The sequence below is a fragment of the Pseudomonas sp. TWR2-1-1 genome (assembly GCF_049897045.1).
GTDB lineage: Bacteria > Pseudomonadota > Gammaproteobacteria > Pseudomonadales > Pseudomonadaceae > Aquipseudomonas > Aquipseudomonas versuta.
The window spans coordinates 112,599-164,850 of sequence record NZ_JAFCVM010000009.1 but is presented as its reverse complement, the minus strand read 5'-3'; the positions used below and the strand labels follow the sequence as shown (position 1 = coordinate 164,850).

44 protein-coding genes and 2 pseudogenes (1 of these 46 running past the window's edge) are annotated in these 52,252 nt (G+C 53.8%); 14 read left to right on the top strand and 32 right to left on the bottom strand.

From position 1 onward, the window contains the following. Window positions 1-219 (top strand): annotated as a pseudogene (locus ACP7BO_RS21140) (putrescine ABC transporter permease PotI); the annotation flags it as partial. Window positions 220-486: 267 nt separating this feature from the next. Here ACP7BO_RS21140 and ACP7BO_RS21135 read toward each other — a convergent pair. From ACP7BO_RS21135 to eutH, 8 genes are all read right to left on the bottom strand, one after another. Beyond that, on the bottom strand, window positions 487-1,506 hold the full coding sequence (locus tag ACP7BO_RS21135) for a LacI family DNA-binding transcriptional regulator (protein WP_397456590.1): 1,020 nt from the start codon (window positions 1,504-1,506) through the stop codon (window positions 487-489). Window positions 1,507-1,616: 110 nt separating this feature from the next. Beyond that, complete coding sequence (locus tag ACP7BO_RS21130; RefSeq protein WP_426212572.1) at window positions 1,617-2,387, bottom strand: SDR family oxidoreductase; 771 nt, start codon at window positions 2,385-2,387, stop codon at window positions 1,617-1,619. A 45-nt stretch (window positions 2,388-2,432) separates the two neighbouring features. Then, window positions 2,433-3,137, bottom strand: coding sequence for an ABC transporter ATP-binding protein (locus ACP7BO_RS21125; RefSeq protein WP_060692105.1), 705 nt, complete (start codon window positions 3,135-3,137; stop codon window positions 2,433-2,435). Continuing rightward, window positions 3,130-4,911 carry an ABC transporter permease subunit gene (locus tag ACP7BO_RS21120; RefSeq protein ID WP_426212569.1) on the bottom strand — a complete coding sequence of 594 codons (1,782 nt, stop codon included), beginning with the start codon at window positions 4,909-4,911 and terminating at the stop codon, window positions 3,130-3,132. The genes ACP7BO_RS21125 and ACP7BO_RS21120 overlap by 8 nt, the downstream gene beginning before the upstream one ends. A gap of 11 nt (window positions 4,912-4,922) precedes the next feature. Then, a complete protein-coding gene (locus tag ACP7BO_RS21115) occupies window positions 4,923-5,798 on the bottom strand; it encodes a branched-chain amino acid ABC transporter permease (RefSeq protein ID WP_060692102.1) in 876 nt (291 codons plus the stop codon). Window positions 5,799-5,851: 53 nt separating this feature from the next. Next, window positions 5,852-7,063: an ABC transporter substrate-binding protein gene (locus ACP7BO_RS21110; protein WP_397456587.1), complete on the bottom strand. Its 1,212-nt coding sequence runs from the start codon at window positions 7,061-7,063 to the stop codon at window positions 5,852-5,854. Window positions 7,064-7,335: 272 nt separating this feature from the next. Then, the gene (locus tag ACP7BO_RS21105; RefSeq protein ID WP_397456586.1) at window positions 7,336-7,692 is read right to left on the bottom strand and encodes a DUF1937 family protein; all 357 of its coding nucleotides are present in this window, start codon (window positions 7,690-7,692) and stop codon (window positions 7,336-7,338) included. A gap of 56 nt (window positions 7,693-7,748) precedes the next feature. Next, a complete protein-coding gene (eutH, locus tag ACP7BO_RS21100; protein ID WP_397456585.1) occupies window positions 7,749-8,996 on the bottom strand; it encodes an ethanolamine utilization protein EutH in 1,248 nt (415 codons plus the stop codon). A 484-nt stretch (window positions 8,997-9,480) separates the two neighbouring features. Here eutH and ACP7BO_RS21095 point away from each other — a divergent pair, with 484 nt between their 5' ends. Beyond that, window positions 9,481-10,263, top strand: coding sequence for a DeoR/GlpR family DNA-binding transcription regulator (locus tag ACP7BO_RS21095; protein WP_397456584.1), 783 nt, complete (start codon window positions 9,481-9,483; stop codon window positions 10,261-10,263). 56 nt (window positions 10,264-10,319) lie between these two features. On the opposite strand, the gene ACP7BO_RS21090 is transcribed toward ACP7BO_RS21095, so the two are convergent. From ACP7BO_RS21090 to ftrA, 5 genes are all read right to left on the bottom strand, one after another. Next, complete coding sequence (locus tag ACP7BO_RS21090) at window positions 10,320-11,735, bottom strand: FGGY family carbohydrate kinase (RefSeq protein ID WP_426212566.1); 1,416 nt, start codon at window positions 11,733-11,735, stop codon at window positions 10,320-10,322. Between the two features lie 26 nt (window positions 11,736-11,761). Then, on the bottom strand, window positions 11,762-13,000 hold the full coding sequence (locus tag ACP7BO_RS21085; RefSeq protein ID WP_426212564.1) for an NAD(P)/FAD-dependent oxidoreductase: 1,239 nt from the start codon (window positions 12,998-13,000) through the stop codon (window positions 11,762-11,764). Continuing rightward, complete coding sequence (locus ACP7BO_RS21080) at window positions 12,987-14,396, bottom strand: NAD(P)/FAD-dependent oxidoreductase (RefSeq protein WP_397456580.1); 1,410 nt, start codon at window positions 14,394-14,396, stop codon at window positions 12,987-12,989. The genes ACP7BO_RS21085 and ACP7BO_RS21080 overlap by 14 nt, the downstream gene beginning before the upstream one ends. A gap of 587 nt (window positions 14,397-14,983) precedes the next feature. Further along, the gene (locus ACP7BO_RS21075) at window positions 14,984-15,415 is read right to left on the bottom strand and encodes a hypothetical protein (RefSeq protein WP_426212561.1); all 432 of its coding nucleotides are present in this window, start codon (window positions 15,413-15,415) and stop codon (window positions 14,984-14,986) included. 51 nt (window positions 15,416-15,466) lie between these two features. Further along, window positions 15,467-16,462 carry a transcriptional regulator FtrA gene (gene ftrA, locus ACP7BO_RS21070; protein WP_397456577.1) on the bottom strand — a complete coding sequence of 332 codons (996 nt, stop codon included), beginning with the start codon at window positions 16,460-16,462 and terminating at the stop codon, window positions 15,467-15,469. A gap of 107 nt (window positions 16,463-16,569) precedes the next feature. On the opposite strand from ftrA, the gene ACP7BO_RS21065 reads away from it, so the two are divergent. From ACP7BO_RS21065 to ACP7BO_RS21050, 4 genes are all read left to right on the top strand, one after another. After that, complete coding sequence (locus ACP7BO_RS21065) at window positions 16,570-18,108, top strand: MFS transporter (RefSeq protein WP_426212559.1); 1,539 nt, start codon at window positions 16,570-16,572, stop codon at window positions 18,106-18,108. 357 nt (window positions 18,109-18,465) lie between these two features. Then, window positions 18,466-19,797 (top strand): glutamate/aspartate:proton symporter GltP, encoded by a 1,332-nt coding sequence (gltP, locus tag ACP7BO_RS21060; RefSeq protein ID WP_426212557.1) that lies wholly within the window; start codon window positions 18,466-18,468, stop codon window positions 19,795-19,797. 455 nt (window positions 19,798-20,252) lie between these two features. After that, entirely contained in the window at window positions 20,253-20,489 is a 237-nt protein-coding gene (locus tag ACP7BO_RS21055; protein ID WP_426212555.1) for a hypothetical protein, read from the top strand. An 89-nt stretch (window positions 20,490-20,578) separates the two neighbouring features. Further along, complete coding sequence (locus ACP7BO_RS21050; RefSeq protein WP_060692082.1) at window positions 20,579-20,776, top strand: hypothetical protein; 198 nt, start codon at window positions 20,579-20,581, stop codon at window positions 20,774-20,776. Between the two features lie 27 nt (window positions 20,777-20,803). Here ACP7BO_RS21050 and ACP7BO_RS21045 read toward each other — a convergent pair whose 3' ends face one another. From ACP7BO_RS21045 to ACP7BO_RS21025, 5 genes are all read right to left on the bottom strand, one after another. Continuing rightward, window positions 20,804-21,064: a hypothetical protein gene (locus tag ACP7BO_RS21045; protein WP_060692080.1), complete on the bottom strand. Its 261-nt coding sequence runs from the start codon at window positions 21,062-21,064 to the stop codon at window positions 20,804-20,806. Window positions 21,065-21,194: 130 nt separating this feature from the next. Then, window positions 21,195-21,722 (bottom strand): anti-virulence regulator CigR family protein, encoded by a 528-nt coding sequence (locus ACP7BO_RS21040; RefSeq protein ID WP_426212552.1) that lies wholly within the window; start codon window positions 21,720-21,722, stop codon window positions 21,195-21,197. A 275-nt stretch (window positions 21,723-21,997) separates the two neighbouring features. Then, window positions 21,998-23,242 carry a saccharopine dehydrogenase family protein gene (locus ACP7BO_RS21035; protein ID WP_060692077.1) on the bottom strand — a complete coding sequence of 415 codons (1,245 nt, stop codon included), beginning with the start codon at window positions 23,240-23,242 and terminating at the stop codon, window positions 21,998-22,000. 28 nt (window positions 23,243-23,270) lie between these two features. After that, on the bottom strand, window positions 23,271-24,368 hold the full coding sequence (locus ACP7BO_RS21030) for a carboxynorspermidine decarboxylase (protein ID WP_426212550.1): 1,098 nt from the start codon (window positions 24,366-24,368) through the stop codon (window positions 23,271-23,273). Between the two features lie 434 nt (window positions 24,369-24,802). After that, window positions 24,803-25,372: a DJ-1/PfpI family protein gene (locus tag ACP7BO_RS21025; RefSeq protein WP_397456570.1), complete on the bottom strand. Its 570-nt coding sequence runs from the start codon at window positions 25,370-25,372 to the stop codon at window positions 24,803-24,805. A 413-nt stretch (window positions 25,373-25,785) separates the two neighbouring features. Here ACP7BO_RS21025 and ACP7BO_RS21020 point away from each other — a divergent pair, with 413 nt between their 5' ends. Beyond that, the gene (locus ACP7BO_RS21020) at window positions 25,786-26,367 is read left to right on the top strand and encodes a helix-turn-helix domain-containing protein (protein ID WP_397456569.1); all 582 of its coding nucleotides are present in this window, start codon (window positions 25,786-25,788) and stop codon (window positions 26,365-26,367) included. A gap of 549 nt (window positions 26,368-26,916) precedes the next feature. Here ACP7BO_RS21020 and ACP7BO_RS21015 read toward each other — a convergent pair. Next, window positions 26,917-28,209, bottom strand: coding sequence for a carbohydrate porin (locus tag ACP7BO_RS21015; RefSeq protein ID WP_426212547.1), 1,293 nt, complete (start codon window positions 28,207-28,209; stop codon window positions 26,917-26,919). Window positions 28,210-29,066: 857 nt separating this feature from the next. On the opposite strand from ACP7BO_RS21015, the gene ACP7BO_RS21010 reads away from it, so the two are divergent. Further along, complete coding sequence (locus ACP7BO_RS21010; RefSeq protein WP_426212545.1) at window positions 29,067-31,466, top strand: membrane-bound PQQ-dependent dehydrogenase, glucose/quinate/shikimate family; 2,400 nt, start codon at window positions 29,067-29,069, stop codon at window positions 31,464-31,466. A 65-nt stretch (window positions 31,467-31,531) separates the two neighbouring features. Here the strand turns inward: ACP7BO_RS21010 and ACP7BO_RS21005 are convergent, their stop codons facing one another. Next, a complete protein-coding gene (locus ACP7BO_RS21005; RefSeq protein WP_426212543.1) occupies window positions 31,532-32,140 on the bottom strand; it encodes a hypothetical protein in 609 nt (202 codons plus the stop codon). A gap of 471 nt (window positions 32,141-32,611) precedes the next feature. Beyond that, window positions 32,612-32,707, bottom strand: a pseudogene (locus ACP7BO_RS21000) (integrase); the annotation flags it as partial. A gap of 455 nt (window positions 32,708-33,162) precedes the next feature. Between ACP7BO_RS21000 and ACP7BO_RS20995 the strand changes: the two are divergent. The 4 genes from ACP7BO_RS20995 to ACP7BO_RS20980 all read left to right on the top strand — a co-directional run bounded on the left by ACP7BO_RS20995 (window position 33,163) and on the right by ACP7BO_RS20980 (window position 37,086). After that, window positions 33,163-35,028 (top strand): DUF4209 domain-containing protein, encoded by a 1,866-nt coding sequence (locus tag ACP7BO_RS20995; protein ID WP_426212541.1) that lies wholly within the window; start codon window positions 33,163-33,165, stop codon window positions 35,026-35,028. A 345-nt stretch (window positions 35,029-35,373) separates the two neighbouring features. Continuing rightward, window positions 35,374-35,667 carry a plasmid mobilization protein gene (locus ACP7BO_RS20990; protein WP_426212539.1) on the top strand — a complete coding sequence of 98 codons (294 nt, stop codon included), beginning with the start codon at window positions 35,374-35,376 and terminating at the stop codon, window positions 35,665-35,667. Then, on the top strand, window positions 35,664-36,839 hold the full coding sequence (locus ACP7BO_RS20985; protein WP_426212537.1) for a relaxase/mobilization nuclease domain-containing protein: 1,176 nt from the start codon (window positions 35,664-35,666) through the stop codon (window positions 36,837-36,839). Before ACP7BO_RS20990 ends, ACP7BO_RS20985 begins: the two co-directional genes overlap by 4 nt. Beyond that, on the top strand, window positions 36,820-37,086 hold the full coding sequence (locus ACP7BO_RS20980; RefSeq protein WP_426212535.1) for a hypothetical protein: 267 nt from the start codon (window positions 36,820-36,822) through the stop codon (window positions 37,084-37,086). Before ACP7BO_RS20985 ends, ACP7BO_RS20980 begins: the two co-directional genes overlap by 20 nt. 262 nt (window positions 37,087-37,348) lie before the next feature. Here ACP7BO_RS20980 and ACP7BO_RS20975 read toward each other — a convergent pair whose 3' ends face one another. Together ACP7BO_RS20975 and ACP7BO_RS20970 are read right to left on the bottom strand one after the other, a co-directional pair. Further along, window positions 37,349-38,080 (bottom strand): hypothetical protein, encoded by a 732-nt coding sequence (locus ACP7BO_RS20975; protein WP_426212533.1) that lies wholly within the window; start codon window positions 38,078-38,080, stop codon window positions 37,349-37,351. Window positions 38,081-38,157: 77 nt separating this feature from the next. After that, window positions 38,158-38,640, bottom strand: a complete 483-nt coding sequence (locus ACP7BO_RS20970; RefSeq protein WP_426212531.1) for a 3'-5' exoribonuclease domain-containing protein — start codon at window positions 38,638-38,640, stop codon at window positions 38,158-38,160. 406 nt (window positions 38,641-39,046) lie between these two features. Here ACP7BO_RS20970 and ACP7BO_RS20965 point away from each other — a divergent pair, with 406 nt between their 5' ends. Next, on the top strand, window positions 39,047-39,409 hold the full coding sequence (locus ACP7BO_RS20965; protein ID WP_426212529.1) for a hypothetical protein: 363 nt from the start codon (window positions 39,047-39,049) through the stop codon (window positions 39,407-39,409). A gap of 307 nt (window positions 39,410-39,716) precedes the next feature. Further along, window positions 39,717-40,670 carry a hypothetical protein gene (locus ACP7BO_RS20960; RefSeq protein WP_426212527.1) on the top strand — a complete coding sequence of 318 codons (954 nt, stop codon included), beginning with the start codon at window positions 39,717-39,719 and terminating at the stop codon, window positions 40,668-40,670. 47 nt (window positions 40,671-40,717) lie between these two features. On the opposite strand, the gene ACP7BO_RS20955 is transcribed toward ACP7BO_RS20960, so the two are convergent. From ACP7BO_RS20955 to ACP7BO_RS20915, 9 genes are all read right to left on the bottom strand, one after another. Continuing rightward, on the bottom strand, window positions 40,718-41,368 hold the full coding sequence (locus tag ACP7BO_RS20955; protein ID WP_426212525.1) for a hypothetical protein: 651 nt from the start codon (window positions 41,366-41,368) through the stop codon (window positions 40,718-40,720). Between the two features lie 163 nt (window positions 41,369-41,531). Beyond that, window positions 41,532-43,850, bottom strand: coding sequence for a phage tail protein (locus tag ACP7BO_RS20950; RefSeq protein WP_426212523.1), 2,319 nt, complete (start codon window positions 43,848-43,850; stop codon window positions 41,532-41,534). 76 nt (window positions 43,851-43,926) lie between these two features. Then, the gene (locus ACP7BO_RS20945) at window positions 43,927-44,724 is read right to left on the bottom strand and encodes a phage BR0599 family protein (protein WP_426212521.1); all 798 of its coding nucleotides are present in this window, start codon (window positions 44,722-44,724) and stop codon (window positions 43,927-43,929) included. Continuing rightward, window positions 44,702-46,213 carry a hypothetical protein gene (locus ACP7BO_RS20940; protein WP_426212519.1) on the bottom strand — a complete coding sequence of 504 codons (1,512 nt, stop codon included), beginning with the start codon at window positions 46,211-46,213 and terminating at the stop codon, window positions 44,702-44,704. Before ACP7BO_RS20940 ends, ACP7BO_RS20945 begins: the two co-directional genes overlap by 23 nt. Next, the gene (locus ACP7BO_RS20935) at window positions 46,210-47,145 is read right to left on the bottom strand and encodes a hypothetical protein (RefSeq protein ID WP_426212517.1); all 936 of its coding nucleotides are present in this window, start codon (window positions 47,143-47,145) and stop codon (window positions 46,210-46,212) included. The genes ACP7BO_RS20940 and ACP7BO_RS20935 overlap by 4 nt, the downstream gene beginning before the upstream one ends. After that, a complete protein-coding gene (locus ACP7BO_RS20930) occupies window positions 47,145-48,017 on the bottom strand; it encodes a hypothetical protein (RefSeq protein WP_426212515.1) in 873 nt (290 codons plus the stop codon). The genes ACP7BO_RS20935 and ACP7BO_RS20930 overlap by 1 nt, the downstream gene beginning before the upstream one ends. 49 nt (window positions 48,018-48,066) lie before the next feature. After that, the gene (locus ACP7BO_RS20925; protein WP_426212513.1) at window positions 48,067-50,835 is read right to left on the bottom strand and encodes a phage tail tape measure protein; all 2,769 of its coding nucleotides are present in this window, start codon (window positions 50,833-50,835) and stop codon (window positions 48,067-48,069) included. A gap of 309 nt (window positions 50,836-51,144) precedes the next feature. Further along, window positions 51,145-51,552 (bottom strand): phage pre-tape measure protein, encoded by a 408-nt coding sequence (locus ACP7BO_RS20920; RefSeq protein WP_426212511.1) that lies wholly within the window; start codon window positions 51,550-51,552, stop codon window positions 51,145-51,147. 124 nt (window positions 51,553-51,676) lie between these two features. Continuing rightward, window positions 51,677-52,252: the 3' portion of a hypothetical protein gene (locus ACP7BO_RS20915; protein WP_426212509.1), read on the bottom strand. The gene runs 201 nt beyond the window's last position; 576 of the gene's 777 nt are visible here — the last part of the coding sequence; its start codon lies beyond the right edge, outside the window — the gene reads right to left on this strand; the stop codon is at window positions 51,677-51,679.

Here is a 52,252-nt window from a genome sequence, read left to right as displayed (position 1 = left end):
GTGTTCTCGGCGGTACGTCTGGGGGTCAAACCCGAGATCAACGCCGTGGCCAGCCTGATTCTGCTGGCGGTGTCGCTGGTGACCTTCCTGGTGTGGTTCTTCAGCCGCCGTGCCGAAGAGCATCGCAAAAAGGCCATCCAGCAAGCCATCGACGAAGCCTCGGCCGAGTCCTGGAAGCAGCCCGATGTGCGCCGTCCGAAAACGCCTACTGCGGCATAAGACAGCACCATAAAAAACCTCGCCTCCTGCAAAGGAAGCGAGGTTTTTTTATGGCTAAAAACAACCTGTAGGAGCGAGCTTGCTCGCGAGCTTTTAAGCTCAAACGGCTCGCGAGCAAGCTCGTTCCTACAGGGGGCAGGCTGCCGCGCCGAAGCCTCGGCCGAGTCCTGGAAGCAGCCCGATGTACGCCTTCCGAAAACGCCCACTGCGGAAAACCTGTAGGAGCGAGCTTGCTCGCGAGCTCTTCGTGGCCGTATGGAAAGGGATTCAATCAGGACAGGCAGCAGTGCTCTGACGAACAATCAGCTCTATTTGCACGCGCTCGCGGCGGGCAAACGGGCGCCCTTCAATCAACGAGACAATGTTGTTGGCACTGCTGATGCCGATTTTCGAAGACGGTACGTTCACCGTGGTAAGCGCCGGGACCGATACAGCCGCAAAGTCGATATCGTCAAAACCGGTAATGGACAGCTCTTCGGGTACCTTGATCCCCATGATCCGTGCTTCGGCAATGGCCCCCATACAGGTCACATCGGTGCTGCAGACAATCGCCGTTGGCCTGGGCGTCATCTCCATGGCAATCCGCAGACCAGCCCGCCCGCCTTCCAGGGTAAAGGGCTGTTCAATGATCCGCGAGCCGGGCAGTTCGATCGAGCTCTGCAGGAGTTCGCCGACCAGACCGACCCTTCGGTAGTGGGCCCGCTCGTTGTAGGCAGCGACACCCCCAATCATGGCGATATGTTTGTGCCCAAGGCTGATCAAATGCCGCGCGATCATGCGCCCGCCCTCCTCATTACTGAAACCGACACAGTGATGGGGGTGCGCGCCATCCAGGGACCACATGAGGATAAACGGGCATTTGGAGCTGTTTAATACGTCATGCACTGACTGGCTGTGCTCTGTACCCACCAGCAGCAACCCTTCCACGCCCCGCTCGATCATGTTCCTGACACAGATCAGTTCCTGGCCCTGATCATACTCGTGCGAGGAAATGATCAGGTGGTAGCCAAGCTCGCTCAGTCGCTGCTGAAGGGCCTGCACCGCTTCGGCAAAAGCCGGGTTGTTGAAGGTCGGAAAGATCGCCCCGATGCTATGGGTTCGCCGTGACGCCAGGGCCCGCGCTGCGCCATCGCGCACATAGCCAAGCTTCAATACAGCCGCTGAAACCTTTTCTAACGTTGCAGGCTTTACCAGGTGCGGTACGGACAAGGCCCGGGAAGCACTGCCAATCGAAACCCCCGCCAGTTCAGCGACATCCTTGAGCTTGGGCTTTTGGTTATTTTTCATCTAAAGATCTGCATTCCTGGATCAACACGCCGGAAAAAATGTGGCCGGGGACCACCGGACCATAGCCCCCGCAATCAGCTTATGCAATTTGCCCGGGCGGCGGCAGACCCTTAACGCATCAACCAGCCACCCGCTACGTCAACAACCTGCCCGGTCACAAAATCACTTTCGTTCGAGGTCAGGAAACACGCCACCTTCGCCACTTCCAGAGGCGTGCCGAGACGCCGCAGCGGAGTCTCGGCAGCCACCGCCTGGTTAGCCTGGGCAGACACCGTCTTGAGCATTGGCGTTTCGATCCGGCCGGGCGCGAGGGCGTTGGCCGTAATGCCGTATGGCCCAAGCTCACCGGCCAAATGCCGGGTAAAACCGATAATCGCCGCTTTGGTAGCGCTGTAATGAACCGCCACTATGGGCAGGTATGCACTCCCTGCGACGGACGACATGTTAACAATGCGCCCGAAGCGGCGCTCGACCATCGACGGCGTCAGCACCCGTACAAGATTGAAAGAGCCCGTAAGGTTGATCCCGACCACCCTCTCCCACTCCTGCGGGTGCATTTCCCAGACCGGAGCCGGAGCACCGTTGTGCTTGGGCGACACCCCGGCATTGTTGATCAGCGTGTCGATCGGGCCGAGCTTCGCCGCGAGCTGAGCGCAAGCCCTTGCACACTCGTCATACTGCGCGACATCGGCGTTGGCCCATTCAACCGTATGCCCGGCCTCGCGCAGCAAAACCGCCTGGTGCCGCACACTGGCCTCATCAAAATCAACCAGTGCAACACTGGCGCCTTCTTCGCAATACAGCCGGGCAATAGCAGCGCCGATTCCGCCACCGGCGCCCGTGACCAGGACTACACGTCCGGCATGTCGGAGTTTTTTCATGACCAGCCTCATTACTTGATAATCGTGAGTGACCCGGGCACCGGCTTACAGCCCCAGGTATGCGCGCTTGACGTGGGGGTTATCGAGTAACTCCTGCCCCGTTCCGCTGAGTACCACTTCGCCGTTTTCGAGCACGTACCCGCGGTCGGCGATGCGCAGTGTGTGAACGATGTTCTGCTCGACGATCAGCACCGTGGTGCCGAGCGCCAGGATCTTGTTGATGATGTCGAAGACCTGGGAAACCAGCAGCGGCGAGAGGCCCAGGGACGGCTCATCGAACATCAGCAGCTTGGGTTGCGCCATGAGACCACGGGCAATGGCAACCATTTGCTGCTCACCGCCCGACAGGGTCCCGGCATTTTGCTCCAGGCGTTCGCGTACTCGAGGAAACAGATCAAGCACATCATCCAGCTGCTTTTTGTAATTCAAACGTGCGCTGCGCTTGTAGGCCCCCATCAGCAAATTGTCGCGCACACTCAAGAAGGGAAACAGCTGTCGCCCTTCCGGGATAAGGGTCAGACCTGCTGCAACAATCTGGTCGGGACGGCGCCCGTCAATGCGCTCGCCTTCAAACTCGATGGTGCCCCGGGTGGGCTCCACCACACCACAAAGGCTGCGCAGCGTGGTGGTTTTGCCGGCACCGTTGGCACCGACAATGGTGATGACTTCACCGGCATTCACTTCAAATGAAACACCGCGCAAAATCTCGGTACCGCCATACCCTGCATGCACATCAGTCAACTTAAGCATGGCTGTACTCCTTGCCCAGATAGGCCTCGATTACCCGGGGATCATTGATCACATCCTGAGGCGCACCCTGGGTCAGCATCGAGCCTGAGCTGATGACGATAATTCGATCGGACAGACTCATGGTGGCCTGCATCAGGTGCTCAATCATCAGCACACTCACACCGGAGTCGCGAACCCGGCGAATGACTTCGATGGCCTTGACCACATCGGTCGGATTGAGGCCGGCCATCACCTCATCAAGCAACAGGATTCGCGGACGGGTTGCCAGTGCCCGGGCCATTTCAAGCCGCTTCATGCCGCCTACGGTGAGGTTTCGGGCCCTGGTGTCGAGCAAGGCTGCCAGATCCGTCAACTGCGCGACCTGGCTGGCGATAGCCCGGGCCTCGTCCGTGTCGGCGGTATGCATGAACGCACCGAGCATGATGTTTTCACTCACGCTCAGATCAGCAAATGGCTGCACGATCTGGAAGGTCCGGCCGATTCCTGCCCTTGCAAACTCTGCCGGGCTGGCGGGTGTCACCCACTCACCGTCCGGCAGGCGCACCCTGACCCTCCCCTCGGACGGCAAGAGGAAGCCTGACAATTGGTTAAACACGGTGGTTTTACCCGCGCCGTTCGGACCGATAACCCCGACGATCTCACCTTCGGCCAGGCTCAATGACACATCGTTGGTGGCGTGCAAACCGCCGAAAAACTTGTGCAAATGCTCTGCAACAAGAATCGGCTCGCCCTTTGTCACCGGGCGCTGTGGCGACGGCGAAACAGTTGCGGGCGGTGCCGGCCTGCGCTGCGGTGTCTTGCCGCCAGGTAACGAATCGATCCAGCCAAACACTCGCGCGCCGAACCTGCCCACCAGCCCTTGGGGAATAGTGAGTACCACCACCACCAGGACAATGCCGTACACCAGGCCATGTACACCGCTGCCCATGTCTCCGAGCCAGCCACGGGCAAGCTCGGCCAGCGGCAGAACCAGAAGAGTGCCGATCAGCGGCCCCGAAACCGTACCCAGACCACCGATCAGCGCGAACATCGCAATCTGGATCGACAAGTCGAGAGAGAACATGGACCCGGGCTCAATAAACGTCAGGTACATCGCATGGAAACTGCCGATAAGACTGGTCAGGAAAGCAGACAGCACCACTGCTATGAGCTTCACTTTTACCGAGTTGACCCCCACTGCATGCGCCGCGTCTTCACGCTCGCGCACGGCGATGAGGTAATAGCCCAAACGTGACGTCTTGATTTTCCAGGACACTGCCAGGGTGATGACCAGGAACCCGAAGGCTATTAACAGGTACGGCCAGCGAGGCCGAAACAACATCCATTCAAAACCCAGCTTGAGGGGCACCCCCAGCCCTGCCGCGCCGCCGGTGACATCGTGCTGATTGATGGCTACCAGCCGCACCACTTCAAGTACGGCGATGGTTGCCAGGGCAAAGAATGGCCCGCGCAGCCTGAAGCACGGCCAACTGATAACTATCGCAACCAGCGCCGAGAGAATCGCCCCCGCAAACATGCCGATCCACGGGCTCAAGCCAAAGTTGATCATCAGCAAGGTGGTTGTGTAGGCGCCGACGCCATAAAACACCGCGTGCCCAAGAGACAGCTGGCCGGCAAAACCGCCCACTATGTTCCAGGCACTGGCCAGCGCCGCGTAACTGCAAATCAAGATGAAGAGGTGGTAAACAAAGGGCGATCCGGCACTGATCGGGATGATCAGCAACAGCGCCAGAAGCAAAAAACTCATATAGACGCGGGGATGCAAGATATTCATCAGCCTAATTCCTATTCAGACCCGCGGCCGGCGCCGAAGAGCCCGGTCGGGCGGAAAACCAGAATGGCCAGAAAGATCGAAAAGTAGACGACCTCCTTCAAGTCCGGGGCAATGTAATAACCCGCCAGACTGTCCACCACACCAATGACCATGGAGCCCATCAGCGCTCCCGACAAACTTCCCAGACCGCCGAGAACAACGATGACGAAAGCGGTCAGCACGAAGAACGTACCCACCGTAGGGAATACCGGGTATTGCGGTGCAATCAGGCCGGACGCCACGCCCAGGCATGCACAGCCGAGACCGAAAGCAAAGATGTAGATTTTTTTCACATCCACGCCCATCAACTGGGCAGCGTCGCGATGCTGGGCGGTTGCCCGTACGGCCCGCCCCAGAAATGTGCTGTGCAAGAACCAGTGCAGACCGGCAACCATCACCAGCGAAGCGGCAAAGGTAATCAACTGCCCGCTGCTGGCGCGAAACGGGCCAAGGGTCACGGACCCGGTCCCGAATGAAACGTCCTGCACCGTCCTCACATCAGCGCCAAACATGAGCAGCGCTGCGTTCATCAGCGCGATGGAGACGCCTACCGTAGCGAAGATTTGAATATGCCCCTCAGCGCTCAGCAGCGGCTCAATGATGAAGCGCTGCATCGCCGCGCCTGCCGCAAACAACACTATCGTCGCCGGAATAATTGCAACGTAGGGATGAATCCCGAACTTGGCATTCATGAAATAAACGGCGTACAGCCCGATCATTAAAAATTCGCCGTGGGCAAAGTTGACCACGCGCACGATGCCGAATATCAAAGTCAGGCCGATACTGATGATGGCTAATGTTCCTCCCAGCAATAAGCCGTTCAGAACCAGCTGCAGAAAAATATCCACGGAGCGCCCTCTTGTCGAGCGAACGAATAGGCAACACTACTAGTGTCAGTGCATTACTGGGGGTCGATAAACCGCACTTTGGCCACAGCTGCAGACTCTGGATAAACCGTTTTCAACACACCGTCCTGCCATTGCATGATGGCGGTACTGGCGCGCTCGTTCTGTCCGTTATCGGCAAACTTTGCACCGACCCCGGCGGCGGTATTACCCACGGCAATGTCGACCCGGGACACCGACGCCCGAATGGCATCTGCGTCCAGAGACTCGCTGCTTTCCATGGCGTCGAGAAAGATCTTTGCCCCCACGTAATTCATCAGACTGTGCCCTGAACGCGGGTCCGTGCCGTAGCGTTCTTTATACGCCCGGGCGAATGCAGCAATCCCCGGCGCGCCTGCCTCGTTGGTTTGAAACTGCGGGAAATCCACGTCCAGGATGCCTTCCATATTTTCTGCACCCACGACCTTGAGCGTGTCCTGCATGGAATAGCCGCCACCCGCGCCAATTACGGCCTTAGGCTTGAAACCGGCCTCGCGGATCTGACGGAAAAACAGGGTCGTATCATTCTGATAACTGGTTTGCAGAACCACATCGGCCTGTGAGCCCTTGAGGCGCAGAATCAAGGAAGACAGATCGACCGCCTTGGCTGAATAGGGCAGCACCTCAACCACATTCAAGCCTTTTTCCTGGGCAATTTTTTTCTGGAAGTTCGCGATCGTGGTGCCATACAGGGCATCTTCGTGAATGATTGCGACCTTTAGCTTTTGCGGGTCGATATCCAGTGCGGGAGCCGCAACGTCGGTGATCGCCGTGATGGTGCCTTCAGCAAAATTGCGCGCGGTGGGATTGCTGCGCATCACGTATTTAAGATCGCGCTCGGTGATGTTGTCCGACACCGCGCCCAACTCGAAATAAGGCACACCTGCCAGCTCGGTGACCTGGGTCGCGGCAAAAGCCAGGGCTGAAGAATAACTGCCGAACACTGCCGTAACGTTTTCTACCGAGGTGAGCTTGCGCGCAGCCCCCACGGCCTGACCGGCATCTACCGCGTCCGCCTTGAGCAGTTTGATCTGTTCGCCCTTCAAGCCCCCTGAAGCATTGCGTTCTGCGATGGCGATTTCCAGTCCGCGATAGCTCTCGTCACCGAGCAGGGCCAGGGAACCGCTGAAGGGATACAGCGCGCCCAGCTTTACATCGGCATGGGCTACAAGCGATGCGCTGACCGTCAAGACCGCGCAGACAGAGGCAACCCAGTGTTTTTTATTCATTATTCTCTCCTGGTTCAGTGCCGATGCCTCGACACTAAATGAATCGCTTCAGATGCATACCACTCGGCTATAGCCAATTAAAATGAGCACTGACACGAAACAATTTATTAGATTTATTTTTTACCAAGTCGTTTTATGAAGCGATTCATATTTATCGTCTAAGCAGTCTCCGTGTCAAGCGCTGCCGTGGCAAAAACCCGACCGCCCGTAAATGCACACTGGTGCCCATAAAAAAGGGCCCCTTGCAGGGCCCCGGACTGCTTGCAGGAGCGTCAGTTAAATTCGCTTTGCACTTCCGACCACAGGCTTACCTTCTGCCCACGGTTTTTGTAGAACTCGATTTCACGCTTGATCCCCGAGCTCAGGTCCCAACCTACGAGATCAAGAACGATCAGTTCCTCCATCATGTCCATGAACACCGCATCCACCGGCGCCCACAGCTTGCCGATGGTTGCGCTGTCCTTGCCTGCGAATGCCAGGTTGATCGGGTGGGACATTGAAACCTGGCTGAACACCACGTTGCCCGACTCAATGATCCTTGCTGCCACCTTGTTGCACTCGATGAAACGATCATGGGTGACCGATGCGTCTGCATGGCTGTAAGGGCAGGCCAGAAAAATCTTTCTCATGTTTACCTCGTTAAAACGGGAGAGCCTGTGCCCTCCCCGACTACGGATGTTCGGTTTCAGGCAGGCTGGATCGAGGCAGTACCAAACTGATCGGCAATTTGCGCCCGTGCCTGCTCCTCGGCTTCATAACGTTGAGCGGCTGGCACGGAGATACGGATCGCGATCGCGACCGCCAGCAGGCCGCCGAAAAGTTTGCCCAGCAGAATCGGCATGATCAGCGTCGGCTGGAAGTTCGCGGTGAATGCCAGGTGATCGCCAATGGTCGCCTGAGCGCAAACACCCAGCGCCACACACAGGACTTTGTCCCTGGCATTCATCTTGTTGAACAGGTGATACACCGCAATGATATTGGCGAACACCATGATGAATGCCGCGGCACCATTGGCCGAAAGCCCGAGATGCTTGCCCAGCACTTCCATCGGTTTTTTGCAGTAGCGCTGAAACAGGTAGCAGATCGGAAATGTGCCCGCGAGCATGATGCCGATATAACCGGCAATTTCGATGGCGCGGAACAGCTCCTTCTGATCAGCGAACATCGGGTCGAAGCCCCATACGCCAAAATTCTTCATGAAAAAACCGGTGAAGTGCTCGACGATTGCCAGGGCCAGTACGATCTTGATGAAGGCATCCATCAATTTGCCGAAGATCAGAAAGCCGGACACCATCAGCGAGGCCTTGTAGCGCAACCCGCCAGCCAGCAAAAAACAAAACACAAACAGCGGCGCGAGCAACTTGAGACAGCCGACGAAATCCAGTGTCAGGTAGTGCAGTGCGGGGGCGGTGGTGGACACGACTTCACGTACCGGCAGATTGAATGCGGTGATCATCATCAGCGATGCCAGCACTGCAAACGGGATGCTGATCAAACCGGCCATCGCACCCAACGCCAGATACTTGTGGTCTTTACGGTCAAGCATCATCAAGCCGACCGGGATCAGATAAACGATGGTGGCGCCCGAGGTGTAGCCGACAATCATTGCGGTAATCCACATGTCGCGGTTCGCCGCCAGAGCATCGGCCAACTGGTACCCGCCCATGTCCACGGCAATGATGGACAGCGCGGCAATCGAGACATCCGAGCCCATTGCACCGAAATAAGGCCCCAGAGCGACTTCGATGAATTTCGACAGGTACGGGATTGCCACCATGATCCCTGCCTGCGCCAGAAACACAGGACCGATCGAGTGAATGCCGTTCACGAACTCTTTACCAAGGCCGCTCTCTGGCTTGAGCACCGAGGCGAAAGCCCCGACAACGGCACCTATCATGATCAGATAAATTACGTAATTCCCGAATTCCGCCATTGCCATCACCTGTGCTGAATCAAATGCTTGAACGGGCGCAGCCAAAGCTGGTCGCACCAACGAATGAGCGCTGAGGCTCATAAACCGATTGCTGGATCGTTCGCGAAAATCCACCGGGGATCAACCGAAGCGACCAGGACTCAAATACCCTTTTTTGTTTGTGCTTCATCGTCTGCACGCTGTGTATCTGCGCCCAAAGGTTTCACTCACGCCGTATTAGTAACCACTTCGCATGCCATTTGTTGTTTTGATGTGGTTTTGATCGTTAAACCCACTGGAATCGGTCATTTTTATTCCGTACTCTTGAGCGACCCCTTGAAAGCAATGGGCCAGCGATGTGTGGCGGCAAAGGTGAATACCAAACGCTGAAGTCTTCCATGGCGAGCAGCTATTCACTGACGTCGTTACCCCGGCATCATTTGTGTGCCCGGGTAACAGCAATGCGCGGCCAAAGAGCATTCGCGTAGCACTGAGAGGATTGAACATGCGCCCCAACGAAAGACGACAACACATCCTTGAACTGCTTCGTCAGCGCGAGCGGATTTCGGTCGACGAACTGGCACGAACCCTGAGCACGTCACAGGAAACCATTCGCAGGGATTTGACCTCTCTGGCCGAGGATGGGCAAGTCACCAAATTCCATGGCGGTGCATCGCTGCCACCCAGCGGCGAACACGAAAACGCGTTTCAGACACGGATGAACGAGTTCTCCCAGGAAAAACGGGCAGTGGCCAAATATGCGGCAGGGCTCTACGCACCCGGCGACAGCATCCTCATCGACACGGGCACCACCACCTTGTTTTTTGCCCGGGAACTGGCCCGCCTCAATCGCATTACGGTGATTACCAACTCACTGCAAATCGCGGCCAGTATTGGCGCAAGCGGCAATCGAGTATTCATGATCGGAGGGGAATATCGCCCCGAATCGGAGCAGAACACCGGCGCACTGGCCATGGAGCAAATCGCCAGATTTAACGCCGAACATGCCGTGGTGACGATTGGTGCGCTGAGCACGGACGGGGCTTTTGACTTTTCGATTGAAGAAGCGGAAATCACCCGGGCGATGATTGCGCGTACACGCTACCTGACCGTCATTGCAGACTCTTCGAAGCTGGGCAAAAGAGCGCTGTTCCAGGTGTTCCCGCTGGAACGGATTGATCGGCTTGTGATCGATCGAAAACCCATGGGTGAGCTTGCCAAAGCATTGGCCGACGCCCGGGTTGAGGTGCATGAAGCCCCCGCCCTGAACAAACCCGACTGGCCATGAATGATCGAGGGGCGGACGCGGTTGTCTGCCCCTCGCTGAATCCGGTTGCCCGGCATCTAACGCCAGTGGGTGCAGCGCTTCACGGCATCGGCGAAGGTAGCTCGCCATTGCAGCGCCTCCCCGGCGCTGGCTTTCGGTCGGAACGTGGTACTGGTGTTGCGCGGGGCTTTGAGTTCGACACCTATGCCTTTAGCGGCCAGAGCGGCACAACCGAAGGCAGTCAGTTCGTCAAAACGCTGGGTGACAATGTTGCGTTGCAAGGCATCCGCGAGAAACTGGGCAAAATAGGGGCTGCGCGCCAGCCCGCCGTCGATGGATAAATGATCGGTCACATTCAAGAAATCATCCATGGACGTGATCACTTCAACACTGCGCAACGCAACGCCTTCAAGCAATGCCTGGCACATGTCCTCGCGTGTCGTACCGCCATTCATGCCGACCCAGAGCGCTGCTGCACTTCGATCCCAGTGCGGGCAGCCGAGCCCGGACAACGCAGGCACAAATGCCAGCTGCCGGGAAATGGCTGGCGGCTGATCAAAAGCCGCAAGCTGCGAAAAATCCGAGAACAAGCCGAGCCGCCCTGCCCACTCGACCGCCGCGCTCGCATCATAAACGCCGCCATCCATGGCATAGGTCGGCTTGCCGTTTATCTGCCAGGCGATGGTTGCCAAAAGTCCCTTTTCCGGAGCCCTGATAATTTGCTCGCCGGTCAGGGTCAGCGCGAATGCACCGGTACCGAAGGTAATCTTTGCATCGCCTTCTTCACGGCAACCGTGACCATAGAGAGAGGCCTGCTGGTCAACAATGGATGCCGTTACCGGGGTCACCCCAATCTCGCCAAAATGGCCGACGGTATCGCGGATTTCAGGCAGCGTCTCAATGGGCACGCCAAATAATTCGCACAGCTCGCTGTCCCATTGCCCGGTAGACAGATTCATCAGCGAGGTACGCGATGCGGTGGTGACATCGGTGGCAAAGACACCGGTGAGGCGATCCAGAAAGTAGGCATCCGTGGTACCCAGACGCAACCGGCCCGCTTTCAGGGCGTTCTGGGCGGCGGGCAGGTTTTGTACTATCCAGGCGAGTTTGCTGGCCGAAAAATAAGGGTCCAGCGGCAGCCCGGCCCGCTCCAGGGTCAATGTCTCGCCGCCGTCACTGCGCAGCCTGGCGATCTGTGCAGAGGTACGATTATCCTGCCAGACGATGACCGCAGATAAAGGCTCTCCGGTCCTGGCATCCCACGCCAGACAACTCTCCCCCTGATTGGCGATCCCGATGGCGTCCACCTGGCCCGTGGCTTCCAGGCACCGCTCAATGTTGCTCAGCAACTCAAGCGGATCGTGCTCAACCCAGCCCGGCTGTGGATGGTGCTGCTGGTGACGGAGCGACAGCTGGATGTCGGCCGAGCCATTTTCGGTCACCACCAGCACCCGGGTGCTGGTGGTGCCTTGATCGAGAGCGGCAATACGCATTTAAAGTCTCCTCGCCGTATGGGTTGTTATTGGCCGACAAAGTCGACTTCGAGTTGCTGCACGCCCTTTGGCACATTCAAACTTGCAATCGGCACCAGCAGCCGACGCTCCGGCAGGCAGGAGCCGGCACGCGACCAAAGTTCCTTGCCATCCGCGCGCACCACCAGACGCCCTTTGACTGCCTTGCCCACCCTCATTTGCAGGTGCGTCATACCGGCTACTGAAGAGAGGTTCAAGCGTTGTGGCACACACAGTTTCAACCCGCCCTTGCAGATGATTGGCACCCCACGCTCTGCATCCGGAAGCTGGCCGTGCATGTCCTTGACCATCATGGCGGCTATTTTACGGCCCTCACGGAACGACCAGCCTGCGGTTTCGACAGGCCGCAACAGGTTGCCCGCAGCGAAGTACACCGGATCGGAACAGCGACCGTACTGGTCAATTTCCGGCCCGCCACTCTTGAGATCCAGCTTCAGATTGCTCATTCGCACCAGGCTGGACTCGGGGATAAAACACCCGGTAAGCAACACTCCGTCACAATCCAGTTGCCTGACACTGCCATTGGCCAGCCGCACGCTTGCGCCCTCTACCCGGCCGGTGCCGTGGATCTCCAGCAACTGCGCACCGAAGTGCATGGGTACCCCGCACAGCCTGGGGAACAGGGACAACGGCCAGCGGGCCGTGGCCCTGGCATTGCTCTCGATCATCGCCACGGGCTTGATTGCGGCACGACGGCAGCTCAGCACCGCAGACAGACTGACCAGCTCGGTCCCCACGATCAATGGCCGCTCGAAAGGCTTGAGGTGTTCAAGGTAGAGATAGGACTGCAAGGCCCCGGTATTGATGACCCCGAGCGGGCGATCGCCCCCTACCAGGCGGGCAGAACGCGGGGTTTCCCTTGCGCCTGTGGCAATCAGCACGCGACCGGCCTGGATAATGATGGCCTTGTCGGGAGTTGCAACCTCCAGAAGGCCATCGTCCCCCAGGCGGGTTACCGAGTGTTGGAGCCGAATATCCACGCCGGCCTTTAACGCCTCCTCCACGTTGCGCCGGGCGTAATCGGGACCGGTATAAACCCTTGCGTATTCGCGCAAGCCAAAAGGCGGATGCCCGCAATGGCGCGGTATGCCGCCCGCTTGCGGCTCGCGCTCAATCACCACCACTCTGGATACGCCAAGCCTGCGCAGCTCTATCGCAGCCGAAAGGCCCGACGGCCCACCACCGACAATGGCGACATCAACGTACTGGATTTCAATGGGATTCATGACAAACACCTGTAGCGAGGGGAATGGCCAGATGGCCGGCGCTTAGCTCAGCTACCCGGGCCCCACAATAAAAACCCTGACAGCGCCCCATGCAGGCACGGGTGCGGCGCTTCAGCCCCCCCAGGTCGCCGGGTGGAAGCGCACTGGCCAGGGCATTCTCGATTTCTCTGAGGGTGACCATTTCACAGTGGCAAATGATTTCACCGTAGCCGGGGCGCTGATAATCCCGCGGCAAATGTTCGGCAAGGTTAGGCAGCGCCGGCCATTGCAGGCTGGTAGCAGGGAGCGGCACATGGCGTTCCTGGTAAAGGCTGAACACGTGCTTTGCGATCCCAAGCGCAGCGGTCAGCCCCGTGGAGCGAATGCCGCCGACGGTAATCCAGTTTTTACCTTCGACCCGACCCACCCGATACTCTTTCTTGTCACTTGCAGGTCGCAGCGCGGCGTAGGTTGCCGTGACAGGCATACCCTCGAGTTGCGGAATACGCTCAACCGCAGCATCCACCAACTGTTGCAGCACCTCGCTGTCCAGCCCTGCATGAATCCGGTCTTGCTGTTCTTCGGCCGTAGGCCCTACCAGCAGATTGCCGTAGACCGTGCGGGTCAGGACGATGCCTTTGGTTCGTTCATTCGGAACCGGCAAGATGATGTTCGTCAGGTAGCGGGCTGCTGCCTTGTCGAACACCACAAATTGGCCCTTGCGCGGATGGATCGAGAAGCTTGACTGGCCCAGCAGCTTTTGCTCCAGCACATCGCCGAACAAACCGGCGCAGTTGATGATGGTCTTGCCACGGATCATCCCGGCAGTGGTCTCCAGAGACCAGATCTGACCATCAAAACGGCCGCCGTCGACTTGTGTATTGAATTTCACTTCAGCGCCGTGCATCAGCGCCTGCAGCAGATAGCCCAACGGGGCCGACCACGGATCAATCAAAAATTCGCCCGGGACTCTGGCCGCCCCCAGTGCGTTCAGTGCCAGGTACGGTTCCAGGGCGTGCACCTGTTGACGATCGATCAACGAGACGTCCGCGACACCGTTGTCATGGGCCTGCTGAACAATCCCCTTCAGCTTGTGCAGGTCAGCCTCATTCCAGGCCACGACCATTGCCCCGGTCTCCAGCAAGGGCAGCGACATTTTCGAGCGAATATCCAGGTATTCCCGGTAGCCGTCTTTCATGCACTGCAGTTCGAGACTTGCGGTCGGCGCATCGAAGCCGGTATGCAAAATGGCGCTGTTGCCTTTGCTGGCGCCGGAAAGGATGTCAGGGCTTTTCTCCAGAAGGAGCACCCGCGCGCCTTCGAGGGTGAAGCGCCGTACCATCGCGCATCCCACAACGCCGCCGCCAATAACGACAACGTCGTAGGCATCGGTCTGATTCGGGAATGGTTTCGTCATGATCAAGCCTGTCTGGTGAAGTGGCAGCATCTGTAATGCCTACAAGGCTGCATTGCATATGCCATTGACCGATTCGGGGTTGGAATGACCGATTGGCAGCCACTATTCACTCGCCTAACGAACGCCCCTGGAATGCCGTGATGGCGGGGCCGCAATCAAGTCACTCTCAATAGCCAATGGTTACTGCGTGCAGAGGGTCCAGGAGGAGATTTTTGAGCGCTAACTGCATGCTTACCAGATCGCCAGACCGGAGTGTCACTCAGTCAAAACCCAGCGACGCCAACAATTATGTGGAATCAGTCAATAGGTCAAAGAAGCGTTACGAGGCTACACAACGCAGCAGTCAGTCGTTACCTTTGCACACTTTTAAGGCTATAAGCCTTGTTTCATCTGGACTGCAGATTGAGGTGGCACTGGCGTAACGAACAATTCTGCGATCGAACTGCATGGCCGAACCTCCACGCCTCAGGAGATACCGGTCAATAAACACAAATTTGATGCCCGATATAAGAGAACAAACCACATAGGATCACAGTTGAAGAAACGATAAGGCACCGGACTGCAACCCTCCACTGATGGGTATTTGTTCACACAAAAGTGCGCAGCAGACGAACCGCCGAGCGCTGTTTTGCGGTTTCCTCTGCGCTCAGAGGTCTTTCGCAATAGTGCCGACTCAGATAAAGGATGACGTCATTTCCGTCAGGCTCGTCGGCATATGCGGGGTGTTTTGCTATCTCTGACAGCAAGGCACGCGAGACGGGAGCAACATGAAAATGTACGTTGAAACCCGGGGAGAAACCCAATTTGTAAAACACCACCTTGTAGGGCGAATACGCCTTTACCAGCAGACACTCCAGGGTTTTCATCACCAGCCCCAGGGATGACAGCGCCTGGTCGCTTAAATCGCTGAGGTCGGATGCGACCTGTACCGATGACATGATCAAGTAGCCGTCGTAACGGGCATCTCGCCGATGAGTCACTACCCAGTGGCTGTTTCTGAAAACCTCTTGCTCGTCCATGTAGATCCCGTTTAATGACCTGTTGAGGTGAACCGCCTTGGCGCGCTCTATTCAATCAGCCGGCACTGTCCGCCCGAACTGTTTGCGATAACAGGTCGGACTGCTCCCCAGTTTGTTGCGAAAGTGATGGCGCAAGTTCTCTGCCGAACCCAGCCCGCATTGTTCGGCAATCCGCGGTATGGACAACACGCTGGTCTCCAGCAAGACCTTGGCGCGCTCTAGCCGGACCCCAAGCAACCAGTCGCCGGGAGTGGTGCCGGTGGCATCGTGAAAGCGGCGCAGGAAGGTGCGACGGCTCATGTTGACGATGCGGGCCAAATGCGCAATATCAATTTCGCTGTTCGGGTGCGCCCGCAGCTGATCCAGCAGGGGTGCCAGGCTGCTGCCGGGTTTGACGCTGACGGGTTGTTCAATGTATTGCGCCTGACACCCCAGCCGGTGCGGCGGTGTCACCATGCGCCGGGCGGCGCGGTTCGCAGCGTCAGGGCCAAAGTCGCGGCGGATCAAATGCAGGCAGGCATCGATTCCGGAGGAGCTGCCCGCGGACGTCAGGATGTCGCCCTCATCGACGTAAAGCACCGAGGGCTCAACCTGGATATCCGGGTAGGCACGGGCCAGGGCCAGGTGATGATGCCAGTGGGTAGTGGCACGCTTGCCCGCCAGCAAGCCGGTGGCTGCAAGTACAAAGGTGCCGGCACAGATCGTGACAATCCGGCAGCCCCGGGCACTGGCCGCCCTCAATTGCTCAAGCAGTTCTGCGGGCACGTCCGGTGCAAGGTCGCGCCAGCCCGGGATGACAATGGTGCCGGCCTGCGCCAGTAATTCAAGCCCTCCTTGCACAACGATCTGCACACCCCCGAAGGCCCTCAGCGGTCCCGGCTCCACAGCAGCAACCCGCAGATCGTAGAGCGGTGCCTTGCGCTGCGGATCATCGCGCCCGAATGCCTCGATGGCGGTGCCGAACTCGAAAGTGCACAGCTGATCGTAAGCCAGTACCACCAGCATGGCGTTAAAGGGGGCAAGGGTGTCATCAATGAGTTTTGGCATGAAATTGACGATACATGGCCTTTATGCCGATTTCCACCCGCGCGCCCTCCCCTGATCATCGCAGCCTGAACTTGAACCCATGGAAGTCATGCAGCATGAAGGAATCGATGAGAGCGCCAGTAACGTTGGCGGCGGTATGCCTGGCGGCGATGATGTTCGGCCTGGAAATATCCAGCGTGCCGGTGATCCTGCCAACCCTGGACACCCAGCTCGGAGCCCGTTTCAGCGACCTGCAATGGGTCATGAATGCCTACACCCTGGCCTGTACCACGGTGTTGATGGCGGTCGGCGCCTGGCTCGACCGCTACGGTCGCAAAACCCTGTTTTTAACCAGCGTGACGCTGTTCGGTCTGACCTCGCTGGCCTGCGGGCTTGCCGACAGCGCGCCACTGCTGATTGTCGCCAGGGCTTTGCAAGGAGCCTGCGGGGGCGCGATGTTGATTTGCCAGATTTCCATTCTGTCCCGTCAGTTCGCCGATCCCGTCAGCCGCAGCAAAGCCTTTGCCTGGTGGGGTGTGGTGTTTGGCGCAGGGCTGGGATTGGGGCCTGTGATCGGCGCGGGGATCGTTGCCCTGTCGAGCTGGCACTGGGTGTTTCTGGTGCATGTGCCGTTGGCGCTGCTGACCGCAGCCCTCGGCCGGGCAGGTGTGCAGTCGTCACGGGATGCTCCCGCAGGCAAGCTTGATAGCCTCGGTATCGTGCTGTTGGCGTTGAGCGTTTTTGGCTTGACCTACCTGATTATTCAAGGCTCCCAGCCCGAGATGTCGAGAGCGACGGTCTGCTGGGCAGCACTGGCCACGCTGTTGACCTTCATGGTTTTTCTGATTTCACAAAAGCTCAACCCGCAACCGGTGATCGACTTTTCGGTATTCCGGATCCGGCAATTCTCCGGTGCACTGCTGGGATCCATGGGCATGAATTTCAGCTTTTGGCCGTTAATGATTTATCTGCCCATCTACGTCCAGACAGGCATGGGGCTTAGCGGGCTCGAGGGTGGATTGCTGCTACTGGCTTACACCCTTCCGACCTTGTTGATTCCACCGCTGGCTGAGCGACTGATGCTCACCCTGCACCCGGGGGTGATGATTCCCGCCGGGATGCTGGCCATAGGTGCAGGGCTGATGGTGATGGCTACAGGTGTCGCGAACCCGCAGTGGCTGCTGGCGTGCATGACCGCCGGTTGCTTGCTGGCGGGTACCGGGCTTGGCCTGACCAACACCCCGGTGACCAATCTCAGTACCGGGTCCGTGCCCCCGGCCAGGACAGGCATGGCGTCCGGCATGGACATGAGCGCGCGGATGATATCGCTTGCGATCAACATCGCCGTAATGGGCTGGATACTGGTGGAAGGGATTGCTGCCAGCCTGCGCCAGACCTTGCCTGGTACGACTGACCCGCTGGCATTACAGGCCGCCGCGCAAACCCTGGCGGCCGGCAAGATCGAAGTGCCAGCCGCTACCTTTCACGCGGCCCTGAACCAGGGTTTCGGCTGGGTACTGGTGTATGGCGCCAGCAGCGTATTGCTGCTGGCGCTCGCCAGCTTTGCGGTGTTCAGGCCATGGTCGAACATGTCAGCGGCAACCCTGTTGATGGCTTCAGCATCTGCAAATACCGGATCGGGCAGCGGCAATACCGCCAAAAACTAACATAAAGGCCTTTGTGCAGGGCTCATCGGCCTTGGCTTTAGCCCTTGATTTGGCCAACCAGAAAACGCTTCACCCTGCTCTGCGATGGCCGGATTCCGGCACTTATGCCACCCGAAATGGCGTATTCGAACCGTTGCCGGCAGCGGTATTGCTGGACAAATCCCATGCAGTTTCAGCATGGGGTAGGCATTTACAGCATTAGACGGCGCCCTCGCGCATTGGAATAGTCGCGCCGCCCTGGGCACCTGCCAGAGAGCTGCAGGCGAGGGGGCACATACTCAGATTTTTGCGCCAAAGAGCGTTCCGGCTCGGGCACCCACCTACGTAAAACTGAAGTAAAGGTAAAAGAAAAATAATATGAAGAAGGCAAAACTTAGCCTCGCCTGGCAAATCCTCATCGGTCTGGTACTGGGGATTGCAATCGGCGCCCTGTTTAACCACTTCAGTGCCGAAAAGGCCTGGTGGATCAGCAACGTTCTGCAACCTGCCGGCGATATCTTTATCCGCCTGATCAAGATGATCGTGATCCCGATCGTGATTTCCTCGCTGGTTGTCGGGATTGCAGGCGTTGGTGATGCGAAGAAGCTTGGGCGTATCGGTCTTAAAACCATCCTTTACTTCGAGGTGGTGACCACCATCGCGATTCTGGTCGGCCTGGTGCTGGCCAACGTGTTCCAGCCGGGCACCGGCATCGACATGAGTACACTGGGCACGGTCGATATTTCCAAGTATCAGGCCACTGCCGCTGAAGTGACCCATGAGCACGCTTTCATTCAAACCATCCTCAATCTGATTCCGTCGAACATCTTCGCCGCCATGGCTCGCGGTGAGATGCTGCCGATCATCTTCTTCTCGGTACTCTTCGGCCTCGGCTTGTCGAGCCTGAACGCCGAGCTGCGTGACCCGCTGGTGAAAACCTTCCAGGGCGTGTCCGAGTCGATGTTCAAAGTCACGCACATGATCATGAACTACGCGCCAATCGGTGTGTTTGCGTTGATCGCCGTGACCGTTGCCAACTTCGGTTTTGCGTCGCTGGTGCCGCTGGCCAAGCTAGTGCTTCTGGTTTACTTCGCCATTGCCTTCTTCGCCTTCGTGGTACTGGGCCTGATTGCTCGTCTGTTCGGGTTCTCGGTGATCAAGCTGATGCGCATCTTCAAGGACGAGCTGGTTCTGGCTTACTCCACCGCCAGCTCTGAAACCGTGCTGCCGCGGGTGATCGAGAAGATGGAAGCCTACGGCGCACCGAAGGCTATCTGCAGCTTCGTGGTCCCGACCGGCTACTCGTTCAACCTTGACGGTTCGACCCTGTATCAAAGTATCGCGGCGATTTTTATCGCGCAGCTGTATGGCGTCGACCTGTCGATCAGCCAGCAATTGCTGTTGGTACTGACCTTGATGGTCACCTCCAAAGGCATCGCCGGCGTACCGGGCGTGTCCTTCGTAGTGCTGCTGGCAACCCTGGGCAGCGTGGGTATTCCGCTTGAAGGCCTGGCCTTTATCGCCGGTGTTGACCGTGTGATGGACATGGCGCGTACCGCCCTGAACGTGATTGGTAACGCCCTGGCGGTACTGGTGATTTCGCGCTGGGAAGGCATGTACGACGACGCCAAGGGCGAGCGCTACTGGAACTCGCTGCCGCACTGGCGCAGCAAGGAAGCCCTGCCGGCTGGCGAGGTTTCAGACAGCTGATACCCAAGATACCCGCCCCCCTGCTCGCGAGCTGTGCTCTGCGCGTTGAAAAGCTCGCGAGCAAGCTCGCTCCTACAGGGGGGGCGTATGTTGGTGATATTCGGCTTAGCCGGATGCCGCTTCTCGCGGAAAACTATGCCCGCAAAGCCAAGAATCTACTGTAGGAGCGAGCTTGCTCGCGAGCCGTGCTCTGCGCGTTGAAAAGCTCGCGAGCAAGCTCGCTCCTACAGGGGGGGGGGCGTATGTTGGTGAAATTCGGCTTTGCCGGATGCCGCTTCTCGCGGAAAACTATGCCCGCAAAGCCAAGAATCGCAACTGACTGCTGATCAGGGCCAGAAGCGTGAAGGAGGCGACTTTGACATCCGGGTGCATGACAATATTCTTCTGTCCGGCTCGGTATCGATGTTGATAGCATCGCGCGCTTTACTCAGAGCCTCCAAGGGAATCGAAAAAACATGAATAGAGAGCAGGTTCGTACCGCCATTTGGCTGGCGCTGATCACGTCCGTGATTTCACTGCTTTCGGCGTATGCCCAGACCGATCCCAATAGCGCTGATGGATGGCTGATCCAGTCCAGGCTTCTGGCATCCCTCTGGCTCGAGTCTCTGCCCCTCGCAGCCATTCTGGTGCTGATCCTTGCCACCCCCTGGTATCTGGTGAAGCTTTTCAAACGCCTGCGCAGCAAGCAGTAAGCCCCCTCGATAGTCGCCCCGAAGCAAACCGCAGCACAGCCGATATTCAGCGGCCATGACGTTAGGGGCCGTACCAGCAGGAATCACCCATGCCAAACAAGCCGCCCGCCAAGACAGTAACCGCTGCCGATATAGAAAGATCGATACAGGCGCTCAACAAAATGGCTGAGCGCCTTTGGGGGGATGGCAGAGAAGCCGAGGCCAAAGCCCTGCTTGATGCCCTGGACGCTTTAAATCGGGCTCTGGACAGGATCCGGATTGGCGAAAATCGCCGCACGCTTCACTGAGGGTTCACTGTGGGCCCGCCTCTTCGGCTACTGACCTTTTTGCGAGTTCACAACGTCCTGCAGTGCTTTATTGGTGAGGCTGATGCACTTCTGCGTATCACCTTCAGCCTGTGCTTTTTGTGCCTCAACTCGTGCGTCACGTATCTGCCCGAGCAGTGGCTGCCCCAGCGTGCTGGCTGTGGCTTTGTAATCGGATAATTTCTGCAGATTGATGGCGCACAAATCTTCGGCTGCAAAAATCGGAGTTGCGACCAGGCCCGCCAGAACAAATAAAACTGACCGTTTCATAAGGCTCTCGATAATTCAAGGAAGGGAGTTTCACTATAGCCGGGGTTTGTGATGCACACCTTTGAACAGGTCATGCACCGGCTCCTGCGCTCCCGGTGCATGACTACTGCGGCGGGGATGGCCCGTTGTTTCAATTGAACGCGCCATTGATAATTTCATAGATGAGCCCGGATGCAAGCGACACCAGCACCAGCTCCGTGCCTGCCTGGCGCCATTCGTAGCCCTCATAACGCGGCAGGCGACCCTCCAGCCGGGAATCAAGCCTTTGGCCGATGCCGGGCGGCAGAGGCTTGCCTCGCGCCAGGTTTTTTTGAATGCCGGGTGGCAAGGCCGGACCCGGGCGCCAGTAGTCCCGATGCCCACCGATAATGCCCCGGGTACTTTCATAATTGACGCTCGGGCCATGACCCCGGTCGCCCTTTCCCGGATGCCCGTCTTTGGCGTCATGACCACCTGGCCCGCCCTGCTTGCCGTGGTCGTCCTGGTGGCCACGGTTGTCCTGATTGCCATGACCCTGGCTATTTGGCGGGCCGCCCTGCCCGCCCCCGCCCCCGTTACCGTTACCGTTACCGTTACCGGGATCGGCCAATGCGCCAGCGCAGCTGCAGGCCAATGCAAGGCAGGTGAAAGCTGAAATCAGTTTACGAGAAGTGGACATATGCACATCCTGAGAAAGCGGGTTAACCACTGTAATGTAGACCTGTAATACGCTTTTGGTTCACTTTACAGCGCCGCATCAGGCCACGCAGGACAGCGCCTGCTGCAGTACTGGGGGGAGGTTGGCGGTAGCAGGACAGAAGATCACTGCTCAGAGGGGGCAAAACTCAAGGCCGCATACATTTAACAATCGGCTTCAATCAAAACGCCGCTTAATAAGCGGCGTTTTGCGTATCGTGGAACCCGGGTCTGAGGCTCACCTGTTATTCAGGCGACTCAGGCGTTGCGGTTCCATGGACGATCGCCATTCTCGTCCTTGATGCGGGTCGGCAGACCCATCACATCCAGCGCGTTGAGGAACGGCTCGGCCGGTAGCTCTTCGACGTTGACCATGCGCTGCACGTCCCATTCGCCACGGGCGACCAGAAGTGCTGCCGCTACAGGCGGCACGCCAGCGGTATAGGAGATGCCCTGGCTGTCGGTTTCTGCGTAGGCTTCTTCATGGTCGGCGACGTTGTAGATGAACACCTCGCGTGGCTGTCCATCCTTGGTGCCCTTGACCAGATCGCCGATGCAGGTCTTGCCGGTATAACCGGGAGCCAGCGAGCTCGGATCCGGCAGGACGGCCTTGACCACTTTCAACGGCACCACTTCCAGGCCCTCGGCGGTCCTGACCGGCTGCTCGGAGAGCAGGCCGAGGTTTCTCAGCACGGTAAACACGTTGATGTAGTGTTCGCCAAAGCTCATCCAGAACCGCACGTTAGGCACGTCGAGATTCTTCGACAGCGAATGCACTTCATCGTGGCCGGTCAGGTACAGGTTCTGCTCACCTACGACCGGCAGGTCGTCAGTGCGCTTGACTTCGAACATGGTGTTGCTCGTCCACTGGCTGTTCTGCCAACTCCAGACCTGTCCGGTAAATTCACGGAAGTTGATTTCAGGGTCGAAATTGGTAGCGAAATACTTGCCATGTGAACCGGCATTGACGTCGAGAATATCGATCGAATCAATGCTGTCGAAATACTTTTGCTTGGCCAGCGCAGCATAGGCGTTAACTACGCCCGGATCGAAACCTACGCCGAGGATGGCGGTGATGTTCTTCTCTTTGCATTCCTCGAGGTGGTTCCACTCGTAGTTGCCATACCAGGGCGGCGTCTCGCAGACTTTGCCCGGCTCTTCGTGGATGGCGGTGTCCAGGTAGGCCACGCCGGTATCGATGCAGGCACGCAGCACCGACATGTTGAGGAACGAGGAACCGACGTTGATCACGATCTGCGATTCGGTTTCCTGGATAAGGGCCTTGGTCGCTTCCACGTCCAGGGCGTTTAGCGTGTAAGCCTTGATTTCGGCAGGCAGTTTGAGGCTGCCCTTGGCCTTGACGCTATCGATGATGGCCTGGCATTTGGAGATGTTGCGCGACGCGATAGCAATACGACCGAGTTCGTCGTTGTGCTGCGCGCATTTGTGGGCCACCACCTTGGCGACACCTCCTGCACCAATGATAAGAACGTTCTTTTTCAATTGCTTTATCTCTCCTTTATCCGCCAGCTTACGAAAGGCTGGACAGGTAGTCTTCGTAACCAAATTCACGAACCACTTCGACTGTACCGTCGAGTTGTTTCACTACGATGGACGGCATTTTCAGGCCGTTGAACCAGTTTTTCTTGACCATGGTGTAGCCCGCGGTGTCGATGAACGACAGCCGATCGCCGATGGTCAACGGACGATCAAATTGGTATTCGCCAAAAATGTCCCCGGCCAGGCAGGACTTACCGCACACCATGTAGGTGTGTTCACCGTCGCTCGGCGCCAGCTTGGCGTTGAGGCGATAGATCAGCAGGTCCAGCAGGTGAGCTTCGATGGAGCTGTCTACCACGGCCAGGTGCTTGCCGTTGTAGAGCGTGTCGAGCACGGTGACTTCCAGCGAGGCGCTGTTGGTGATCGCCGCTTCGCCCGGCTCCAGGTAGACCTGCACGCCGTACTTTTGGGAGAACGCTTTGAGTCGGGCGCAGAACGCGTCCAGTGCATAGCCTTCACCGGTAAAGTGGATGCCGCCGCCCAGGCTGACCCATTGGACTTTGTGCAGCAGCTCACCGAAGCGTTCTTCGATGGTGCACAGCATCTGGTCGAACAGGCCAAAGTCACCGTTCTCGCAATTGTTGTGGAACATGAAACCGGAAATCTGATCGATGACGCCTTCGATCTTCACCGGGTCCCATTCACCCAGGCGGCTGAACGGACGCGCCGGGTCGGCCAGCAGGTAGTCGGAGCTGCTGACTTGCGGGTTAACCCGCAGACCACGGATCTTGCCTTCTGAGCGCTTGGCAAAACGCTGCAGCTGGCCGATGGAGTTGAAGATGATCTTGTCGCAGTTGGCGAGCATCTCTTCGATTTCATCGTCGGCCCAGGCGACGCTGTAGGCGTGGGTCTCACCTTCGAACTTTTGGCGGCCCAGCTTCAACTCGTACAGCGACGACGACGTGGTGCCGTCCATGTATTGCTGCATCAGGTCGAATACCGACCAGGTGGCGAAGCACTTGAGAGCCAGCAGAGCCTTGGCCCCGGACTGTTCGCGCACATAGGCAATCTTCTGCATGTTCGCCAGCAGTTTCTGTTTATCAATCAGGTAGTACGGCGTTTTGATCATTTCGAGGCGCCTCCAGCAAGGCCAGCCAAAAAAGGATGCGCATTGTGCCTTCACTAACTGGATATCGAAAGAGCAAAAACCAGTTCCCGGTGCCGCCTGGCTGAACGGGAGGTAAGCGCATGCGGCACCCTGGAGCCCGATAAATTACACCGCCTGTGCGTCAGGCAGGTTACAGCGGTGCCTGATGACGGCGGACATTTGGCGGGCAGATCGCTGGAGTTGAACACCTGGCAGGCAGGTTTGCGTTGCATGAACGCACTGCCGTCCAGCCAGGGTCAGGGCGGCAGAGCGGGAGTCGACACAAGAAATAGTCCGGATAAACGAAGCATTCTCATGGGGGCCAGCAATGAGTCAAAAACCGGATTTTTCAACACGCCCCGCAAGAGTGGCTAATTAAAAGCAGCATCTGATCGGCGCTGCGGATGACCAGGCGCTCACTCGTGTTCCGCCGCCAGCATTGACCTGAATTGCGCAATGATCTCTGTCGATAGCCCGGCACCTTCAAACACTGCGCAGGTAAAGCTCACCGCAGCAGTGCCAGGGGCCGTGATGATGCGATCAGCGGCCACCGCTGCGGGGCTGCTTGTATAAAGCCCTGCCCCTTTATAATCAACGGCGTTGCGTTGCAAGAACTCAGCACTGTTCGAGGTATGGGTCACCGTGTCGAGAAGCCCTGCCCTTGCAAGTGCCAACGTTCCACCACAGATACCCGCAATGATGGCGCCACCTGATCGACTGGCGTGTAGAAAATCTCCAAGATGCGGTGCATCTGCACTTTCCCAGATCATTCCCCCAATGACGGCAACAACGTCCGGATTCCAGTCCAGACATTGCTGCAAGGTGCCGTCGACGGTGACTGCCAACCCACCCTGCGATCTGAACTCTCCCGTAGCGGGGGCAAAAAACCTGACATCGATCCCATAAAACGCAGAACCGGTTCCTGCGATAAAAGCGTATTCCCAGTCCGCAAAACCGGGGGTCAATATCAAACTCACACGTGCCATCAATCAGAATCCTCCATGAATATCGTGAACATAAATCGCTGAACAGGTAACTGCCTACGGGCTGTGCACACTCATAGCGGTCCGCAGAATAACCGCTGGCAATGTTGTTCAGCCAATTGCGTGGCAACCAGCAACGACCGCCAGCCCTCGGGCTCCTGCCAGTGCAGGTACACCCAAAAGCAGCAAAGTCGCAACACAAACCAGCTCACGGGACCTGCCCGTTGAAATCATATCTATGACGAGTGTGTGACTTCATTACCCATTGCTTCCCTGGCGCTGGCATCACCGTGAACTCTGGCCCACCCCGTGCTGGCTATCGCACGGCAACACCAATAATATAATGAACGAATGACCGCCATACTGAACACTGCATACCAGAGCGTCAACCCGATTAAGGACGATTTGAAAAACAAATGACTGATATAACGAACGACAAACTCGCAAACCACCTGAGTCGAATAGATCAACTGGCTCTATCGATCAGACGCGAGCGCCTGGCAGCCGGGCTTTCAGTGACAGAACTGGCAAAACGCGCCGGGGTGGCTAAATCGACCTTGTCCCAGCTGGAGTCCGGCCTCGGCAATCCGAGCATCGAAACACTGTGGGCGCTGGCCATGGCCATGGGTTTGCAGGTCACCCGGTTCTTCGAGCAACCGCGGCAGAATACGCGGGTCATTCGTGCCAATGAGGGCTCGACGGCCTATACCGAGAACGGCAACTATGCGGCGACCCTGCTGGCGGACTGCCCGGCCGGGGTGCGGCGCGATATCTATCGGCTCAAGGTGCAGCCCGGCGAAGTGCGCCAGTCTCTGCCCCACCCGCCAGGGACTGTGGAACATGTGGTGCTGTGCAGCGGCAGCGCTAATATCGGCCCGGCCAATGAGCCGGTGCTGCTGCATGCCGGCGACTACATCAGTTACCTCGCCAATGCGCCCCACGTATTCGAAGCGCTCGAGGCGGATACCACTGCCGTGATGGTGATCGAGCATCCATGAGGATGAGCCTGAGCAAGCGCTTGCCCTTTGCGGCCAGAATGAAGTGAAAACAACACCTGCACCGAACTGGACGGGGTTCTGGCTTCTGGTGGAAGACGGCGCGGGTTCAAGACGGTTTAAACAAAATGATCGAAGAGCCACCACGCTACATCCTGATTACTGGTGCCGCAGGTACAGGCACAACCACCCTGGCTCGGGCCTGAGCGCTGTGATCACGCCCGGGCCTGCGCCGATAAGCAGCAGCGCTGCCATAAGGAATACCGGCGGGGCTTGCTCGACCTTGGCTAGCCTCAATCCTTCGACCTCTGCGACCAGCCTATGGCCATGAATACACTACCGGGTACCCAAAGCCCGGGAATTGAAGTCGCCAGGCCTGTAGTAAACATCGATATCCCGACCACGAATAATGGCTGTTTGAATGCCTTGTCCATACTGCAAAACCTCCTTTTAGAATTAAGCATACTCAATCATAAAGTGTCGAAGGCAAAGCAGTGATGCATGGCTTGATTGGCGCAGGGTTTTCGCTGAATGCTCACCCAAACGATTCTTTTAAAACGTCACTTTGACCTGTAGGCCAGCGGCCAATGCGTTGCCTCTTTTTTTACCGGAGAAAGCACCCGGCTCGATGTAATACTGCAGGTCCGGACGCAGCAACAGCCATGGGGTGACCTGCGCACCATAATTGAGCTCAAGCATTTGCTCGCCATTGTCGAGGCTGGCGATAATTTCGGATTCGCCGAGGCTGGTTGCAGCCGATTCTTGTAGGTCCCGCGTTCGCGAATTCAGCACGGCTCGACCGTAGCCAAATGCGATGGTGTCATGCGGGCGGCTGGCAAATGGCTTTTGCTTGACCAGGCCGACCGAATACCAGCGACGCATCGGCGAGGTTGCCGCGTTGCTGGTAGCCGCCTGGCCAAACAGACGCAGCACACTTTCAGGGTCTTGCTCATCCCGCCAGATAGCCTGGTCCATCAGCACATAAGCACCGGTGCGGTTGCTGCTTTTTTCGGTGCTGCCAATTTTTGGCGAATGCGAACTGTCGTAGTACCAACCTGCTTTGTATTGGCCACTGAGAAAGGCGTGGTTATTGAAGATAGCTTCCAGTGGCAAAATGGCCCCGGTGGTATCGTGGCTGGGCATTGAAAACGCTTCGGAGGGAAGACTGTTGTGCTCCGGGTTGACCTGGAATACCGCTGTTTGCAATGTCAGTGAATCGTTAACGTCATAGCGTAACTCTGCCCCCCAATGGGCCGTGGGATAGTTGCCCCACCCACTTCCGCTGGACATGGTCAACGGATGCGCACAAAAGCCGGCGCTCACAAAATTGGTCAAAATCGGCATGCCACCAAAATCGGTGCCCATCACCAGGTAACCGACTTTGGCGGACACCGCTTCAGAGAACAGATTGCGCTGGTAACTGAACTCAGTCAGTCGAGTGTATTCCCCGCCGTAGTTTTCTTGTGCTGACAGGCGATTGCCGAGCAAGTCTTCCGTGGCGCTATTGCCGCGACGGTCGTTAACCATTATCTGCACAAATCCGGCGTCCGGAGTGCCGAGCAATTTACTCAGATCAAACTTGGCAGCCACACGTAATTGCTGCGCATAACGCGTACCGCGTTTGATCCCCCCATGCAGGTTAGAAATTGTTTCTGAGCTGTAATCACCGGTAATCGTGATTCCCTTGTCAGCAAGCTTTCGACGCTCACCGCCCCAATCACCGGTAAGTGTCGAACGACTCATCAGGTCGGATGAGTCCGCCAGTGCCCAGGATGGAGTCAAGATACTTAATGACAAACCGCCGCACAGGCTGGTGGCCAGCAGGGTGCGCAAAGAAAAAAGCATTTGGGCTGTGCTCCGTAAAAAATGTTGGTGTACTGATCCACCACGCGCGGACCTGGCAGCAGGCTGGCCGTTCCTGTTTAACGCCTGAACGTTTCGTCAGAACCGGGGCGCTGGCCAGCCATTGAAAACCCGGGCCGAACCGGTTTCTACCGGCGGCATCAAGGGGGGTCCATGATCTGGTTTCTTGAGGGGCAGCCCCGTCAATGCAACGTGATTACGGGTGCTCGAAGCCGCCGGGATCTTCGCTTTACAGTGGCATCGTCGCCCTGAAAGTTATTGAACTACAGATGTCATCGGGCGCGAGTCGTGAGGGCAAGTTTATGCGGATGATTTTTTGGATATATCCATGAAATTGAAAAACTTTGTTGGTAAGGAGGTAATAATCCACCGGTGATCTACGGACTTTCGCTTGCAAAAGCGGCGATCATTTTCTGCTCAAGTTGCTCTTGAGATCATTAGTGGATCGAGCCAAAAGAGGACTTGGAGAATAAGCAACCTCCAGGCCACCACGGATTGTTACTGTTTCTTCAACAATGTTTCTCCTGCTGTTGGATTTATCCAAATCCGCACCCGTATAAACTGACTCAGCGTCTCTGGGCAACGAACAGAGCGTCGAGAATCCCCAGTACCCAAGCAAACACCTGCCCTACTTTTCGTAGAGTCCTCGGCGTTGATGTCCAGTGCTCCCTTGTTGTCGACAAGGTGCGCAATCCAACACGCGCCACCATCAGTGCATTACGGATCGAACTGAACATTCGACCCAGCTGTTCGCACCCGGCGCGAACAGACTTGTATCCACTAGCAGAGCATTCACGAAAATGACGAATGACAATCCATCTCCAACTGCAAGGCTCTCCATGAGCAATATCGCGAGGGTCCTGTTTTCCCTGTTTGTATTTACCGTGGGCATCGCTTTGATTTATGGCGGTATCCAACTAGTGGCACTGGGCGGCTCAAGTTACTACTTGATTGCAGGCTTGGCTTATCTGGTGCTTACCGTCCTCTTTCTGTTGCGCAAGCGCCTTGGCATTACCCTCTCCGTTGCCATCTTCCTGGCAACTTGTGCCTGGGCCTTTTATGAGGTCGGTCAGTTCAGCTATTGGGAACTGCTGCCACGCCTGGTCGTGCCAGCCATTATCCTGACGCTCAGCTTGTGGGTGGGCGCCGCGTTGCCGGACACGTCCTTGAATACTCGACGCGTTGCCAACCGCTTAGGGATCGCCGTATTCCTGGCATTGGTCGCGACCTTTATTGCTGCGTTCTACCCGCACGGAGGGATCTCCAACCCGGTCGCTGCCACTGGCGCCCCCAAGGCCGAAGAGCCCTCCGGCATCGATCAAAACTGGGAGTTCTTTGGGCGTAATGCATCGGGAACAAGGTTTGCCCCTTACACGCAAATCACACCGGACAACGTCAAGGATCTGCAGGTTGCATGGACCTACAGAACAGGCCGTCGCACCACGGGTGCTGGCGCGGGTGTAGACGAAAACACACCGTTACAGATCGGCAACGTTCTGTACTCGTGCACGCCGGAAAACCTGATAACCGCCCTGGACGGTGATACCGGGACCCCGATCTGGAAATTCGATCCCCACGCCAAAAGCGAAGAGCACGTAACTTGCCGCGGTGTGGGCTATTACGACATCGATAAAGACGACAGCCTGAGCGCTGAGGTCAAGGCGTCATACAGCACTGAACAGCAGTGCCGCCAGCGTATTCTGGTGTCGTCTGTAGATGCCCGGTTGTTCGCACTTGATGCGCATACCGGCACCCTGTGCCCGAGCTTTGGCGACAACGGTTACGTTGATCTCAAGAAAGGCATGGGCCCGACAGAACACAGCAAGCGCTATCACCCTACCTCACTGCCAGTAGTCATGGGCCATCTCACCGTGGTCGGTGGCTGGGTACGTGACATTGTGGCAGGCGAGCCTTCCGGCGCCGTGCGTGCATTCGACGTCCTGACCGGTGCGTTGGTGTGGGCATGGGATGTGGGCGCTCCAGAGGCCAAGGACACAGCAGCAGCCGATCATCAGTTCACCCTTGAGACGCCTAACGTCTGGACTGTTCCGACCTACGATAAAGAGTTGAATCTGGTTTACCTGCCTACGGGTAATGGCCCGCCCGACTACTGGGGTGGTGATCGCAACCAGGTCAAAGAAAAGTTTGGTACAGCGGTCGTTGCAGTCGATGCATCAACCGGTAAAGCCAAGTGGGTTTATCAGATCGTTCACCATGATGTCTGGGATTATGACCTGCCTTCGCAGCCGGTCCTCTATGACATCAAAAACGCCCAGGGCGTGAAAACTCCAGTCCTGATCCAGACCAGCAAAACCGGCAACATTTTTGTGCTGGATCGTCGTACCGGCAAGCCAGTCACAGAAGTTGAAGAACGCGCTGTTCCTACCTCGCCAGCAGCCGAAGGCGAGCATCTGTCGCCTACCCAACCCTTCTCCGTAGGGATGCCGACCATTGGGGTCGACCCGCTGACAGAGAAGTCCATGTGGGGCGTGACGACATTCGATCAACTGTATTGCCGGATCATGTTCAAAGACTCCGTGTACCTGGGTCCATTTACACCTCCAAGTGAAAAACCGTACATCGAATGGCCTGGTTTGCTGGGCGGCATGAATTGGGGCGGCATCTCCATCGACGAGAACACCGGCATGATGTTCGTCAACGACATGCGTATGCCGCTGCGCATGTCACTGGTCACAAAGGAAGACACCAAGAAGTTCAAGGTTTCGAGCGATGAAGTGCCTGGTTTCATGGGAACCATTCGGCCACAAGTTGCCGGTATCTATGGCGGTGTAAAAATCGACATTCTGCAGTCACCACTGGGCGTACCGTGCAACACCCCGCCCTTCGGCAGCATGAGCGCAATCGACCTGAACACCCAGAAACTGGTCTGGCAGGTCCCACTGGGCACCGTCCAGGACACCGGCCCGCTGGGTATCAAAACCCACATGCCGATCCCGTTGGGCATGCCGACCCTGGGTGGCCCGACCTCAACAGCATCTGGCCTGGTGTTCTTCGCCGGTACCCAGGACTACTACCTCAGAGCCCTCGACTCGGCCACCGGTAGAGAAGTCTGGAAAGCCCGCCTGCCGGTTGGCGCGGTTGCAGCCCCGCTGATCTACAAATCCCCCGCCACCGGTAAGCAATACGTGGTCATCTCGGCAGGTGGCATGAGTCACTCGCCTGATGTGGGTGACTACATCATCGCTTATGCATTGCCGGACACCATTAACCAAAAATAACGCCTGGTTGATGTGACCAGAAAAAGCCCGCTATCAGCGGGCTTTTTTTGTCGGGAACACTCTAATCAATCGATGATTTCGGCCCTGGATTTTGCAGCCAGCCCCGAGCCAAATGCCGGTTTAACGGCCTTGGTGTAAGCGGTGGTTTCACCGGACTGCCAAGCGTCCAGGTTGGCCAGTTTTTTATACAGATGCCAGGCTGAAAAGCTAAGCCCTATGGCGACAGCGATACCACCATAGATCCCAATCGGATTAATGATGTTGTAGATGGTCGCTCCCGGCCCCTTCCATGATTTTTCGGCAACGTTGTAGGCATACAGTGCAACCGGAATGACTAATACTAACCAGCTCGCAAACCAGAACAGAAAACCCGCACAGGCTGGACGAATCGTCAGATTATACAATTTGTGCGATAGCTTGCTTTTGATGACTTGACGCTCACCGGCGGCATTTTCTATGCCGCCAATGATCAGCGCTTTTTTGAATCCCGGCGCAAAAAACCACACGCGGTTTTTTGTATCCTTACCGATACCCGTCAGGTACTGATAAACCTCAGGCTCCATTACCAAACGCTCAATTTGCCGGCCATCAATGGTCGCCTTGAACACATCTTTACCGGGCTCAATCCGGCTCAAGTTAGAAATCACACAGTCCGTAGTAAAGAACTTAGGCACAAAAAAATCCTGTTGTTGTGGCATTAATGCGGTATCAAAATGATATCAAAGTGCCTTTATCGCGCCTAGACCGCCCTTCTAGAACCTCCAGCAATATCCACCTGCCAGCCAAAACATCCGGCCATGGCCCGCGAGCTACGCCGCTAATTTGAAAAATATCCCACCAAAAGGCCCAATTCGGTGGTTTTTTGCGTCGACTGGAAGCATGCGCTGAAAGAGTAAAGGAGAGCCATCAGCTCAACAGCGCACCGCGAAGCAGCCAAATCACGTTAATGTCTTGGCGCCCGGATACGGGGGTTATCAACAACGGCCGGTCAGCATCCCCATCGCCCACGATGAAGTGTGTAACCGCGCATCGAGTTCCAGTCGTGAAGACCTGAGACGCTTGCACCCTGGGAATATCCCAATCCATCTCGAACAGAAGACTGCCCCCCGTGCCTGGGCGGCCTGTTTACGGGCGAAAGTCAGTCACTCTTGGTAGACTTGCGCGCCTTCACGAATCAGGCGTATTTGGGCCGTGTAACTGATGCTGCCGTCGGTGCATTTCCGTGCTCTGATCGTGGCCATGGTCAACTGGTACAATTCAAAAATGAGTGGGTACCTTGTACCAGCGAGCCATCAGAAACGCCCTTTTACCCCCTAAAACACGCCTAAAACACGTAGAGCAAAATGGTACAGAATTCAGCTACACCCCACGTAAACACAGGCTCTGCGGTGTCCAGACGCTTTAGCGTGGCCCCCATGATGGATTGGACGGCTTAATCAGTATTTCCGTGGCCTACAAGGTATATCGTGTGTAATTTGTGTGCAGTCATACACACCCCGCCAGTACACCTCTACACCACCTCCCGCTCGACTGGACTGAAGCTGATTGGACAGACCAGCAGCGATATAGCTCCAATTCCTGGCACTACCGACTGACACTACCCATAGATCTCCCTACCTCCCCTCCCGTTTGGCACATGGCCATCATCGATATTTAGGATAAGCTGAGCTCATCAAAATCGCCTGGGAGTGAGCACGTGGCAGACAAGAATCAGGAAGAAAAGCAACCGTTGATGGATGTGGCGACCCTAGATGATTTCGCTCACATCAACCCCACATCAATACTCGCCATGAGCAATTCACTTCACTTCCACACGCTTGAGCAAACGTTTCAGGAGGCTGCCAAAGCGGCTGAAAAAACTGGGGATGATGCAGCGGTAAGGGCGTACAGGGTTTTGGCTGTCATCTGCAGCTATCACTTCAATCCCAACCGAGATGATGCCTTCACGCCTCAATTCATCATGGATGGTAGGAGGTCGCTAATCCCGGGTGATTACATAGGTGAGCAACAGAAAGTTCTTACTGAAATCGCCGAACAGATTGACCACCCGTTGCTTCGAGCACGAATTGCTGACAGTTGTTGGTACAGCTGTAGAAAGCTTCATAAGATGGCGGTGCTTGCCTCAAGCTCATACTTAGACGCCGTCGAATCCTTCTTCAAGAAAGACTTACTCTACCAGTACGAGTCTGACTTTGCAGTGCCATCTAAAGTGGTTGATATTATCGAGCGAGCATTCGTCATTTATGCATCCGCGGGCAAAAGGAAAAACATACCGGAAAGTGCTAAGGAAACATTTTCCCTCGCTTATAACACAGCTAGAGACAATCTAAATTTAGTAGCCTTTCATAGACTTTCGTCTATTGGCCAGTCTTACGGACTACTGGAGTGGCAAGAGATAGCCACTGAAGCTGAGAAGATGGCAACTGCTGCAAAAGACAAGCAGTATGCTGAAGCGGTGAAAAGAGTTTGGCTTCACGCAGCTCACGCTTACTTCAAACTTGGAGATAAGGAAGCCTCAATCAGATGTAAAGTGTTTGCGGTCGATCAAACGTTGCGAATGCGTGACGGGGTTGGATCTGCAATGGCCAAGGCATCCTGGACACGAGATGCTATTGGTGAGCTTCGCTCAATTGGAGGTATGCAGGAGCAGATCGATGAACTCAAAAAAGAACTGCAGAATTACGAAAACGATTCACTATCTGAGCTCGGAGAGTTCAGTATACCTATTGATCTTAAAGATGAGCGCCAAGCAACCATAGACCAATTCGAAGAGCTAGAAGTTCACGAAATGCTTTTCCGCTTAGCCTTCAGTTCACGCCCCCCTGAGAAGATAGTTCTTCACAGGAATTGTCTGCAAAAAAAGAACAAAAACTTTCTATCATCGATAATGGGCAAGGTCTACGCGGATGAAAAAGGCAAGGTAATAGCCCATGCACCGTCTGCGGACTTATCTGACAAGCCGTCTGAGGAGTGGTTTGACCACGAAAGCCTCACAGAAGTTGGCCTCCATTATCATATTGAAGCCGAGGGATTCATCAAACCCGCTTGCATGACTATATCTAACTATCAGGCCATTGATGAAAGACACTTAGAGCCTATCGCACATCACAGCGCATTTGTGCCAACTGGGCATGAATCAATTTTTGCACTTGGATTCGCCAGAATGATTCAAGGCGACATGGTGACAGCAGCTCACACGTTAATCCCCCAACTGGAAAATTCACTTAGACACATATTGAATAATCGCGGATCCAACACGGTAAAATTTAATATAGATCTTACGCAAGAAGATCAATCTCTCAGTCAAATGTACTCAAATCGAAAAGAAGAGCTTGAGCAAGTCCTCGGCCCAAACATAACCTATGCAATACACTTACTTTTCAATTTGAAAGGTGGGCCAATGCTAAGACATGAAATGGCGCATGGAAAACTCACTGCGGGACAATGCTATAGCAGCGCCTGCATATATGCATGCTGGCTAATATTCCATATTACATGTGCTCCACTTAGAAAATACTGGGAACCACATGTAGCAAATGCGATTCAAGAAGTAACCCACTAGACAAAAAACACACCTACCAATAGCGAACTCACAATACACCATTGCGAGTTCGCAAATCAGCACTGCAAAACCGCACTCACCCACTGCGAACACGCACCGGATTAAAGCGAAACCGTACTCTGCTTCTGCGTTTTCACACTAACCCTTAGCAAACCTTCATACAACCCAAAACAAATGACTATATTTGCAAAAACACTCCCACCACCTATTGCTCCACATGCATAATAGTCTTATATCAGTAGCTAGCCAGTTGTGTCTGTGGCAGACAATAAGCGACTACTCACATCCCTTCGGGTGTTGCGTTGATAAAAGCTAACCAATAAAAACAATAATAGGTAAGCCAAGATGAAGAACATCGAGAAGCAAAATAAAGAAACCCGGATAACTTTTAGACTTAACAAGTCTGAGTTAGATACCCTGAATTCCAAAATGAACGAGGCAGGCTACAAGTCCGCAGGTGCCTTTATCCGTGACTTCGTTGCTAACGGCCATGTAAAGCCCAAAGTCACCCAGGATGTCGTCCAGATCGCCAGGGAGCTCATGAATCTCGCATCGCTGATCAACGCCGACCGCCCCGGCAGTGAGCTCCTTGAAAAAGTGAAGTACATCGCCCAAGTGAACCTGGGAGGTGTCAAATGATCGGCAAGATCTTTCCCAAGTCTGCAGGATCGTTTAAGAACCGGATTCGGTACATTTTTGGCTGCACCAAGCACGACCATGAGATCTCGGGCATCCGGACGATCAGCTTCAACACCATGAGCCGCGATCCACTGCCAGGCGTCTTCCAGGGCAACGAGGCGGACTTGTCGGAAATGATCAAGGAGTTCGACCAAGTCGAGACGCTTAGGCGCTTCACTATCGACTCCGACAAGCCCATCAAACCGGTCTTTCACGCCATGCTGTCCTTACGCCCTGGGGAGGCCCTGACAACGCCTCAGTGGCGCACAGCAGTCAACAAATACATGGCAGACCTGGGCTTCGATGAGAGCAATCAATTCGTCGCTGTGATGCACCAAGACAAAGACCATCAACACGTCCACATCGTCGCCAACAGGATTCGGCTCAATGACGAGTTCTCAATGGTCAAAGACAGCAACGAGCGAAGCATCAGCCTGGACTCTGTGTCCGGCATCGAAGACCGCTTCAAGCTGTCCAAGGCACCGAAGCCCAAGGACACTTGGGGCGTCTCGATCTCCCACGCCGAGCTCCAGGCCTCGATCCGCGATAATGACCTGCCGCTCAAGCACAAAATGATCGCAAAGATTGCCGGCGCTATCGAGCACACCAAGCTCATCGATGGCGACATGTTTGACTTCGTCGGCGCGCTGAGAAAGCAGAAGGTTTACATCCATCTGACGCTAAACGATGACGGCCAGCCCAAGGGCATCTCTTACGAGCTCGACGGCAAACATATCAGCGGCAGACAGCTCAAACGTTCACGCCTCACATGGCACAAACTAACAAAAAAAGAAGGTATCAGTTATGACTCAGAAACCCTTTCAGAGCTTCAGGAAGAAATTGCTCGCCGAGATCAAGTCGAACGCCCAAGGCTTGAGCGACTCCAGTACTTCTTCCTTCGATTCCAAGCCGGCGCGCGAAGAATCCCTATCAAAGTCAAAAGCGCCAACTGGCGTCTCGACCGGGACACCAGGCTGATCCTGGAAGCCCTCGAAGTCCTGCTCGGCATCGATCTAACTTTCAAAGGCATCGGAAAGCCATCAAAGTACTACATTGAATTCACCCCAGGCCAACCGTTGGTTCTACCGGCCGGAAAACAACAGGAGTATGAGTTTGATCCACAGCCTGCATAACGCCAGGTTTACCAACAGCGAGGACGTACCCGGCCAATGCATCGCTGGGTACGTTTTCAGCATGCCAGGCGGCGATGACTACATCCAAACGCAACCGATCCAAGCGATCTGGGAAGACGGCGGCGAGCTTTTTGTTGAAGACAAAGCTGGCAGCACGTACCAGATCGCCGACTTTGAGTACGACGATGCGGCGCACCAGATCGGGTGCATGCGCGAGGAGATTTTACGAGGTTTTTTTTCTACATGAGTGGAGAGATGGGTAAGTGTATTGCCTCGATAACCTATTTGCATTCGATCCGACCATCCATTTGCGTCAGATTTGATCACTTCGCTTCATAGCCATGACCAGCAGAGTACAGCTACGGTCGTTCATCGTCGAAATCTACATTTCTTCGACCTTAAACGCTTAGCCCGCAGAGTGACTAGGACGACAATACCCAGCCCAGGCTGCTATACGAATTCAACCGCACTGTAGACAGGCTGGAGGAGCTTTTCTCACTACCTATGGGCTATTCAGATGTTAGATAATCCTGCCGGTACTCCATGCCCTCGATATCATATAAAAGCTCTGCGATAGCTTGGGCGGGTATGTAATTTACGACACCGCTCGTTCCAGATCCAGTTACAACCATCCCTGAAAACTCCAACTGACCATTCGCATAACGTAAAACTGGAGATCCACTGTAGCCTCTTAGACTTGGTGTTCCAGTGCCGGTCAGTTTAAGTGAGTCCAGTCCTGGTGCCTGCGAAGTAGCACTTTTACCATAGAGAATACCCATTGTCGCTGAGGAAACTCTTTCGTCATAGTCATATGATCTGTCAGAGTCAGGATATCCACAAACACAATAATTTTTCTCCCTATCCGGAGTGCTATCGCCAATAGTGAAACCTAAGTCCATCCACCACAGACCATTATCGCTCAGGGTGCTTAGGTCTTCTGGGTAAATGCGCAACACTAATAAATCTCCAGCGGGATTATAATCATCCTTCATAACAGCCTCGCGATCAAACCTAACCTCCATACCAGTCCGCAGAAAAATTCTAATGTGTTCTGGATTGGTATTTTGATTTACCCAAATGTGTTTCGCAGATATGAGGTAGATGTGCTTCCTCCATTCGACAGTGAATGCAGTTCCTACTCCCCAGTAAGGATATTTTTCGTCTCCAGAATATATTGTGACGGGGTGAACAATGCCTAAGAGCGAGTCCTGCAATTCCACAGCCGAAGGTGAGTTATCCATGGTTTTCATTATTCAATGTTAAAATTACTGACAGGAAGTAATACCGTTAAAGTACAGCCCATATCATGCTACTTGTGTCACTGACTAGCCCCGATTTGAAAACAGATATCACGCATCAGTCTCGCGTCAGCCAGAGCATGGTGTGGAGGTTCTACCAAAAGCCTTTCTATATCGGAGTTAAGCACTGCATTACCAACCATGTTACTCAGATCGGTGGGCGTAGCCAGTACGTTAGATGGCCATTCGCTTCCTGTCTGCGCAACGTAACAGAAGAATTTCCAGTCCCAGTCCGGGGCATCAGAGCAAATTTGCAGGTTTACGTCAAAACGATGAAAAAATTTCTGTAGCTGCTCTTTGGCTTCCGCAAGGGTTTTCCCATGGCGTTTAAGATCGAGCTGCGGCAGCACTGTTTTGACGACGAAGTCACTGCAGTCTTCCTTACCGTACCCATCCGTCAGCTCAACGTAAAACTCCTCCCCAGTCTCGGCGACTAACGCTATTGATATGAGCTTTGCATCGCGATGCAGGCCTGTAAATTCGGTGTCCAAAAAGACTTTCATTGATTCCATCCGTACGATAACCATCACAAGACTAGCGACTGTTGGAAGCCAGTACCACCGTAACTCATTCCGACGACCTCTCAAAAATCCATTGCCTATGTAACCTTTAAAGGTGTACATTCGTTTCATTGAAGGCAAAATTCTGCCAACAAGATAAGATTCCCTAGCCCACGTCCGGGCTTTAGGGGGAAATGGTGACCGAGGATCAGTTTATGGCCTTAGCTGAGCTTTTGCGGATGCGTGGTGGAGCAAGCCAAGAGGCCGCGCGCCTGGTGCTTGTTGAGGGTTTGTCTACAACAGAAGCCGCGCGCCAGGTTGGTACGAGTCCTCAGGGGGTCAGTAACGTACTGGCTTCGTGTCGGCGTGGTCTTGAGTTGGCTCGGCGTGCCACGCAGGAGGAGTAGTGATGCTCAAGGCTATTTTTGAAAAGATAAGATATTGGGCGTATTTCACAACTTACTTTTTGCTTATCCCGATATCCATCGTAAGGTTTTACGTCAAACTCTTTTCCAAGCCTAAGCCGGTCACCCGCACTCTCCGCGATGCTCGCTTTTGTGGCAACGGGCATGTTTCTGGTCTTTCTTCACTGCAGGATGGAACGATAACTGATGCCTGCGGCTTTTTGATGGATCTTACTGTCGAAAAGGGGGAACTGGTGGCGATTCTGGATGGCTACAGGTATGTCATTGCAAACGTTATCGCGCCGGATGGTGATCGAAATCTGCACGAGACATTGTGCGAATTGTGGCTTCCAGGGCCTGCAAAATGATCGAAGTATCGTCGATAAAACTCACTGACTTTAATTTTATCGGTGATGGGATGTATGCGGCCAAGTATCTACATCGCGGGCTCAGTGGTGCCGTGCAGTCGGAGTTTGATGGATTTTTGTTTTTAGGTGACGAACTTTTTTAGTTTGTACGGTTTTTGGTGCCAGGGAGCTTATGGCGGTAGAGAGCTTTTCTGCGAAATTTGATGCCAGAAAACATGTGACTGAGCTATATAAAACGCTAATGGGTTTTCCGCTTTAAAAAGACTAGCGCGCCACCGATCTGCATTCAATAACCAAGGAAATCGATATGGATAGAAAATTGTCCGCGGTACTCGTGTGTCTAGCTTTTGCTCTGTCATCAGTTACTGCAATATCCGTAGCCATGACTGTTTATAGTCTAATCGACGATCAATTTCTCCGGCTCATATTTGCTGGCGCCGCTGTTCTGCTCGATGTTTTTAAGTACTTGGCATGGCCTGTAGCTATGCGACTAGTCAACGAGCGGTTTAGGCTAGCCGCTGCTGGCTTACTATTTTGTTCGATAACCCTCGGAGCTGTTTCTGGCTGGTCAACTTATGACCGGTTGGTTGGGTCGATAAATGCAAGTAACTCCCTGCACGATGCGCTCAGTGGCTCGCGGTTGGCGCAGTTGTTCTCTTTGATTAAGACGGACTCCGATTTCCTCGAAACTCTGGGAGAGGCGGAAAGTAAGACCAGAACTGACTCATCCACCCTAAGGGATAAAGGCATGGTCACAAAAGCCCAGGAACTCGAATCTGCTGCATACGACAGGACGGATACCCAGCGCCTGGCTGCTATGGAGCGGATCAAAACCAACTCCTTGGAAATAGCCGAAATCCAGGCAACCACGACAAAAGCATCATCTATTCCAACACTCCTCGCCGCCATGCTCTGCGCTGGCTTTGCCATATCACTGGAGCTCGTACCAGCCCTGATCCTCGCAATCCTGCCAAGTCAAACACCAGAGGTCGTCCAGGGTAAAGATGTGCCAGAGTCACCAACCATCGTGGAAGCAATACCAGAGACAGTCCAGAATCATGAATTGGTGACGAACAACGGGCTCTTAGACACGCTACTCAAACAGGCTGCTGAATTGCCATCGCACAGTAGGATCAAGGTAAAAGACTTTGCCACTGAAAACCGGGTAGGTAATCTCAAGGTGTGTCAGGTATTTAAAAAAGCCGAGGAGCTTGGAGTTCTTCAGAAAACTCCCCTCGGCTGGGTAATTGCACAGACTTGACCGTCCATTTGCAATAAAAGATAATTTTTATACGTCAAAACATCCTTCTAAATTATGCCAGCCTCTTTTTGTAACTTTTTAATATAACCATTTAATGACCTACTAAAAACAGGGAGGTTTTCACTTACAAACTCCCAGTTAAAAGTCATTAAGGCGCTACTCCAGCCTACACTATAAATAACCCCATCTTCATCAAGCTTTTTACTACCATGTGTCATATTAAAGCTTTCATGATCAAAGTGAGCGCCATGTTTATCGCGATATGCTCTAGCATCTTCTATAAACTTATTAAACTTGACTTTAATATCACTAGAAAATGCCTCTAAAACTATTTCTTCGATAATCGGCTCCCAAAATTTTTTCTTGTTGCCGGCAATAACCCCTGCTTTTCCATAGCCATCGTTAAAAATAGTGCAGAATTTAATAATTATTTCTTCAGTTATTAGCTCGCAAATAAACTGGACATCATGAATATCAGGAAATAAAGAACCATGCTTTTCTTCGAAGCTATTTAATGCCTCCTCATCTAGCCGCAGACCAGTTTTCAATCTTCTGCGTTCCTCATCATACAGCTCTGTAATATGCAGTGGCCTACCAGAATTACAGAAGCGATCAACTCGTTTCTTAAGCTCCAGAAGATTAATGATTCTATTGATTGCTATTTGCCATAAATATAGCCTACCAAGTGTTTCTTTCATTATTAGCATCGCCTTTATATGGTGCTGATTGAGAACTTCAAATAGCTTCTCTAGCTATGTAGCCAAAGCTATAAGCGGGCTATATTTATAGCTTAATTGATATGTTACATCTGTGGAAAACCATGGCCACGAAGCCTTCTGGTCAGAACGAATGCAGCCGCTATCACCGCTTAGCCAAAATCACCGCAGCCACCGAATCTGGAAATCCTATTTCCTGAGAAAAAACCTCGAAAACCAGATCATCAAACCATGCTCCACCGTTCAACACCTGCTCATCATCAAAAACCCACGACTCCCCATCAATCCCGGTAACCTCCTTGACCACCCCTCCGCCAGATTTAACAACAATCCTGGTCATCGACGAGCCATAGCTCACATCATCACCGTCAAAGACCACAGCCGGCGCGCCACCACCTCTACGTCTCCAAGTAATCGTCGCGGGCCCACTTATAAACCCACCCTCATGCCCATTTACCCGCACCCTACCCGGAGTCCACGGCTGATCATTCCGCGCGCCAACAGTAAACGACCTCAGCGCAGCATCTTCAAAAGCTTGACGCCCAGTCTGCGTTCCAACAAGCATCTTCACACCGACAGCATCCCCTGCCGCGTACTGCCATGGCGTCACAGCAAACCCCTCGCTCACAGCCCATACCCGCGCGCCAACCGGGTGGCTTACTGGCTTGGTGTTGAACAACCCACGATTAACCACCCCAACACTGGCAGAGCCAGAGCCATACCGAGAAACCGACTCATACGAAATCCATTCAAACCCAGAAACGCTGGAAACCAGCAACAACCCGAGACCACTCCTCACTTCCTCAGATGTGTACTCATCCAGCTCGCCAACATCACCACCCAGCTCAACCTCGTCCTCAAAAAACTGGTTTGCTGTCAAACCCCGGCTCAAAAAACACAATGGCGTGAACTGCTGAACCCCTGCATCAGTCCAGGAACCCTCGCTACCGCCCTTTGCTTGCAAACGGAAATCGCGTCCTGCGACCGGTTTTTCGGCAGCGATCAGGATGCTCCGCGTTGTCTGAGATGGGGTCAGAATTGCGGGTGCTTCGATGAAATCGTAGCGCGTAACGTCCACTGGTTCGAAGGACGGTTTCTGCCATTTCGCTTCCGATCCTGTCGTGTAAAAACTCTCAAAAACCCCAAAAACGTCCTGGATCAGCGTGAGCCGAACAGCTCCATCGGTTGGAGCGCCGAGGTCGACGGCGGTTACGCGCATCACGATTTTTTCGATTTTTTGTGCCGGCCAAGTGAGTTTTACTACATCACCTACTTCAGCATCCGCCATTGATCTGTGGCACTCAGCGATGCACGAAGCGAGAGGGACAGAAATCGCGGAAAGCTCGCGCTGTACGATTTTCGCGGCGGTTTCTCGAGTAGAAATCATCGGCATCGATAGGGTCTGGCCGTCCGAGTCGCCTTTGTGAATTCGTAAGCCGTTGTTCTGGGCGATCACTGTGCGTTCGTTGTAGTCGTCGGCGGTGCTGGTGTACTTGAGTTTGACCTCGTTGATTGCGGTATCGAGTGACCCACGGCTAAAATCTGAAAGCGATTTGACGTTCCAGGGGCCGATTTCCGGGACATCGTCGACCTCGTAGTCATTCCTGATCAGCCGAAGTTTCAGGGCGCCTGTAGCCGGATCCGTATTGAGCGAACCCTGGATGATTGTCTTGATGTCATCGATTACGTCAGCAGCGGTGCGGGCCGTGTCGATTACGCATGAAATGCCAAGGCCTTCGTCGCGAAGTGTTTTAGCAGCTTGCACGAACGACTCAACGTCGACGGTTGTAAAAGCGATGTCTGCACCAAACGCCGGGTGGGTGATGATCTCGTGTAGGAAGTAGGCGGGATTTGCATCGTCGCCGATTTTTTCGTAAAGCAGCGACTCTGGAGCAGTTGATGGTGATTTTGGAAAGCGCGAGCAGACGAAGCTAACAGCCTCGGGCGTCGACGCGTTTCCGATGTACATCCCTTCAAGGACGGCATATGCAACACCACGAATTGGCGAAACGACGTCAGTACCCAGCAGCTCTACAAGGTACTTGTTTGCGGCTTGGACTAGAGAGCCTCCGTAAAAGCGTAAGGTGCCGGACACGCCACCAGTGCCATCCTCGTCGCCACCGAAAAGCGTGGGTTTATTGATCTGGATAGCGCCACCTGACGACTCACCGTTCCAGGCCACCTGATCACCAAACTTAACCTCTCGCAGAATTACATCCTCGCCGTGGCAAATACCAAGCTGTACGCCCATGTGATAGCGATATCCAACCGTGGTTTTTGTCGTGGAGAAAAGTCCCTTAACCTTTTTGATGATCCTGGAGGTGCGCAGGTCGCCATACCAAACCACGTTAGGGCCGCTCAAACGTCTAGTGCCCGCCAAAATTTGAATCGGACGTTCAGCAGCCGAAGGAAAAATAAATTCCTCCAGCCCAGCAGCAGAAGGCGAAGGAACTTTGGTCTTCATAGTCGCTATCATTACCAGCGACAAGAGGAACATTACAGCCATCATCCAAATCATTGCATTCTCTTTATTGTTGTTATTAGGCTTGAAATGGATTATTAGTCGGGATAGTCAAGAACCCTAGGAAGTTATCAAAGTTACCAAAAGACTGACACGAAGCCGCAGACCTATCACAGCCCTTGGCAACCTGCACAACATCACCAACTGATAGGCCGTCAATAGGCGACATGAGTTCGAAGTTATTACCATTGACTGAGTTAATCTGGCGAAAGTCAAAGCCGTCTTTTGACAGCAAACCTGCTTTGTAATACTCGGTTTCGTGGGCTTTGTTGGCAAGTTCGATTGTGTAGCCGCTATTTGATACTGAAACCACAGTGGTTTCTTCTTGCCAGTCCTGCATTTCCAGAGAACATCTGGCATCGTATAAATGGTGGTTACACTGACTTTGATATCCAGCACGCATGATCTGACGACGTAATAGTGCAGTTGCCGGGCAGCAATCAAGGGTCGCGATTGAGTTATTCCATGTAACACCCACAACTTCACCTGCAAAAATATTGATGAAGAGTCTTTTGGCGTCACGCTGAGTGCGAAATATCTTGAGCGTTACATGATTTGATGGAAGCGTAGAGCGAAACAATAGCGGCACTGGCGAGTCACCAGGTAACTCTATGCTCAGTCTGTTTTTGTAGTCTTCGTTAGTTCGCTGAAGCTTGCCACGTCTCAATGCCAGAGGACTGTAGATTAGACCATCAACATGAAGATGCGGTTTGATACCACTTGTATATGCAAACTTACTACCTCCATGCTCGAAGAGATAGAGTTCAATGGGCCGAGAAAGGGATAACGCGGCTTCAATTTTCTGGAGCGTCAGCATGCAACAGTTGCCTTATTGTTTTTGTTATTGTGCTGTCTTGCGTAGTGTCAAACGTGTACTTAAATTCGTCGGAATCGAAACGACATAGATACAATGGTTTAATCGATTCTACATCTTCGACTTTGATATCGCTGAGTGGTTCGTCAAGTATCAGGACTTCGAGTCCGCCTACTGCGCCTGCACTAACTAGCGACCTTTTCAGCGTAGTTCCATTATACAGACTAATGGTGATGGCAGGCGGAAAGGACTTTGAATTACCAAGGCGGCTATAGCCAACAGGCTTGATCTTTAGTTTAAATGTCTCATCGTAAATATCTTCAGCGATCTCCATGGCGATTGCTGCAGACTCCATCCAGAACTCGCCTTGGGCACCGTTCTGAAGCTCCGCAAAGTTTTCAAAGCTTTGCCTTTCATCATCAGAGAAAAACCTAAAAGCATGGCTAAAAACACGAACAATGCCAGGAGTCCGTTCGTAAATACTCCGCGCGCCGATGGTTGGATCGAAGTGCTCACGCAATCTCTGGTACTGAACAGATATATCATTTGACCTATCTGGACGAAATGGAATTACATGCTTACCTTTGTATCGCTCAAAAGCATCGACCGGCACCGGTTTAGTAAATGTCGTTTCATCGAGTTCAAAGGTGATTTGGTGGCTTGCCAAAGAGTCAATATGGATAGTGGCACTACTCTCATCGGAACTATACCCCGCTCTAACAGGTACGACGCGAGCACCAAGTTTGAAGTTTCTATTAACCAAAGCAGTCAGAACAACCGCACCAAAGGCTACACTCTCTACACCGACAAACTCAGAATCAACCCCATCGGTTATCATCAGAGTATTAGAACTAGAAACGTAACCGTTTACACTATCAACATAGATGATACGATCACCCAGCAAAACATCGTGCGTTAACTCGCTGGCATGCGCCCACATCGGCACTAGCAACTGCCCACCAAAATTCCCGTACTTAATGTCGAACTCAGTCAGCGCGCCATCATCAAGTAGATACTGGTAGGTTAGTGATACACGCGGCTGATCCCGCAATGCTATACGTTGTTCAGTGCCATCAAAGCTCTCAATCACTTCAGTCAGGTACTGGATGGTCATTCCTGGTTGAGTAGACCAGTCGATCCTCTCAGCAATGATAGTCGCCATTGTTGCGGATAAGCGAAAAGGAAACACACCGCCAGGCCCGAAGTCAAAACCTGCCTCATAGCCGATGATCCCGCCCTTGATTTGGCTCAGAAAAACTTCATATCCCGCTGATGTAAACCCTGGAATAACGCCAGAGGTAACACCATCAAGCACCAAGCCATTGCCACCAGTTTCGTTGACTCCGGTCAGCAGTTTATCCGTGGTAAAGGAATGCCAAAGCTCAAAGCCGAAAGTATCAGACGGTGTTACAACACCTGCCTGAATTACAGCCGGAGTGAGAAAGACATTATCTAAGAAGAAGTCGCCAAAGCTTTTAGAAATCTGGTTCATGGTTCATCCTGCAGGACGGCCAGTCCAAGATTGTAATGTGGGGCATTGCGATTTAGCGGGTACTCTTTTTTGAACTGTGGGAACACCATGAATCTTGAGGTGCCAACTTCATATATCTCCCCAGGCTCTAGCACATCAAGGGACACGTAGAAAATATCTGGGAATTGACTGTATGGCGAATAGATACCATCGAAAGATGTAAAGTAATCAATCGGTATAAGCCCACTATACCCGCCAGTGAGCCCCGAAGACCTGACAACAGTACCAACACTACCAAATGAGGTATTTCCAGGGTGCGCATGGGGGAAACCTGAAATAGATCCTCGCGAAGTTGTCGACAGAGTCCCGAAAGTTCTCTCGCCCCTGTCAAAACCAGTAAACTCAGAATTCTTTAAGTAAACGCCAAAGAAGTTACTGGCATTAGCAAAGATTGATTCCTTGTTGGTGGCTTCGTAAGCATTTGTGGACGAAACGAACTGCCCTCCTGTGTCACCAACAAAAACAGGGAGCTTGCCGAAAGCTAGGGACGAATACTGATCCGAAGAGAAGTTGGTGGTAACCAAGACATGATCAGCAGCAGTGAAAATATGGCATACACCTTTGTCACCACTCTCCAAGTAACACTTGGGTGAGTATTGGAATCCTGGCTGCGAAGAATAAGCTACATTGCCATCAAACCCTGTCTTGAGGTTTAGAACAACCCCCTTTTGGCCATGGCTCCGCGCCGCATAGTAGTCGACATAAGGGTCATAAGCGCCAAGACTACGAAGACCAAAATGCAATCCATTTTTAGAGATGTGCAGCTGCTTACCAATGCGCGGATCAGGCATGTCCGCGTACTTCAGCTCGGCCCACCCTTCCGCCTTCAGCCGTTGATTGATGATAGCGATCAGGTCTTCAGCGGACGAATAAACCGATGTGTAGTAACGCATTAGGAAAGCCTCAAGGCGTAAGTTTCAGAAGTCTTAGACACATTCGGCACTACCAGGTAATCAACTGCATCTACCTGAAATACACTGCCAGCCTCCCTACCCTGTGAAACAGCAAAGACACCGTCGAGGAGACCCAGCCACTTACCATCATCCGAATTCAGGGCATCAGCTGCATCTACTCGCCCCGAACTACAAACCAGCGCCTGATACAACATCGCAGAGCCATCCAACTTGTTTCCAAGGCGCTGGAATTTGCCATCAAACGGCCAGATATAAGAGTACGCATACGGGTAGGAGAAACTATAGAAAGATGAAGTTCCGCCAGAGTTACCGCCCACCATCTGCCAACGCCCCTCCGGCAGAAAAACTTTAGGGCAGAAGTTCTGACCGCCAGAGAAGAAAGGATAAGCGGACTCGTAAATTTCATTACCGACCTCCCCCGACCCACCGATAAAACAAGGGAATGGGTAAACTTTGTTAGAACCAAAGGGCAACATCAACCCGGCATATAAAGAATACCAAGCACTACCCGACTTGATCACAGCAGCCACGCGCCGCGAATTAACGACTGTCCAGACCTCTACAGCGCCCGCAGGAACCCTGAAGCGAGGCAGGAATGGCGTGTACGTATTACTGTACCCACTAACTTGCAACTTGGCTGAAACATCCGAATCGTAGGTCTGAAACGATTGAATCTCGCAAATATCACCAGAGATTATAAGTGCAATATATCCCTGACCATACGGAAGTCTGAAGACTTTTTCGCTGGCGATATCTTTGACAACAACCCAGTTGTTTGATGGCAAAATAGAAGCAGCAAGAACTGACAAGTAGTCAGCCCCTGAAGCGTAGGTAGAGTTCAGATAAGCCATGTATTATTATTCTTATTAGCTTTATTAACCTATTCTACCATATTGATAGTTACAAGTTTTTGATCTCCCCGCGATTGGCTCGAATATGGTTCATAACCATTCTTTCTCCTTCAGCGCCTTCCATTGCGCCTGCCAGGCTTGGTGCGTCAAGTACGTTGTGGATACTAATCTTCGGCTGAGAGTTAGATGAATTTGAGCCACCCTTTCCTAAGTTTTTGCGATGGCGTGGATCAGACTCCGTGAGCATCTCCTCACCCTTCATCGCAATTATTGGAACCTCGTTCGGCCTCAAACCAATTTCACCGCCAGTGTGGTATCGCGGCGCGCCGGCAAAGATATCCAACGATCCATACCGGCTCATCCCGCCGGCCCCACCGATCAGGCCTCCGCTGTGCTTCATCCCGATCATGCTCATCAGCCCACCCGCACCAGCGCTTGCTCCGCCTGTGTATGCGGACAGCATCGATTGAATGGCTAGCTGGATCAGCAACTTGGCAATGATCTTGGACACCTCTGTCAGCACGCCCTGAGCGAAGTCAGCAAAGGCCTCTTTCGCAGACTTTGTACCTGAGATGAAGTCTGTAAAAAGACCTTCCAGGCCACCTTGCAAACTATCCGCTACCTTGTCGGTGAGCGTGGCCAGATCAAACACTTCGGCCCGCGCGGACTTTGCAGACTCACGAACCTTTTCCAGGTCAGCCGGGTTACCCGTCACCTCAGCAGCTTTTTCCCCACGACCCTCCAGCTCGTTCGTCTTTGACAGATAGTCCAGTGGAGAGATCTGATGCCTCTCAAGCTTTGACTTCAAGCTCGCGTACTGACGCTCGATTTCCTGCATCTCTGCCTGAGCTTTTTTTGCAGAGATGAGCTGCTGGATTGCTGTCGAGTCTTCGCCCAAGCTTTCAAGATTTTTGATCGTGTCTTTGAAATCTGACTCGATCTTTTTGATGTCAGCCGAGAACTGGTCACCGCCGATTGCCAAGAGCTCGATGTGTGCGTCGTCTTTGATTTGCTGTAGCTGCTCTTTGATCTGTCCAATCGCTGCTGCTCGGTCTGCTTTGAGTAGCGCGGACTGATTGACGAGCTCAGCGCCGATTGTGGCTTGCTCAGCTTGCTTGGAAGTGATGTCGGCTTCAAGCTGGTTGATCGCAGCGAGAATGCCAGGGCGGTCGTTGAGGTTTTGAGTTGCTCCCAGAAGTTTTTGCTGGCCGCTAAGGCTTCCCTGCAGCGCCTTGATGTCAACTTGCAGAGCTCGCTTTTTCTGCTCGCTCAGTTTCTTGGCGGCTTCCATTTCGATCCTAAAACGCTCATCGGCAACCTTTACTGCTGACAAATTTTCCAGGCGCGCACGTTCCTGCAGGCCGGCAAGTTCGATTTGCTTTTTGGTGTCGATCTTAGAGATCGTTATTTCAATTTCTTTGTGAGCCAGGTCAGCCTGAAGCTTTGCTTGTGTCGCAGCGATTTGAGCCGAGGCGGCGGCGTTCTTTGTTTGGAGTTTGACGATGTTTTTTTGATCTGACTTATCTTTTCGAGCAGCAAGCTCTTTATCCAGATCATCTTGGTTTTTAATAGCTTGACTCTTAAAGCTAGCTAGAAGCTTGTCAGCTTTCTTTTGGTCTGAATCGGTATCCAAGAGGTTAAAGTTTTCTTTACCGACTTCGTGCAACTTACCGCGAAGCTCCTTTACCCCCTCGATTGCCACGTCGATATTTTCGGTCTTGAATACTTCAACAGGCTGATCGTAGGATTTCTGAAGATTAGTTACATCCTTCTGAAAGCTCCTGACCTTCTCCGACACGCCGGTTAAATTGAATGCATCCGCAAACTCTTGGATGGGCTGAACAAATTGCGTATCAAAGAAGCCGATTGTGGTTGAAAAGGCCGACCGGAAAACATTGACCATCCCATTTCCGGCTTTAACAAAACCCTCGTCAATCGTACGCAGGCCCAGAAGGAAAAGCTCTGATACAAATAGTATGCCTTCACCAAGGAAGCTAAAAACAACATCAAAAGTGTCTTTGATCTTTCCGGCAAAGACTAAACCGCCCAAAATACCGGCAAGCATGTCGGTAAATTTTGATCCAACTCCTTTTGCCGAGGCTTCCAAATCAGTAGACATTGTGACTATGGACTCAGTTACCACCTGCACCAGCGCGGTAAGCTGCGGAGACACATCAGCAAGTATCTTACTAAAGACGGTAGTACCAACCTTTTCGAGCTGGGAAAAGGACTTGCCAAGCTTCGCTACAGCAATTGTTTCAGTATCGCTTAAAACTAAGTTAAACCGCTTAGCCTCGTCCATCAGCCTTTTGAATTCGGCCCCACCATTTTTTAAAACTGGCAGTAAGTTCCGCAGACTGTCAGAACCAATCTGATCAAGGAAAGTAAAAGCCGAGTTATCAGACATGCCCTTTAGAGCGTCAGAGATTTTCTCCAGCTGCTCCAAGGGGTTTAACTTGTTGAACTTTTCGACATCGACATTCATTACTTCGAAAAAGTCGACGGCCCCACCGGAGCCTATAGAGCTGAACTCCTCAACTTTTATACGAACTTCGTCAAGGGCGTCAAGAAGCTGGTCAGGTTTAATATTTGCACCCTGGAATGCCGCATATTGAGCAGCCGTGAGATCCTCTATCGAGATCCCCAGACGCTTTGCGGCATAGTCCAGGTCAGTAAGACTGTGAACGGTTTCTTTGATAACAACCGCACCGCCGAAAGCCGCTACTAGAGCCGTTACCTTGGTGGCCGCGCTAGTTAAAACTCCGGAGGCTTGATCTTTTGCTTTTAAGACTAGGTTAATTACTGCACTGGTAGCCATTTTATTATTATTCTCCGGCCATGGTCTTCATCAAATCATTAAAGTGCGTCGCATCTCCAGACATGCACGAAATTCGGCTGAGGTGATGAGCATACATTTCTGTAACGAACTCGCTACGTCGTAGTTCTTTCTGGGTTACTGCGATTTTGAAAAGCTTACGAATCGAGTAATTGTATGGGTCGAGGTGACTTGTGTTGTGGCCTCGGGAGATTAGGTACTCGCAATTGGATACCAGCGTGCCAACGAAATCTTCCAGGGATACACTATCTCCGCCGCCCTCTTTTTTTTTACGCTCGGCTTCAAAATCTGCTACTTTTTGAGCAGCTGTGCGATTGTCGGAGCTAGTTTTTCGAGGCTTTTTTTTAGACCGTCAGGGAAAGTTAGAGCAAATACAGCCGCCAGCAGTTCAACCTGGGTCATTAACGGTAGATTGATTACATGTTCTGCCGCATCTGGTTCCTTGCATCCAGCAGCAATACAAGCAGCACCGAAGGACGGGAACTGCAGCATGATCACTTTAGAGTTGTCAGTGCTCTTCAGATCTTCTTTTGCGTTGTGCAAAAAAATCGTAGCCAGAATTTTGCTGTGATCTTCGACAAGTCTAATAAAGTCAGAGGTGGTGAGCCCATAAACATCAAATGCGACTTCTGGTTTATCCACCTGTGCCTGATTTATGATAACTTTTTTGGATGGTACAACGAGGTCGAGCAGAGACATGACGGGCCTTTTTATTATTATTCTTATAGGTACATAATACCATCCCCATAGACTTGATTGTGGTTACTGACCCGCTGTGCGACAAAAAAGGGCCCGTGGGCCCCTTTCGCTCTTTGTCGTCAAATCAGACAGCTACTACATGCTCTTCCTTGAACATTTTCGACAACCCACTGCCGATCACAGCTTTAGATACTAGCAGGGTGCCCTTAATTTCTTGGTCAGCGTAGTCACTCGACAAAAGTTGGCGCTGTGCTGCTGGTGATAGGGAAACTTTGTGGTAACTGACTTTAACCGGTGTATCGCTTTCGGCCAAGTTCACGCCGTCAAAAATAATCCCGACGTTAACACCTGTGTTGACCATACCCTCAATTCGACGGACTGCCACTTTGTCGTAAACAACATCCACTTCATCGCCATCAATTACGCTGGAGGTTCCTGGGAAGAAAATCGATCCGTTTGACACAATATAGTCATCGCCGGCTACCAGCATGTCCTCGTCACCAGTAATTTTGACGCTAGTTACGGCAGCGATGATACCTTCGACGATGATGCTACGACCCTTGTACGCTTTCGCCCTGGCAGTAGCACCGGTTTCCGCGATGTCTTCCGTAACTTTGCCAAACAAAGCCAGCTCCATAACTTCCGGCGAAAAGCTTTTTAGGTTAATCGTGAGCTCAGCTGAATTCTTGATGATCTTGGA

Bases quoted from the DNA above. Each gene is read 5' to 3' on its own strand.
- ACP7BO_RS20925 (WP_426212513.1), bottom strand. From the start codon at position 50,835: ATGGCTACCAGTGCAGTAATTAACCTAGTCTTAAAAGCAAAAGATCAA.
- ACP7BO_RS20950 (WP_426212523.1), bottom strand. From the start codon at position 43,850: ATGAAGACCAAAGTTCCTTCGCCTTCTGCTGCTGGGCTGGAGGAATTT.
- ACP7BO_RS21085 (WP_426212564.1), bottom strand. From the start codon at position 13,000: ATGAATCCCATTGAAATCCAGTACGTTGATGTCGCCATTGTCGGTGGT.
- ACP7BO_RS21040 (WP_426212552.1), bottom strand. From the start codon at position 21,722: ATGTCCACTTCTCGTAAACTGATTTCAGCTTTCACCTGCCTTGCATTG.
- ACP7BO_RS20975 (WP_426212533.1), bottom strand. From the start codon at position 38,080: ATGGATAACTCACCTTCGGCTGTGGAATTGCAGGACTCGCTCTTAGGC.
- ACP7BO_RS21120 (WP_426212569.1), bottom strand. From the start codon at position 4,911: ATGAATATCTTGCATCCCCGCGTCTATATGAGTTTTTTGCTTCTGGCG.
- ACP7BO_RS21030 (WP_426212550.1), bottom strand. From the start codon at position 24,368: ATGATCAAAACGCCGTACTACCTGATTGATAAACAGAAACTGCTGGCG.
- eutH (WP_397456585.1), bottom strand. From the start codon at position 8,996: ATGGCGGAATTCGGGAATTACGTAATTTATCTGATCATGATAGGTGCC.
- ACP7BO_RS21065 (WP_426212559.1), top strand. From the start codon at position 16,570: ATGAGAGCGCCAGTAACGTTGGCGGCGGTATGCCTGGCGGCGATGATG.
- ACP7BO_RS20935 (WP_426212517.1), bottom strand. From the start codon at position 47,145: ATGCGTTACTACACATCGGTTTATTCGTCCGCTGAAGACCTGATCGCT.
- ACP7BO_RS20990 (WP_426212539.1), top strand. From the start codon at position 35,374: ATGAAGAACATCGAGAAGCAAAATAAAGAAACCCGGATAACTTTTAGA.
- ACP7BO_RS20985 (WP_426212537.1), top strand. From the start codon at position 35,664: ATGATCGGCAAGATCTTTCCCAAGTCTGCAGGATCGTTTAAGAACCGG.
- ACP7BO_RS21110 (WP_397456587.1), bottom strand. From the start codon at position 7,063: ATGAATAAAAAACACTGGGTTGCCTCTGTCTGCGCGGTCTTGACGGTC.
- ACP7BO_RS21130 (WP_426212572.1), bottom strand. From the start codon at position 2,387: ATGAAAAAACTCCGACATGCCGGACGTGTAGTCCTGGTCACGGGCGCC.
- ACP7BO_RS20945 (WP_426212521.1), bottom strand. From the start codon at position 44,724: ATGCTGACGCTCCAGAAAATTGAAGCCGCGTTATCCCTTTCTCGGCCC.
- ACP7BO_RS21095 (WP_397456584.1), top strand. From the start codon at position 9,481: ATGCGCCCCAACGAAAGACGACAACACATCCTTGAACTGCTTCGTCAG.
- ACP7BO_RS21090 (WP_426212566.1), bottom strand. From the start codon at position 11,735: ATGCGTATTGCCGCTCTCGATCAAGGCACCACCAGCACCCGGGTGCTG.
- ACP7BO_RS20965 (WP_426212529.1), top strand. From the start codon at position 39,047: ATGCTCAAGGCTATTTTTGAAAAGATAAGATATTGGGCGTATTTCACA.
- ACP7BO_RS21055 (WP_426212555.1), top strand. From the start codon at position 20,253: ATGAATAGAGAGCAGGTTCGTACCGCCATTTGGCTGGCGCTGATCACG.
- ACP7BO_RS20930 (WP_426212515.1), bottom strand. From the start codon at position 48,017: ATGGCTTATCTGAACTCTACCTACGCTTCAGGGGCTGACTACTTGTCA.
- ACP7BO_RS20940 (WP_426212519.1), bottom strand. From the start codon at position 46,213: ATGAACCAGATTTCTAAAAGCTTTGGCGACTTCTTCTTAGATAATGTC.
- ACP7BO_RS20955 (WP_426212525.1), bottom strand. From the start codon at position 41,368: ATGAAAGAAACACTTGGTAGGCTATATTTATGGCAAATAGCAATCAAT.
- ACP7BO_RS21075 (WP_426212561.1), bottom strand. From the start codon at position 15,415: ATGGACGAGCAAGAGGTTTTCAGAAACAGCCACTGGGTAGTGACTCAT.
- ACP7BO_RS21135 (WP_397456590.1), bottom strand. From the start codon at position 1,506: ATGAAAAATAACCAAAAGCCCAAGCTCAAGGATGTCGCTGAACTGGCG.
- ACP7BO_RS20970 (WP_426212531.1), bottom strand. From the start codon at position 38,640: ATGAAAGTCTTTTTGGACACCGAATTTACAGGCCTGCATCGCGATGCA.
- ACP7BO_RS20960 (WP_426212527.1), top strand. From the start codon at position 39,717: ATGGATAGAAAATTGTCCGCGGTACTCGTGTGTCTAGCTTTTGCTCTG.
- gltP (WP_426212557.1), top strand. From the start codon at position 18,466: ATGAAGAAGGCAAAACTTAGCCTCGCCTGGCAAATCCTCATCGGTCTG.
- ACP7BO_RS21050 (WP_060692082.1), top strand. From the start codon at position 20,579: ATGCCAAACAAGCCGCCCGCCAAGACAGTAACCGCTGCCGATATAGAA.
- ACP7BO_RS21080 (WP_397456580.1), bottom strand. From the start codon at position 14,396: ATGACGAAACCATTCCCGAATCAGACCGATGCCTACGACGTTGTCGTT.
- ACP7BO_RS21010 (WP_426212545.1), top strand. From the start codon at position 29,067: ATGAGCAATATCGCGAGGGTCCTGTTTTCCCTGTTTGTATTTACCGTG.
- ACP7BO_RS21045 (WP_060692080.1), bottom strand. From the start codon at position 21,064: ATGAAACGGTCAGTTTTATTTGTTCTGGCGGGCCTGGTCGCAACTCCG.
- ACP7BO_RS21105 (WP_397456586.1), bottom strand. From the start codon at position 7,692: ATGAGAAAGATTTTTCTGGCCTGCCCTTACAGCCATGCAGACGCATCG.
- ACP7BO_RS21015 (WP_426212547.1), bottom strand. From the start codon at position 28,209: ATGCTTTTTTCTTTGCGCACCCTGCTGGCCACCAGCCTGTGCGGCGGT.
- ACP7BO_RS21020 (WP_397456569.1), top strand. From the start codon at position 25,786: ATGACTGATATAACGAACGACAAACTCGCAAACCACCTGAGTCGAATA.
- ACP7BO_RS21025 (WP_397456570.1), bottom strand. From the start codon at position 25,372: ATGGCACGTGTGAGTTTGATATTGACCCCCGGTTTTGCGGACTGGGAA.
- ACP7BO_RS21125 (WP_060692105.1), bottom strand. From the start codon at position 3,137: ATGCTTAAGTTGACTGATGTGCATGCAGGGTATGGCGGTACCGAGATT.
- ACP7BO_RS20920 (WP_426212511.1), bottom strand. From the start codon at position 51,552: ATGTCTCTGCTCGACCTCGTTGTACCATCCAAAAAAGTTATCATAAAT.
- ftrA (WP_397456577.1), bottom strand. From the start codon at position 16,462: ATGCCAAAACTCATTGATGACACCCTTGCCCCCTTTAACGCCATGCTG.